Raw genomic sequence first — 56,277 nt, forward strand, 5'->3', positions numbered from 1 at the left:
GACCAGGGATCACGGATCGAAGCATGGATAACCGCAGCGACATCTGGCGTGGCGTCGACACGATCAAGGCGCGTTTCATCGACCTCAGCGACAAGGTCTGGGGCATGCCCGAGGTGTGCTACACCGAGGCGCGGTCCGCCGCCGAGCATCTGGCCGAGCTGCGCCATCAGGGTTTCCGCATCACCGAGAACGTCGCCGGCATCCCGACTGCGCTGATGGGCGAGTGGGGCGAGGGCGGTCCGGTCATCGCCTTCATGGGTGAATATGACGCGCTGCCGGGATTGAGCCAGGAGGCGGGTGTCGCCGAGCACCGTCCGATCGAGACCGGTGGCCACGGCCATGGCTGCGGTCACAATCTGCTCGGTTCCGCCGCGCTGCTCGCCGCGACTGCGGTGAAGGACTGGCTCGCCGAGAACAAGGTGCCGGGCCGCGTGCGCTATTACGGCTGCCCCGCAGAGGAAGGTGGCGCGGCAAAGGCCTTCATGGTGCGCTCCGGTGCGTTCGAAGATGCCGACATTGCCATCACCTGGCATCCGCACAGCTTCTGGGAAGTGGCGGTGACGCCGTCGCTCGCCAACACGCGCGCGGATTTCATCTTCACCGGCCGCACCTCGCATGCGGCGGCCTCGCCGCATCTCGGCCGTTCTGCGCTCGACGCGGTGGAATTGATGAACGTCGGCGTGAACTACATGCGCGAGCACATGCCGAGCGACGCGCGCGTGCACTATGCCTTGCTCGACACCGGCGGCATCGCGCCCAACGTGGTGCAGGCCCATGCGCGCGTGCGCTATTCGATCCGCGCCCGCGATCTTCCCGGCATGAACGAGCTGGTCGAGCGCGTGTCCAAGATCGCCCAGGGCGCGGCGCTGATGACCGAGACCAAGGTGGAAATGAAGATCATCTCCGCGGTCTCCAACATCCTGCCGAACACGCCGCTGGAACAGGCGCTGCACCGGGTGATGGAAGAGCTCGGACCGCCGCATTTCGACGACGCGGACAAGAGCTTTGCCGGCCAGATCCGTGCGACGCTGACCGACAAGGACATCTCGTCGGTCTACTACGCGATCGGTATGGAGCCGACCGATCGGCCGCTGGCCGACTTCCTGGTGCCGCTGGATGCCAAGCGCAACCCGTTGGTCGGCTCGACCGATGTGGGTGACGTGAGCTGGGTGGTCCCGACCGTGCAGGTTCACGCACCGACGGTTGCAATCGGCACGCCCTTCCACACTTGGCAGGTGGTCGCGCAAGGCAAGAGCCCGCATGCCCACAAGGCCATGGTGCAGGCGGCCAAGGCGATGGCCGGGCTCGGCATCAAGGCGCTGACGGAACCGGAACTGATCAAGTCTGCCAAGGCGGATCTTCAGAAGCGGACGGCCAAGACGCCTTACGTGTGTCCGTTGCCGGACCACGTCGCGCCGCCGCTCGATATGTCCGTGGCGTAGAATTTCGCCTCGATACTTCGTCTGATCCGGCGAACAAATTTTCCGCAGTGCAGCGCGCAATCCAGCATGTTTTGATGCTGGATTGCCGAACGGATGGGCTGACGGAACGCAGTTTTGCCCAACCGGCAGCCAGAAGACCGTTTGCACACACACGGTCCCAGTTGACGTCCACCCCATTCGGTGTGCCATCTACTGCCAGCCAAATGAGCGGCCGCACTTCACGGCCGCCTTCATCACTATGGAAACCAGACGGGGGACAACCATGCTGGATAAAGAACTGCGTTCGATGATCGGCCAGGTGAAGGACGGGCGGATGGATCGCCGCGCCTTCATCCAGCGCCTGGCTGCCGTGGGCCTGACCGCACCGCTGGCCAACCAGATCCTCGCGCTCGGCGGTGTCGCCATGGCCGAGGGCGCCTCGATCTACAAGCCGACCAAGCGCGGCGGTGGCGGCGCATTGAAGCTGTTGTGGTGGCAGGGCCCGACCTTGCTCAATCCGCATTTCGCCACCGGCACCAAGGACCAGGACGGTTCGCGCCTGTTCTACGAGCCGCTCGCCTGCTGGGATCCGGACGGCAACATGAAGCTGGTTCTGGCGTCCGAAATTCCCTCGACCCAGAACGGCCTGCTGGCCGCCGACGGCAAGTCGGTGACGTGGAAGCTGAAGCCCGGCGTGAAATGGCACGACGGCAAGCCGTTCTCGGCCGACGACGTCGTCTTCACCTGGGAGTACATCATCGATCCGGCGACGGCCGCCGTCACTGTGGCGACCTACCGCGACATCACGGTCGAGAAGGTGGATGACCTCACGGTCCGCCTCACCTTCAAGAAGCCGACGCCGTTCTGGGCGGACGCCTTTGTCGGTGCAACCGGACAGATTCTGCCCAAGCACCTGTTCGCCGAGTACAAGGGCTCCAAGTCTCGCGAAGCGCCGAACAACCTCGCGCCCGTCGGTACCGGCCCCTACAAGTTCCTCGAGTTCAAGCCCGGCGACCTGATCCGCGGCGAGATCAACAAAGACTATCACATGCCGAACCGGCCCTATTTCGACACGCTCGAGATGAAGGGCGGCGGCGACGCTGTGTCGGCCGCACGCGCGGTGATCCAGACCGGCGAGTATGATTTTGGTTGGAACATCCAGGTCGAGGACGACGTCCTCCTGCGCCTGGAGAAGGGCGGCAAGGGCAAGACCATCTATGCCGTGGGCGGCGACACCGAGTTCATTGCGCTCAATTTCACCGATCCCAACACCGAGGTCGACGGCGAACGCTCCTCGATGAAGACCAAGCATCCGTTGTTCTCCGACCCCGCCGTGCGCAAGGCGCTGTCGCTGCTGGTCGATCGCGAGTCCATCAAGAAGGCCATCTATGGCCGCGCCGGCCGCACCACCGCGAACTTCCTCAATGGCCCCGAAAAGTTCGTCTCCAAGAACACCTCATGGGAGTTCAGCATCGAGAAGGCCTCGAAGATCCTGGACGATGCCGGCTGGAAGCCGGGCGCCGATGGCATCCGCGAGAAGGATGGCAAGAAGCTGAAGCTGCTCTACCAGACCTCGATCAACGGCCCGCGCCAGAAGACCCAGGCGATCGTCAAACAGGCCTGTCAGAAGGCCGGCATCGACGTCGAGCTGAAGTCGGTCGTGGCCTCGGTGTTCTTCTCGTCGGACGTCGCCAATCCCGACACCTATGCGAAGTTCTATGCCGACATCGAGATGTTCCAGATCCCGATGAGCCAGCCGGATCCGGCCCAGCACATGCGCCGCTATCATTCGAGCAACGTGGCGACGAAGGAGAACAAGTGGCAGGGCACCAACTTCCCGCGCTATGTCAACAAGGAGTACGACACCACCATCGACGCCGCCGACGGCGAGATGGATCCGGTCAAGCGCGCGGCGCTCTACATCAAGGCCAACGACCTCCTGTTCCAGGACACCGTGTTCATTCCGGCGCAGCACCGGCTCAAGGTGGAGGCGGCCTCGAACACGCTGCGCCCGGTGATCTCCGGCTGGGCCAACGAAACCGACAATCTGTTCGACTGGTACCGCGAGGAATGATCCCCCAACTCTAGACGGGGCCCTTCCCTCATGAGCCAATACGTCCTGCGTCGCCTGCTGATCGCGATTCCGAGCCTGCTCGGAATCTCGGTCGTGCTGTTCGTCGTGCTCGCGCTCGCGCCCGGCGATCCGTTCTCCGAGCTGGCGACCAATCCGAACGTGCCGCCCGAAGTGCAGGCGGCGCTTCGGGCCAAGTTCGGCCTCGACGATCCGATTCACCTCCGCTACCTGCACTGGCTCAACGCCATGCTGCACGGCGACTGGGGTTTCTCCTTCGTCAGCCGGATGAACGTCGATACGCTGATCCTCCAGCGCCTGCCGGCCACCCTCTACGTGATCGGCTCGGCGCAGATCCTGGCGCTCCTGATCGCGATTCCCGTCGGGGTCTATGCCGCGACCAAGCCCTATTCGTTGTTCGACCAGATCGCGAATACGCTCGCCTTCGTCGGCTTCTCGCTGCCGACCTTCTTCACCGGCATCCTGTTCATCCTGATCTTCTCGGTCACGCTGGACTGGTTGCCTTTCGTCTATACGACCGACATCAAGGCGACCGGCATCCGCTGGGTGCTGGAGATGATCAGGCAGGCGATCATGCCGGTGGCGGTGCTCGGCCTGTTCCAGGCGGCGTCGATGACGCGCTTCGTGCGTTCGGCGATGCTCGACGTGATCCGGCTCGACTACGTCACCACAGCGCGCGCCAAGGGCCTTGGCCAGGCCAAGGTCATCATCAAGCACGTGATGCGCAACGCCATGATCCCGGTCGTGACGCTGATTGCGTTGCAGATGCCCGCGGTGTTCGGCGGAGCCATTGTCACCGAGCAGATCTTCCGCATTCCCGGCATCGGTTCGCTGCTGATCTCCTCCATCCTTTCCAACGACACGCCGGTGGTGATGGCCGTCACCTTCGTCTTCGCGTGCCTCGTCGTGCTGTTCAATCTCATCGCGGACGTGCTTTATGGCTGGCTTGACCCTCGCATCTCCCTCCGCTGAGCGGGGCGTCTACTCGCCCTGGCGCGAGACGTGGCGGCGTTACAGCCGCCACAGACTCGCCGTGATCAGCGCCTTCCTGCTCCTGATCCTGGTGCTGGCGGTGGTGATCGGCCCGTTCATCTGGCGCATCAAGATCAACGACATCGACATCGTCGCAGGCATGCAGGGCCCATCGCTCGCGCATCCCTTCGGCACCGACGATCTCGGCCAGGACATCCTGGCGCGCATGATCTATGGCGGACGGATCTCGCTCGCGGTCGGTCTCGCCGCCATGCTGGTTTCGGTGTTCATCGGCACGCTGATCGGCGCACTCGCCGGCATGTCGCGCGGCGCGCTCGGGCACGGCCTGATGTGGCTCACCGACCTCTTCCTGTCGCTGCCGCAACTGCCGCTGCTGCTGCTGCTCATCTATCTCTTCCGCGACGGGCTGAAGCAGTTGTTCGGACCCGAGGGCGGCATCTTCATCCTGATTGTGCTCGTGATCGGGGGCCTTCGCTGGATGCCGGTGGCGCGTCTGGTGCGTGCGCAATTCCTGTCGATCCGCGAGAAGGAGTTCGTCGAAGCCGCGCGCGCGCTCGGCGCCAGCCCGGTGCGGCAGGTGGTGCGCCACATCCTGCCGAATGCGGTCGGCCCGGTGATCATCGCCGGCACCATCGACGTCGCCGCTGCGATCATCGCGGAATCGACGCTGTCCTTCCTCGGCCTCGGCTTCCCGCCGGATACCCCGACCTGGGGCCGGCTGCTGTTCGATGCCAAGGACTTTCTCGACATCGGTCCGCACTGGGCGCTGTTTCCGGGCGGCGCGATCTTCATCGCGGTGGTCGCCATCAACTTCATCGGCGACGGCCTGCGTGACGCGCTCGATGCGCGACGGGTGATCTGATGGCTCCGCTGCTCGAAATCAAGGGCCTGAAAACCCACTTCTCCACCGACGACGGCATCCTCCAGGCCGTCGACGGCGTCGACATCTCCATCAACAGAGGCGAGACGCTCTGCGTCGTCGGCGAGTCCGGCTGCGGCAAGACCGTGACGGCGATGTCGATCCTGAAGCTGATCGCGATGCCGCCGGGCCGGATCGCGGCGGGCCAGATCATCTTCGAGGGCCGCGATCTCGTCCCGCTGACGAGCAATCAGCTCGACGAGATCAGGGCCAAGGAGATCGGTTTCATCTTCCAGGAGCCGATGACCTCGCTCAATCCGGTGCTCACGATCGGCGAGCAGATCGCCGAGAGCCTGCGGCGGCACGAAGCTGTGACCAAGAAGCAGGCGCTCGAGCGCACCATCGAGATGCTGAAGCTGGTGCAGATCCCGAACGCCGAAGGCCGCGTGCACAACTATCCGCACCAGTTCTCCGGCGGCATGCGCCAGCGCGTGATGATCGCGATGGCGCTTGCCTGCAAGCCGAAGCTGATCATCGCCGACGAGCCGACAACCGCGCTCGACGTCACCATCCAGGCCCAGATCCTCGACCTGCTCCAGGACATGAAGGACCGCTTCGGCATGGCGGTGATGCTGATCACCCATGCGATGGGCGTCGTCGCCGAGACCGCGCAGCGTGTCGTCGTGATGTATGCCGGCAAGGTGGTGGAGGAGGCACTCGTCGATGACCTCTTCGGCGATCCCCGCCATCCCTATACGCAAGGGTTGATCCGCTCGATCCCGCGCATCGACCTCGACAGCGAGCACAAGACGCGGCTGGAGGCGATCGGCGGCTCGGTGCCGATCCTGATCAATCCGCCCGTCGGCTGCCGCTTTGCCCCGCGCTGCAAGTTTGCCATGAAGGTCTGCACCGAGAAGGAGCCGCTGCTGCGCGAGATCGCGCCCGGTCACCGCATGGCCTGTCATCTGGGAGATACTAATTTGGGAGGCGCGGCATGAGCGAGCCCTTGCTCCGCGTCAGCGGCCTGAAGAAGCATTTCCCTGTGCTCGGCGGCCTGCTGTCGCGCCAGGTCGGCACCGTCTATGCGGTCGACGGCGTGTCGTTCTCGGTCAATCGCGGCGAGACGCTTGGTCTCGTCGGCGAGTCCGGCTGCGGCAAGTCGACGACGGGACGCTGTGTGCTGCGCCTGATCGAGCCGACCGACGGCGAGGTCACCTTCGACGGCAAGGACGTGCGCAAGCTCGGCGGCAACGATCTGCGCGCGATGCGGCGGAACATGCAGCTGGTGTTCCAGGATCCGTTCGCCTCGCTCAATCCGCGCATGACGGTCGGCGCGATCCTCGGCGAGGCCTTCACCATCCACAATCTCGCCTCGTCCGCGAAAGAGCGCGAGGAGCGCGTCGCGGCTCTCCTGGTCAAGGTCGGGCTCAAGGCCGAGCACATGCGGCGCTATCCGCACGAATTCTCCGGCGGCCAGCGCCAGCGCATCGTGATCGCGCGCGCCCTCGCGGTCGAACCGAAGCTGATCGTCTGCGACGAGCCGGTCTCCGCGCTCGACGTGTCGATCCAGGCGCAGGTGATTAACCTCCTGGAAGATCTCCAGGCCGAGCTGAACCTCACCTATCTGTTCGTCGCGCACGATCTCTCTGTCGTCGAGCACATCTCAGACCGCGTCGCGGTGATGTATCTCGGCCGCATCGTCGAGCTGGCGAAAGCGAGCGACCTCTACCGCAACCCGCAGCATCCCTACACCAGGGCGCTCCTATCCGCGGTGCCGGTGCCCGATCCCAAGCTCAAGCGCGAACGCATCCGCCTCAAGGGCGACGTGCCGAGCCCGATGAAGCCGCCATCCGGCTGCCACTTCCACACCCGCTGTCCGATCGCCCAGCCGCGCTGCGCTGAAAGCGCGCCGGAGCTGAGAGAAGGGGCGGGCGGGCATTTTGTCTCGTGCCATCTGGCTTGATGCCGGCGGAAGGCCACGGATCATTCGTGAAGCAGGCCGTGCTCCGAAAGGGCCTGCTTGAAGCTCTCCACCGACGTGTGGTGATGCGCGAACAGACCCGCCTCGCGTGCGCCGGCGACATTGGCCATGAGATCGTCGACGAACAGGGCGGTCTCCGGCCTCACGTTGAGCTCCGACAGACAGAGGCGGTAGCAGCGCGGGTCCGGCTTCGCGGTCTTGAACTGGGCCGAGGTGTAGATTCGGTAGCCGAACAGCGGGCGCAAGTCCGGCAGCAGCGTGTCGATATGGTCAGCGACCAGCGTGCTGTTGTTGGTCAGGACGGCAATGTCGACGGTCTTACGCAAGCTGCCGGCAATCTCCAGCATCGCGCGTTTGGCCTGCATTGAACGGCGCCGCGCCTCGACCCATTCGTCGAGCGAGAGCGGATAGCCGATGCGCTCGCCGAAGCCCCGCAAATAGTCGGCGGCATCGAGAGCCCCGCAATCGCCGAGCAGCTCGAATCCGCTGTCCCAGATCGCCTTGTGGATGAATTCGCTGGTCAATCCCGCAAGCTCCGCCAGACATGCGACACGTTTTCCCCTGTCGTAGTCGCACAGGACATTGTCCATGTCGAAGAGGACGAGCTTGATCCCATTAGTCACAGCAGCACTCTCGGAGTGGCCGAACATCCGGCCGTCCGAGTCATATCCTGTCCGAATACGGACGACAAACGCGGAGCAGAAACCAGCCGATGCGAGGCCCAACGTCGGCGAGTTTCGAGGGCGGAATCTCCGACGTCACGCCCTCTTCGCGGGCCAGGGGACCACCTGTCCTGACATCACCAGCCGGTCACGGCCGCTGTCCTTGGCGGCGTAGAGCGCGCGATCGGCGGCCGCGACCAGCGTGCTGCAGTCCATCGTGGTCTGGGACGGAAGAGCAGCCGCGCCGCCGACGCTTGCAGTCACCAGCCGGGAAGGCGGATTCTGCGCATGCAGCATAGCGAGATCGAGCAGCGCCTGGCGGATTCCTTCGCCGACCTCGGCGCAACCATCCGGGCCGGTGTTCGGCAACAGCACCGCGAATTCCTCGCCGCCGTAACGCGCCGCGAGGTCGGCCGGACGTCTCGCGTAGGTGGACAGAATCCGGCCGAGCGCGCGCAGGCAGGCGTCGCCCGCCAGATGTCCGTAATGGTCGTTGAACTTCTTGAAATGATCGACATCGATCAGCAGCAACGAGAGCTGCATGCCGTCGCGCCGGGCACGCGCCCATTCGTCGGCCAGGCGTTCGTCGAATGCGCGCCGGTTGGCGAGACCGGTGAGGCCGTCGGTCGTTGCCAGCGAGGCAAGCTTGTCCTGAAGGTCCTTCTGCTCGGTCATGTCGCGCACCACCGCGACGACGCCGTCGATCGCACCGCTGTCCGACGCCAGCGTCACGTGCAGCGCCGCCTCGGCCCAGATCTCGCCCTTGTCGCGATGATGCTGGCGATAGACGAACCGCGCCTCCTCGGCCTCGCCGTTCTTCAGCGCGGTGATGGCTTGCCGGACCCGTTCCATGTCGTCCGCGTGAATGCCGGCGAGCGCCGAAGTGCCCAGCAATTCCTCGGCGGACCAGCCGGTGATGCGCGCGCATGAGGGAGAGACGTAGAGCACCCGGTTGTCCAGTCCGATCCGGGTCACCATGTCGCTGGATTGCTCGGCCAGCAGGCGGAAATTTGCTTCCTTGGCGACCAAGGCCTGGGCCATGCGCTGCCGCTGCACCAGCTGACGGACCAGGTAGGAGCCGATCAATGCGATCAGCACAACGAGGCCGAGGACGAAGGTCATGCGTGTGGTCGCTGCGCGTCGCCAGGAGGCCAGCACGTCGTCTTGCGACTTGCTCGCCAGCACCATCAGGGGATAGCGGCTGCTGCGCTGGTAGTAGCTCAGCCGGTCCACGCCATCGATCGGCGACCTGAAATAGTAGACCGCCCCGGGGGGGCGGCTTTTCCAACTTCTGAACAAGGGCGCATTGGACAGGTCGCGTCCGACGAAGGCGCCGCTCTCGTCGCGACTGCGCGCCAGCATGGTGCCGCTATTGTTGAGCAGCGAGGCCGAGCCGTTCGGCCCGAAGTCGAAGCGCTCGTAGAATTTGACGAAATAGCTGACGTCGATCGTGAGCAGCGCAACGCCGGCGAAGCCGCCGTCGGAATCGTTGATCCGGCGGGACACGGTGATAATCCATTGGCCGCCGGCTTTGCTCTTGACGGGCGGTCCGATCAGCGTGCCCGTCGCCGGCGAGTCGCGATGGTGACGGAAATAGTCGCGGTCGCTGTTGTTGAGCTTGGAGAAGTCGACGTGTTCAGTCGTGGCAAGCCACCCGCCGGTCGCATCGTAGATGAAGATGCCGCGGATGCGGTCCGATGATTTGCGTGTCGGCAGATAGGCCTGGAGTTTCGCAATCGCATCCGGACCCGTCCCGTCGATTTCGAGCCGATGGACCAAGCCGACCAGGATCGTATCGGCGAGTTCGAACGTATCGTCCGCGTGCTGGATCAGCGAATGCGCCAGATTGGTGACGTCGATCTCGGCGGTCCTGAGATCGGCATTGCGCGCTTCCCATTCGCGCCAGGCGCTCAAGCCGAGGATCTCAACGCAAATCAGCACGATGAACCCCGCCGCCCAGAGCGGAAGGCGCGTCTTGCCGAGTTCGCGGCTCGTCACCATCAGGCTTGCTCCATTTCGGAGCAAACCTCTCACTTTGGCCTTAACGGCCTATTGCAACTTCTGCGATGATTTTGTGCGTCCGTATTCACCCGGAGGGAGTTGACGATATCTTGATTGACTCTCCTCGGCGGTTGTTAACCACCTCGCCGCAGGGCGAACTTCGTCCGCATCCGCTGCGTCATCCCTCCAGCGTGAAGCCGACGCGCAGCGTCACTTGATAGTGACGGACGGTGCCGTTCTCGATGTGACCCCGTGTTTGCACCACCTCGAACCATTTCATCTCGCGAATGGTCTTGGCAGCGCGGCCGATCGCGTTCTTGATCGCATCCTCGATCGACGTCTCGGATGATCCGACCAGTTCCAGGATCTTGTAGACGTGATCATGTTCGGCTGTGGGCATGATGAGCCTCCTCGGTTGCGCCGCGGCACGCGGCGCAGCGTGCGCTCTCATCTGAACGAGCGTCGGCCGGTCCGGTTCCGTCCTGCGGATTTGCAGCGGGCTGGAGGCCTTACTCGGTGGCTTGCGCGGTTTGCGGCAGCGCGGGCGCCGGCTGCGTCCCGCGCACCAGCAGTCGCAGCAGCAGAACCAGCAGTGCCATCAGCGCGAAGCCGCCGATGGCGGGTGCGAAATGCTGATCGGGATCGGCCTTCTGCCCGAACTGCACCGCCAGCCGCCCCGATTGCAACAATCCATAGGCCCCAGCGAGCAGGACCAGCCCGTAAATCGCGCTGCGCTCGCGCTGGCTCGCCAGCTTGGCGAGGTCGGGCAATATCAGGGCCAGACCGATTCCGAGCATCGGCAGGTCGTAATCATAGGCATAGGGACTGATCATCACCGACACCATCACGGTGACGCCGAGGGAGAACTTCGACGATGGGTTGCGCACCGCGCCGAGAAGGACGGCGAGCAAGGCTGCTCCCGCAACGGCCGCCTGCCCCCAGAAGGCAACGCTCGCCGGCAGGCCGGCCTTGTACAATGCGGCATAGGCCGAGATCATCCGAAACAGCGGGTAGAAGCCCTGCTCGAGAAAGCTCGCCGATTCCCTGATCGCGCCAAGCCAGGCTGTCCAGATCTGCCAGCCGAAGAGGAGCGTGCAGAGCAGCGAGCTCACCAGCACGACGGTCGCAGCCGTTCCGAGCGCAATCCAGCGCCGCGTCATCAGCAGATAGAGGCCAGCGGCAATCGCAAGGTGCGGCTTGATCACCATGGCCCCGAGGGCAAAGCCAGCGAGCCACTGCCGCCGTTCCACGTTGAGGCACACGAGCCCGATCAGCGCGCCGGTGAGGAATCCGTTCTGCCCGCAGCCGATGGTGATCGCCAGCGCCGGAAACAGGATCACGAGCACTTGCGCGAAATTCCTGCCGACCATCGCGTGGAGCGTCACGAGATAGAGCGCGAGTGTTGCGGTGGTGAAGAGGAGGTAGCCGACGCCGACCGGCAGGAAGGCGAACGGCGCGACCAGGAGGTCGTATTGTGGCGGATAGGTCCAGGGCATGAAGCCGGTGGCGCCGCCGGCGGCCTCCATCTGCATCCTCAGCAGCGCCTCGAAATGATAGACCTGGTCGAGATCGCCGCGCCAGACGTGCAGCGCGACGATGTGAAAGGCATCGAAGTCGGCGAGCTCGCGATCCGTCCATGCGCCCCAGCGTGCGAACCAGAAAGTCTTGAAGAGGACGATCGCCGCCAGAGCCACCAGCACGAAGCGAACATAGGCCGCCCGCTTCGACGGCGAGGACTGAACCGCTTCGAGCGTCTCGGCAAACATGAGCGACGACCTTAGACCTGACCGACCGGCGGCTGGGCAGGCGAGCGCGCGGATCCCGCCCAAACTGCCATTGGAGCCTTAAGGGACGGTAACGAACCGGAAAGGATTCCGGGTGCGTGCTGGATTGTGGCCGAGGCCGGAAATCTGCGGGCAAGCCGAAGCAGCCGGTCACCGTGGTTAACAATGAACTGACGCAATCGATCAGAATCGAAGACGCGGAAAATCCAGGATTAAGCCCTTGTGCCGTATGGTCAGTCATAACTGACGGCGGGGTCCTCGCGCAGGCCGCGCTTTGACTGGGGGAGTCGTGTGACGGTCATCGTTGGTGATTTCGGCCGCCTGAAAGAGGCGCGTGGGTCGTCGCCTGCGGGCCTGGGCGCTGTGTGGAGAAGCCCTTCAACGATCGCCGTACTGCTTTGGCTGTCGCTATTTGCGGCGGCGATCATCGTCAGCGTGGTTCTCTGCGACTTCAGGCTCGTATTCACGCTGGACGACGCCTACATCCATCTTGCGGTTGCGGATCAAATTCTCTCAGGTGGCTACGGCATCAACGCTGGGGAATATTCGTCGCCCAGTTCGTCGGTCCTTTGGCCATATATTCTGGCATTGACCGAGGCGATGCATCTCGGCGTTTTCGGTCCGCTGCTGATCAATGCTGCCGCGGCATGTGCGACAGTTTTTGCCCTGCTGCGCCTGTTCGAAACGAGTCGGCTGTTCGATGCGGGTCCGCTTACCTGCGTGATCGTCCCGCTTCTCGTTTTCAACACGAGTGCCGTCGCGCTACCCATGACCGGCATGGAGCACAGCGTTCACGTTTGGGCATCCGTCGTGACCTTTGCTGGCCTTGCCGCGGCGGCGCGCAAATCCGCGCCAACCTCGCTGCATTTTCTCGCTCTGGTGCTTCTTCCCTTGATCCGCTTCGAAGGGGCAGCATTCGCCTGTGCCGCGACTGCCGGCTTCGCGATGCTTGGTTACAGACGCTTTGCCGCCGGCGCGGCATTTGTCATGATCATCAGCCTGTTGGGCTATTGCGCGCTGATGTCGTCGCGTGGCCTGCCGCTTCTGCCGAGTTCGGTGCTGTTGAAGGGGTATCTCGCCAACCTCGATGAGACCGCAGGCTCATTTTCGGCGATTGTCAACAACGTGCTGCGGAGCTTGACGAACGTCTATGGTCTGCGGCTGATCATGCTCGGGCTTGCAGTTGCGATCTGCGCGAACTGCCTGCGCGCAGATCGCGAGGCGCTGATTGTCCTTCTGAGCGTCATAGCTGCCATCAGTGCGCATCTAGTCTTTGGCCAATACGGCTGGCTCAACCGGTATGAGGTCTACATCATGGCGCTCGCGACGGCTGCACTACTATGGGCTGCCGGGCAGGTGAAGCCGCATCTCTCGGCGTTGCAGTGGTCGATTGCGAAGGTCGCCCTGGCCTTCGGGCTTGGCACTGCAGCCATGCCGTACGTGACGTCCGCGATAGTCTCGCCGATCGCCGCAAGCGATATCTACGAGCAGCAATATCAATTGGCTCGCTTTGCCCGTTCGTTCTACAGGCATGCGGTCGGGGTCAACGATTTGGGTCTGGTCGCCTACGGCAATACCGATTACGTGCTCGATCTCTGGGGCCTTGGTTCGGAGGACGTGCGCAAGGCGAGGATCGGGGGAGAGTACGGGCCGCCCGAGATGGCGGCTCTCGCGAGCAAGCATGAGGTCGGCCTGGTGATGATCTATGACGCCTGGTTTCCGAAGGGGGTACCTGCGGACTGGACAAAGGTCGCTGTTCTCGAGACAAAGACCGTGACCCTGTCGCAAAGAAACGTCGCATTCTATCGAACGCCACTGGGCAACGAGGCGGAAGTGACCTCAGCGCTTCGTGCATTCAGCACGACGCTTCCCCCGCGGGACACGCTGCACATCATTGCGCCGTAGCGCGTGCGAGCCGGGGGAACGCGCGCCCTTACGGATCCAGCTCGGTATCCCAGTAAAGATAGTCCAGCCAGCTGTCGTGCAGATAGTTCGGCGGAAACAGGCGGCCGTTGCGGTGGAGCTGGTGCACGGTCGGCGCGAACGCGCTCTGGCGCGGAAACATTTTTGCTTGCGCCGGCGTGAGATTGCCTTTGCGCAGATTACAGGGCGAGCATGCCGCGACCACGTTCTCCCAGGTGGTCTGGCCGCCTTTGCTACGCGGGATAATGTGATCGAATGTGAGGTCTTCGGGCGAGCCGCAATATTGGCAATTGAAGCGGTCGCGGAGGAAGACGTTGAAACGGGTGAAGGCGGGATGGGTGGTCGGCTTGACGAAGGATTTGAGCGAAACCACGCTCGGCAGTTGCATCTCTAACGTCGGACTTCGAACCGCCTGGTCGTAATGCGCGACGATGTTGACGCGGTCGAGGAACACCGCCTTGATCGCGTCCTGCCACGACCACAGAGACAGTGGGTAGTAACTCAGCGGCCGGAAGTCCGCATTCAGCACCAACACCGGCCAACTGCCTTGCGAGACATGTGCGTTCAAGTAACGCTCCCGGCCTCCAATATACGCTGCGAAGCAGCATGTATTGACATACTACATGCAGCGTGACGGGATTGTGAAGCCCGTTGAGCGACTTATTCAGTCGCGAGCAATGCGGCGGCGGGGTGGCAAAAGCGCCCAAAAAGCCGCGATTCCGGGGAGGGCCATGCGGCAGACCCGGAACCGCCTTCACGGTGCGTTGCGGCCCTGCCTTGGCTACTCCCGCACCCGCTCCAGCTTCTGCAGACACCGAGTCGTGCGCACCGCGACCGGCATCTCCTCGTCCGGGAAGCTGGTCTTCCAGTCGGTGACGCCGACCTCGCCGACATAGATGTCGCCCTTCGAATCCAGCGCGATGCCGTGGGGCGCCAGGAACTTGCCGCTGGCGACGCCCGGACCTTCCTCGCCGCCGAGCCGGGCAATACGCTTGCCCTTGGCATCCACGATCGACAGCCGCGGACCGAGATTGGGCACCTTGCGGTTGACGGCCATGCCGGGGCCGAGCTCGCCGATCACGAAGGTCGGGCTCTTAGCCCCGCCGCAGCAGCACAGCGCGCAGGGGCGGTGCAGATTGTTCCACTGCGTCTCGTATTTGCCCTCACCGTTGAACACCTGCACCCGATGGTTCTCGCGGTCGGCGACGTAAACCCAGCCGTCGGCGTCGGTGGCAATATTGTGCACGATGTTGAACTGCCCGGGATCGGTGCCGGGCTCGCCCCAGCTCTTAATCCGCTTGCCGTCAGGCGTGAATTTGTGCACGCGCGCATTGCCATAGCCGTCGGAGACGTAGATTTCGCCCTTCGGCGACAGCGCCGTGTGGGTGCAGCGATGGAAGGGATCGCCGCTCATGAATGGCGCCGGCTTTTCCGGGATGCCGATCGTCAGCAGCACCTTGCCATCAGTGGTGCACTTGCGCACCGTGTGGTCGCCGTCATCAGTGCAATAGAGATTGTCGTCCGCGTCGATATGCAGGCCATGCGCGCGCGAGAACAGGCCTTCGCCAAAACTGCGCAAAAAGTTGCCCTCACGGTCGAGCACCACCATCGGATGGGCGCCGCGATTGAAGACGTAGATCTGGTCCTTGCTGTCGACCGCGACGGAGGCGACGTCGGTGAGCTGCCAGCCGTCCGGCAGTTTTGCGAAATTTTCGACGACGCGGTAGCGGTGCTCGCCGGTGCCGAGAATGGCTGGCATGTGTCCCTTCCTCTTGCTGTCTCTGTCGTGCTCGTCTGCATCGGCGTCGTCATTGCGAGCTCCGCGAAGCAATCCAGAGTCCTTCCGCGGAGACAGTCTGGATTGCTTCGCTGCGCTCGCAATGACACTGTTGCTCAAGCTGGGTTCATCGGTGCACCCACAGCCCGCCCCAAAATCCCTTCCTCGATCGCCTTGATCTGCAGCGCGAGATATTTCGAGTTGATCCGGCACTGCGCGAGGCTGCCGGCGATGAACCAGAGACCCGGCTGTTTCGTGCGTGTGTACATGTTGCGCAGCTCGAAGCCGTCGCCAAAGCCCCAGACCGGACCGACGCGGTCGGCGATGGCGTCCCCAAACAATTTCCGCACCAGGTATTCCTGCGGCTTGTAGCCGGTGGAGAGCACGATGAGATCGGCCGGAATGATCGAGCCGTCCTTCATCCGCGCGCCCTCGGTAACGAAGCTCTCGATGTCGGAAAACTGCTTCAGCTTGATCGCGCCCTCGATGATCAGGTTGGAGCAGCCGACGTTGAAATAATAGCCGCCGCCGCGGGTAAGGTATTTGAACTGCCAGCCGGTGCCGGCCTCGCCGAAGTCCAGCTTGAAGCCGATGCGCCGCAGCCCGTCGAGCAGCTCCTTGTCGAGCTCCTTCGACTGCTCCGTCAGCATTACATGGGTCTTCCTCGCGAGCGGTGTCGGCATCGAGGCCGCGATCAGATCATTGTCTTCGAGCGTGCCCTCATTGTAGGTCGCGTAGGCCAGTTGCGCCGACGGCTCGATATTGGTGACGAGCGTCGGCGAACGCTGCACCAGCGTCACCTCCGCGCCGCTGGAATGAAGATCCTGCGCGATGTCGTGGCCGCTATTGCCGGTGCCGATCACGATGGCGCGCTTTCCCGTCCAGTTCTCGCCGTCCTCATAGCGGCTGGAATGCAGCAGCGTGCCCTTGAAATCGGCGAGGGTCGGAATATCAGGCATGTTGGCGATGCCGCTGACGCCGGTCGCCATCACGACATGGCACGGATGCATGGTCCGCTTGCTGCCGTCGGCGCGCCGCAGCGTCACAGTCCAGCGCCCCTTCGCCTCGTCATAGGCGCTGCCCTCGAATTCGGTGCCGGTCCAGAAGTTGAGCTCCATGGCCTCGACGTAAGACTCGAACCAGTTGGCGAGCTTGTCCTTGGGGATATAGGTTGGCCAGCTCGGCGGAAACGGCATGTAGGGCAGATGATTGACCTGCACTTGGTTGTGCAGGGTCAGCGCATGGTAGCGCTTGCGCCAGTTGTCGCCGATCCTCATCGCGCGATCGACGATCAACGTGTCGACATTCAACTGCTTCAACCGCGCCGCAATGGAGAGCCCGGCCTGGCCGCCGCCGACCACCAGCACAGCCGGGTCGCGATCGGCGTAGTCCCGTGCGGCGTTGCGCTGGTCGAGCCAGTTCGGCCCGCGAAAATCGCGCGAATAAGCCTGACCGCGCGGCCGCGACGTGCCGAGCTGCTCCTCGAACCCCTTGATCTCATCGAGCGCGGTGAGCAGCGTCCACGCCTTCAGGCGGTCGCCATCGGCAGTATCGGGAACGAGCCGCACTATGCCGCTGCCGCGTCCGATCGCGGTCTCGAAATTGAAGATTGCCTCGATGTTGTTGGTGCCGGCGCGCGTCACCCAACGCGGCGGCGCGCGGTTCTGCGCGATTTCGAAGTTGGTCGGCGCCGCTTCGCCCGCGAGCATCGCCAACGCCTGTGCGTTCTCATCTCGTCCGGCAAGCGTTTGCAGGTTCCAGCTCAGCGCCAGCACGTCGCGCCAAAAGCTGTCGGCTAGGAAGAGGTTGCTCAGCGCGCGGGGCTCGGGCGCGCTCAGCGTGCGCTCGAACGCGTCGAGCCAGGCTTGCGCGGAGACAGAGATATCCTTCGTCCTGTCCAGCATGCGCGACCTCGTGGCCGTCTTCGCGGCGTTTCCTCGCGAGCATGATCCGCATAAGTGTGCAGCGGTTTTCCGGAGATCATGCTCCAATCATGGAGATCGAGGCTATACTGGAATAGCCTATGTCAAAAGCGCTTTACCCAAGCAGCGAAAGCATGTGGCCCTGCTCAGGCGGAATGCGGCCCCTCAGCGTATCGAGATAAATGCGCCGCACTGCCTCCGGCCCGCGGCTCTCGACCACGTCCAGGCACGTCTCCAGCAACGGCGCGAAGCCGGACCATGCCGCGCCAAAACGCTGCTCGATGCCCCCAGGGCCCCAATCTTTCGCTCGCTTGCGGATGTGGTCGGGCGCGAAGAACCAGCGCGGCTTCGCGCCGGGCAGCGCGCCTTCGTCGGCGTCCGTGGCGCGATGCGTCAAGCCGACGCGCACCGAGCTTTTCATCTGGTCGTGGCAACGGTGATGCAGTTCGGCCCGCAACGCGCTGCTGCCCGCCATGTCGACGAAAGCAACCGGCGCATCCGTCGGCAGCGCGCTGACGCGATCATAGGTGACGACCTCGTCGTAGCAGGGCAGCGAGCCGACGAAGCGGCTATTGCCCGCCGAGGTCAGCCCGATCACCTTGCGGCCGCGCGCATGCAGGAGATGGGCGAGCCCGAACGCGGTCTTGCTGGAGGCGCTGGAGAGCAGCACACAGCGCGCGCCAAAGTCGTCGTTCTCCGCGAGGAAGTCGTCGACCAGGAACGACAGCATGAACAGCTGCCGCAGCAGTGCCTGAAGATCGCCCTGATGTCCGGCAAAGGCGGGGTCGCCGGTGACGCGGGAATAGAGGTTGTAGACGGGCGAGACCTGCTTGCGATGCTCGGCGCCGTCACGAAGCGCGTGCTTGCTGACGTCGGCCGCCTCGATGACGAGATGCGTCGCCATCGGGAAATTGCCGAACAACCGCTCGCCCACAGTGACGCCGGGATGTTTCGAGGCGATCACCTCGCCAAAACCCCACACCGGGATGTTGCCAAAATCCTGTGGTGCCGGAAATATCTGCCAGTATTTCAGCGCGTCACCCATCACCGCATAGGTGATATTGTTGGCGGTGAATGCGAAGCGCTCGACCTTCACCAGCAGCGTATCTGCCGGCAGTGCGGCTGCATCTGGAACCACGGTTTCGATCAGCTTGTACTGCTCGAGATCGTTGCGCGCGACGACGAAATCGGTCGATGTCATGGTGAAGGCCTCGGCTTTTTCCGTGCGGCCATCTTCTCTTTCACCCGTGAGGGCTTTGCAACAGCAACATTGTTTGAAACGGTGTTCGCCGCGCCGGCGATGATGCCCTCGCGCTTCTTCACCGCGCGATAGTAGCTCCACCACAGATGCGCCGCCGCGCCGCGCAGCGGACGCCAGGGCTCGGCGAGCGGCGCCATCTGCTTCTCCGTCGGCCGCGTCTTCAGGCCGAGACCAATCTTGATCCCCTCCTGCACGGCGAGGTCGCCGGCCGGCCAGGCGTCGCCATGGCCCAGGCAAAACAGCAGATAGACGTCGGCAGTCCAGGGGCCGATGCCGGGCAGCGAGATCAACGTGTGATGCGCGGCGTCGGCATCCTCTTCGGCGAGCACCTCGAGGTTCAGCCGTTGCGCCGTGATCTCGCGCGCAAGGTGTTTCAGCGTCTTGATCTTGGCGGCGGACAGGCCGAGCCGCCCCAGCCGGTCGGTGCGAGCGCGGCGGACCGCCTCATGGTCGAACGGATCGAGGGCGGCGGCCAGCCGCCCCCAGATCGCCGCCGCGCTCGCCGTCGAGAGCTGCTGCCCGCACACGATATGGGCAAGCCCCGCAAAACCCGGCTCGCGCCGCCGCAAGGCGGGCATGCCGGCGATTTCCAGCACGGGCTTGAGGCGCGGATCGCGCTTGATCAGCGCATGGACGGCCTCTTCGAGATCGGACTGGGATTCGAGGTGGATGGTCATTGCTTGCTCAACTCGTCATGCGCGGGCTTGCCGTCTCTGCTAAAGCTGCGCTGGCCCAATACCGTAAAGCCCGCCGAAGCCTTCGGCGTAGGCGGGACCCGCGCATCCATCTCCTAACGAGAGTCCGGGAAGATGGATTGTCGGGTCAAGCCCGGCAATGACGAATACACCGAGAACTCATGCCACCCGTTTTCCGATTTGCCCCAAGCCCGAACGGCTTCCTGCATCTCGGCCACGCCTATTCCGCGCTGCTGAACTTCGAACGTGCACGCGAGACCGGCGGGCGGCTGTTGCTGCGGATCGAGGACATCGACGCGACGCGCTGCCGGCCGGACTATGAGACGGCGATCTACGAGGATCTCGCCTGGCTCGGGATCTCCTGGGAAACACCGGCGCGGCGACAGTCCGAGCATCTTGCCGACTATCGTGCCGCGCTGGAAAAGCTTTCTGCGCTCGGTCTCGTCTATCCCGCCTTTGAAAGCCGCGCCGAGATCGCAAGGTTCATAGCCGCGCGCGAGGTGGATGGGCCGTGGCCGCGCGATCCCGATGGCGCGCCACTTTATCCCGGCGACGCCAAGTCGCTGTCGGCCGGCGAGCGCGAGCGGCTGATGACATCCGGCGCGCCTTACGCGCTGCGGCTCGACATGGCGGCCGCCTATCGGCGCGTCGCCGGCCTGACTTGGAACGAACTCGGCGCGGGGCCGGATGGCGCGCGCGGCATCGTCCCGGCGAGACCGGAAGCCTGGGGCGACGTGATCCTCGCCCGCAAGGAGACGCCGACCAGCTATCATCTGTCTGTGGTGGTCGACGACGCCCTCCAGGGCGTCAGCGAGATCGTGCGGGGCCAGGACCTGTTTCACGCCACATCGGTACACCGCCTGCTGCAGATCCTGCTTGGCCTGCCGGAACCCGCTTATCGCCACCATGGTCTGATCTGCGACGGCGAGGGGCGGAAGCTGTCGAAATCGAGCCGCTCGACCGGCCTACGGGAATTGCGCGCCGCCGGCGCCACGCCGGCCGGCATCCGCCGATCGGTGGGATTAGGTTAAGTTTCTCTGGGGGTTAGCCAAACGCCGCCGTGACTCCGGGTGTTCCGCCGTGCCATGCTTGCGCGAGAGCCCGGGGTTCGAAGGGGATCTATGGCGGCGAAAACGCGCCCAATGCGCACCACGCGAACGTCCAGGCGACCGCCTCGGAAGCGGTCCGGGGCGGCCGGCCGGTTGCGTAAGCGCAGCACCAAGGCGGTCGCGCCTGACGTGGTCCAGGCCGCGCTCGCCGCCTTTGCCCATGAGGTCCGCACCCCCCTGACCGGTATTCTGGCGATCAGCGACCTGCTCGCGACCTCCGATCTCGGCGAGCGGGAGCGGCGCTGGGCCGACACCATCAAGGCCGGCGCCGAACATCTGGCGAGCCTTGCGACGCTGTTTGTGGACGCTGCCCGGACAGGAAAGGGGGGAAGCACGCTGCGGCAGGACCTATTCGACCTAAAGACGCTTGCCCGCAGCGCCGGCGATTCGCTGGCCGGCCGCGCCGCGGCCAAGGGTCTTCAGGCCCAGGTCGACATTTCCGAGAAGTTGCCGGGGTTGGTGGTGGGCGATCCCGTCCGCCTGCGCGCTGCGCTCGAGAACCTGATCGACAATGCCGTGAAATTCACCGATCGGGGCGGCGTGGCGCTTGCGGTGGCGCCCTGGCGTCCCGCCAAGGACGAGCGCAAAGGCAAAGCCAAGGATAAGGGCAGGGTCGGCATCGCCTTCGCGGTATCCGACAGCGGCATCGGCCTTACCATGGCCGAAATCAAGCGGCTGTTCCGCCCGTTCACCCAGGCCAATGTCACCATTGCCTCGCGCTTCGGCGGCGCCGGTCTGGGGCTATCCTCGGTGAAGCAGCTGGCGCGCGCGATGGGCGGCGACATCACGGTCGCTCCGCGCCGCGGCGGCGGCGCCACGTTCACGCTGACGGTGTCGCTGGATGCGGCGGGATCGGGCAAATCGCGCAAAGGAAAGAACGGTAGCGAGCCCGAGGCGGTGACCGCCCTCCGCGTGCTCAGCGTCGAGGACAATCCGTTCGGGCGCGTGGTGCTCAACACCATTTTGACCGAGCTCGGCCATCATGCCGAGTTCATCGGTCGCGGCGAGGATGCGGTCGGTCGGCTGGCGCAAGGAGCGTTCGACGCGGTGCTGATGGACATGGTGCTGCCGGGCATCGACGGCGTCGAGGCCATCAGGCGAATCCGCACGCTGCCGACGCCGCTGGCTCAGATCCCCATCATCGGCGTTTCCGGTCGCGGCGAGGACGAGGCGGCCTCGCGCGAGGCCGGTGCCGACGCCTTCCTGGTCAAGCCTGTGTCTCCGCGGGCTTTAGCGACTGCGCTGCTTGAAGCGACACGCCGTGAGGCAGCCGCGACTTGATGATCGCGGCATTGAGCTCGCCGCCGTACACGAAAATCGCGGCGATGAAATACAGAAACACCAGCGCGATGATGACCGAGGCCAGCCCCGCATACATCGTCACGTAATTGTTGGCGAAGCGCGCCAGGTATTGCCCGAACACGACACCGGAGACCAGCGACGCCACCACCGTGAAAACGATGCCCGGCATGATCTGGAGGAAGCTGCGCCGTCCCGCCGGCAGCCAGGCATGCAGGATGAACAGCGCCACCACCAGCGCGCTGATGGTGATGCCGTACCGCACCCAGGTGAGGATGCTCTCGTTGGACTCGACAAACAGCGGGATATGGCGTCGCGCCGCTTCGATCAGGAGCGGACCGAGCACGATCAGGAACGCCATAGCGAGCGCGGTGAAAGCTGCGATCAACGTGTAGGCAATCGATTCCAGCCGCAGCCAGTACCAGCGCCGCATCTCAACCACCGCATAGGCGCGGTTGAGCGCGACGCGGAGTGCCTCGACGCCGTTGGAGGCGAAATAGACCGACAGCGCCGCGCCGATGGTCAGAATGCCGGTGCGGGTCGTGGTCAGCACGTCGTGGACCTCGCCGGAGATCGAATCGGCGACCTGCTTGGGCCAGATCTGGAGCATCAGGCTGGCGGCCTGGTCGGCCAGTTCGTTGGAGCCGAAGAAGCCGGCAAGCGAGGTCAGCACGATCAGGAACGGGAACAGCGCCATCAGCGTCGACAGCGCGATGTGGCTCGCGATCGCCCAGCCGTCGTCAGCGAGGAACGTGTAGAACGCGTCCATCACGACGACGTAGATGTAGCGGATCGCTTTCATGCGCCACCTACACTGCTCTCTCTCCGCGCGCGCGGAGAGAGGTGGGGTGGACAGGCAATTGGCGCAAATCGGAAATCATTCCGCTACCATCTGATATTATTGGCCTAAAAGCCAGATCGTGCAGGCGATAGCCTGTCCCCCTCCGACGTCATTCCGGGGCGCGCAGCGCGAGGCCGGAATCCATTTTGCTGCAACGTACCTGGAGCGATGGATTCCGGGCTCGATGCTCCGGGTCGCGCGTCGCGCGGTCCCGTCGCATCGCCCCGGAATGACGCCGGTGGCTGCCGCGGCACCATGGCGCATCCGCAAGCACGGTGTTATCTAACCCCAATGGCATCTATCTTGAGTACTTTCATCCTGCCGATCGCGGTCGGCGCCGTGGCGCTCGTGCTGCTGCTCGGGCTCATCAACATGATGCGCGGCGGCTCGCCCAACACCTCGCAGAAGCTGATGCGCTGGCGCGTGCTGCTTCAGTTTGTGGCGATCATCCTTGCCATGCTCGCAGTCTGGGCCATGGGGCGGTAGGGCATGATCCGGAAAAAAGTGTGAAGCGGTTTTCCGACGAGATCATGCCCCAAAATTAAGAGGTCTACGTGGTCAAGTTGAACCGCATCTACACGAAAACCGGTGACGACGGCACGACGGCGCTCGGCTCGGGCGAGCGTCGCCCGAAATACGATCTGCGCATCGAGGCCTATGGCACCGTGGACGAGACCAATGCCGCGATCGGCGTGGTGCGGCTCCACACTTCGGCTATGCCCGAGCTCGACGCGATGCTTGGCCGTATCCAGAACGATCTGTTCGATCTCGGCGCCGATCTTGCGGTGCCCGAGCGCGAAGGCAAAGCGGAGCGGCTGCGGGTGGTGGCGAGCCAGGTCGAGCGGCTCGAGCGCGACATCGACGCACTCAACGACAAGCTCGCGCCGCTGACCTCCTTCGTGCTGCCGGGCGGCACGCCGGCTGCGGCTCATCTCCACGTCGCGCGCACAATATGCCGCAGGGCGGAACGGGTGATGGTGAAACTGGCGGCTCAGCCCGGCGAGCCCGTCGGCGCGGCTGGCATCCAATATATGAACCGCCTGTCGGACTTCCTGTTCGTGGCCAGCCGAGCCGCCAACGGGAATGGCGCCGGCGACGTGCTCTGGGTTCCCGGCCAGAACCGCTGACCCATTGAGCGGGCGCATTTCTAAGGTCTAAAATTTGGCTCGTTCGCGCGTTGACCGGGCCTGATCAGGCCTTTAGGTTCCGCGCCAGTTGATAACTCCCCTCCCAAATTGAGTGAAAGAGGATCGATGAAGGTCTTAGTGCCGGTAAAGCGGGTGGTCGATTACAACGTCAAGGTCCGCGTCAAGAGCGATGGATCGGGCGTTGAACTCGCCAACGTCAAAATGTCCATGAACCCGTTCGATGAAATCGCGGTCGAGGAAGCGCTGCGCCTGAAGGAAGGCGGCAAGGCGACCGAGGTCGTGGTGGTCTCGATCGGACCGGCGCAGGCGTCGGAGACGATCCGCACCGGTCTCGCGATGGGCGCCGACCGCGGCATCCTGGTGAAGGCCGAGGGCAATGTCGAGCCGCTCGCGGTCGCCAAGATCCTGAAGAAGGTTGCTGAAGAAGAGCAGCCGGGCCTGATCATCCTCGGCAAGCAGGCGATCGACGACGACTCCAATCAGACCGGTCAGATGCTGGCCGCGCTGCTCGGCTGGTCGCAGGCGACCTTCGCCTCCAAGCTCGAGGTTGAAGGTTCTGACTTCAAGGTCACCCGCGAAGTCGACGGGGGTCTGCAGACCGTGAAGCTGAAGGGACCGGCGATCGTCACCACCGACCTCCGTCTCAACGAGCCGCGCTATGCCTCGCTGCCCAACATCATGAAGGCCAAGAAGAAGCCGATCGCGGAAAAGACCGTCGCTGATTATGGCGTCGACGTCGCCGCGCGTCTCGAGATTCTCAAGACGACGGAGCCGACGGGCCGCAAGGCGGGCGTCAAGGTCAAGGACGTCGCCGAGCTGGTGTCGAAACTTAAGAACGAAGCCGGGGTGCTCTGATGACGACGCTTCTGATTGCCGAACACGACAATGCGTCGTTGAAGGACGCGACCAACAAGGCGCTCACCGCGGCGGCCGCGCTCGGCGCGGACGTCGAGGTGCTGGTGGCCGGCCAGAACGCCAAGGCCGCGGCGGATGCCGCCGCCAAGCTTGCCGGCGTCAAGAAGGTGCTGCTCGCCGATGGCGAGACCTACGCGCACGATCTCGCCGAGCCGCTGGCCGCGCTGATCGTCTCGCTGGCTCCGTCCTATGACGCGATCGTCGCGCCCGCGACCTCGCGTTTCAAGAACGTGATGCCGCGCGTCGCCGCCCTGCTCGACGTCATGCAGGTCTCGGAGATCATCAAGGTGGTCGCCCCGGACACCTATGAGCGTCCTATCTATGCCGGCAACGCCATCCAGACGGTGAAGTCGAAGGACGCCAAGAAGGTCATCACGGTGCGCACCTCCACCTTCGCCGCAGCGGGCGAAGGCGGCAGCGCACCGGTCGAGACCGTGGCGGCGGCGGCCGATCCCGGCCTGTCGTCCTTCGTCGGTGAGGAGGTCGCCAAGAGCGACCGTCCCGAGCTGACCTCGGCCAAGATCATCGTCTCCGGTGGCCGCGCCATGCAGAGCCGGGAAAACTTCGCCAAGTACATCGAACCGCTCGCGGACAAGCTTGGCGCCGGCGTCGGTGCCTCGCGCGCGGCGGTCGACGCCGGCTATGCGCCGAACGATTGGCAGGTCGGCCAGACCGGCAAGGTCGTGGCCCCCGAGCTCTATGTCGCGGTCGGCATTTCCGGCGCGATCCAGCATCTGGCCGGCATGAAGGACTCCAAGGTGATCGTCGCGATCAACAAGGACGAGGACGCGCCGATCTTCCAAGTTGCCGATTACGGCCTGGTGGCCGATCTCTACCAGGCAGTTCCGGAGCTGACGGCCGAACTCGGCAAGCTCGGCAAGTAAAACGAGCCAAAAACACCGGCCGGAGCTATAAACTCCGGCCGGTGTTGCTTTTTTGAGGCGTTTTCTTTGGTGTGGGGCCGCCTTCGAAGCGATCCAATCTAGGTTTCGAGCCAAGGTTCTGATTAAATCGGACTCCCGGCTCAAGGGGATAGGCAGGCGCGACATGCGCGCCGTTCCGGTGGATGACATTATGGCGGCAGTGATCAAGAAGGTCGGCGTGATCGGCGCGGGTCAGATGGGCAACGGCATCGCGCATGTTGCGGCGCTGGCCGGCTTCGACGTGGTGCTCAACGACGTCTCGGCTGACCGCCTCAAGTCGGGCATGGCCACCATCAATGGCAATCTGGCGCGGCAGGTCTCCAAGAAGGCCGTCACCGAGGACGACAAGGCCAAGGCGATGGCGCGGATCAAGCTTGCCGAGAAGCTGGACGACCTCGCCGATTGCGATCTCGTGATCGAGACCGCGGTCGAGAAGGAGGAGGTCAAGCGTAAGATCTTCCACGAGGTCTGCGCCGTGTTGAAGCCGGAGGCGATCGTCGCCTCCGATACGTCGTCGATCTCGATCACTCGGCTCGCCGCCGCCACCGACCGGCCCGAGCGCTTCATCGGCATTCACTTCATGAACCCGGTGCCGCTGATGGAGCTGGTGGAGCTGATCCGCGGCATCGCCACCGACGATGCGACCTTCGAGGCGTCCAAGGAGTTCGTCGCCAGGCTCGGCAAGCAGGTCGCGGTCTCCGAGGATTTCCCGGCCTTCATCGTCAATCGCATCCTGCTGCCGATGATCAACGAGGCGATCTACACGCTGTACGAAGGCGTCGGCAACGTCGAGGCGATCGATGCCGCGATGAAGCTCGGTGCGCACCATCCGATGGGCCCGTTGGAGCTCGCCGATTTCATCGGGCTCGACACCTGCCTCTCCATCATGCAGGTGCTGCACGAGGGGCTGGCCAACTCCAAGTACCGTCCGTGCCCGCTGCTCGTGAAATACGTCGAGGCCGGCTGGCTCGGCCGCAAGACCCAGCGTGGCTTCTACGACTATCGCGGCGCCAAGCCGGTTCCGACAAGGTAAGGCAACGGTGCCGGTAGGGTGGGCAAAGGCGCAAAGCGCCGTGCCCACCATCCCTTCGCAACCAGGATCCTGATTGGTGGGCACGCTTCGCTTTGCCCACCCTACGACACCGTCGTCCTTCGGCGCGCATCCGCTTCGTGACAATTCATGTCCCATTAACCCCTCGCGCCTAGGTTACGGCCGGTAAGAGGGTTCGCGTAATGGACATGATGGCGATGGTCAGCACCATGCTGGCCGCTCAGCAAGGCGCGCTGCAATCGAATATCGCGGCGACGCTGACCAAGCAGAACATGGACATGGAAAAATCCACCGTCCTGACGCTGCTGGGCGCCGGTCAGCCCTCGCTCGCCAATGTCGGCCCCGGCGTCGGCGGCAATCTCAACGTGACGGCCTAACCCTCAGCGCATGAACCGGAAAAGTGGGCACCGGTTTTCCGATCAGATCATGCGCCAATAACTAAAGCGACGCGGCGGCCTTGCCGGTCGCGGCGCGGATCAGCTTGAGCGCGTCCTCGCTCGCCCATTCCGCCGGCCCCGCGATCGTCGCGATCTCGCAGCCTTGCGGGTCGACCAGCACCGAAGTGGGCATGCCAAGGGCCCGGCCTATCGCCTTAAGATCCTGAAAAACCTTGGCTTTTTGATCATTGAAATAGCCCAGCCGGGTCAGATTGGCCTCTTTCAGGAAGGTCTTGGGCTTCTCGGAGTCGCGGGTGTCGATATTGATCGCCACCACCTCGAAATTCGGGCCCGACAGCTTGCCCTGGAGCTCGTCCAGCGCCGGCATCTCCTTGCGGCAGGGCACGCACCAGGTGGCCCAGAGGTTCACCAGCAGCGTCTTGCCGCGGAAATCGGACAATTTCTTCGGCTTGCCGTCGGCATCCTCGAAGGCGAGGTCGGGCAGCTTCAACGGAGCGCTCGCCATGGTCAGCGCCGCCACCTCGCCATGGGCGAGCGGCGCGATCTTCTGCGCGGTTGCCACCGCGGACCGGCAGGACGGATCGCCTGACGGCGACCGGCTCAGGCCCAGCCCGTACAGCGCGGCGAAGCCGGCCAGACCGCCGATCGCCACGGTGGCGATGACGAGGGGGATCCGGCGCGTGGCGGAGGGCGTCTTGTCGAGCATATCGTTTGTCATCCGGTCGCAGATATGGCTATCAGGGGCCTCTTAATACGGCTGGCTGCGGCCAGCAAACGTGCGGCAAATCAAGGCGTGAGCAGGGGATCATGAGCAACAAGATGTGGGGCGGCCGGTTCTCGGAACGTCCCGATGAGATCATGGAAGAGATCAACGTCTCCATCGACGTCGATCGTCACCTCTTCGCCCAGGACATTGCCGCGTCCAAGGCCCACGCCGCGATGCTCGCCAGCCAGGGCATCATTACGGCCTCTGATGCGAAAAATATCGGCAAGGGTCTAGACACGATTTTGTCAGAGATCGGCAAGGGCGGCTTCGCGTTCAAGCGCGCGCTCGAGGACATTCACATGAATGTCGAGAGCCGCCTGTCCGAGCTGATCGGCCCCGCCGCCGGAAGGCTGCACACGGCGCGTTCGCGCAACGACCAGGTCGCGACCGATTTTCGCCTGTTCGTCCGCGACGTCATCGATGAGACTGATGCGGCGCTCGCCGCGTTCCAGCAGGCGCTGGTGGAGCGCGCGCTGGAGCACGCCGCAACCGTGATGCCCGGCTTCACGCATCTTCAGACCGCGCAGCCCGTCACCTTTGGCCATCACCTGCTTGCCTATGTCGAGATGGCCGCGCGCGACCGCGGCCGCTTCCAGGACGCGCGCAAGCGGCTGAACGAATCGCCGCTGGGCGCGGCCGCGCTCGCCGGCACCTCATTTCCGATCGACCGCCACGCCACCGCAAAGGCGCTCCTCTTTGACCGGCCGATGGCGAACTCGCTCGATGCGGTGTCCGACCGTGACTTCGTGTTGGAGACGCTGTCGGCAGCCTCGATCTGCGCCGTGCACATGTCGCGCTTTGCCGAGGAGATCGTGATCTGGACCTCGCCGCTGGTGGGCCTGATCCGGCTCAGCGACAAGTTCACGACCGGCTCCTCGATCATGCCGCAGAAGCGCAACCCGGATGCCGCCGAGCTGGTGCGCGCCAAGACCGGCCGCGTCATCGGCGCGCTCAATGGTCTCCTGATCGTGATGAAGGGCCTGCCGCTCGCCTATCAAAAGGACATGCAGGAGGACAAGCAGGGCGCCATGGAGGGTTTTGCCGCGCTGTCGCTGGCGATCCGCGCCATGACCGGCATGGTCCGCGACCTCGTGCCCGACGAAGCCAAGATGAAGGCGGCCGCGGGCGAGGGTTACGCCACCGCGACCGATCTCGCCGACTGGCTGGTGCGGACGCTGAAGATGCCGTTCCGCGAGGCCCACCACGTCACCGGCCGCATCGTGGCCAAGGCCGCCGAAGGCGGCGTCGCGCTGCACGAGCTGCCGCTAAAGGAGATGCAGGCGATCGAGCCGAAAATCACCAAGGACGTGCTCGGCGTGCTCTCGGTCGAATCGTCGGTGAAGAGCCGGACCAGCTTTGGCGGCACCGCGCCGAAGAACGTGGCCTCGCAGGCCAAGGCCTGGGCGAAGCGGCTGGAAAAAGAGCGAAAATCGGGCTGAGGGCAAAATTTCGCTGATGTTTCATGGTCATCCGGCTCTCGCCAGAGCGCGCCAATCTCTGTATGGTGCGCGCCGCGTAGTGGGGATTTCGTCGTGACGTCAAAGTTTCGCCCGGCCGGCTCGGGGTGGGCCATCATTGTCCTTAGCCTGACGGCGCTGGCGCTCGCCGGCTGCGGCCGCAAGGGCCCGCTGGATCTGCCGCCGACGGCCTCCAATGCACCCAACGGCGCGGCGCCCGTTGACACCGAGACCGAAGCCCAGAGGACGCCGAGCGTGTTCAATCCCACCTACGGTGTGGACGCTGCGCCCGCGGCGGCCAAGGGCAGGAAGAAACCATTTATCCTCGACCCGCTCCTGGACGAACCTCCCGGCAAGCAATAAGCCGGGACAACCGAGCCTGCGCCATGAACCATTTCGACTATCGCAACGGCGTGCTGCACGCCGAGGCGGTGAACCTGTCCGAGCTGGCCGCAACCGTCGGCACGCCGTTCTATTGCTATTCGACTGCGACGCTGGAGCGGCACTACCGCGTCTTCACCGAGGCCTTCGCCGGCGAGAAGGTGCTGGTCTGCTACGCCATGAAGGCGAACTCCAACCAGTCGGTGCTGCGCACGCTGGCCAAGTTAGGCGCCGGCGCCGACGTCGTCTCCGGCGGCGAGTTGAAGCGTGCGCTGGCCGCGGGCATCCCAGCGGCTAAGATCCTGTTCTCCGGCGTCGGTAAGACCGAAGACGAACTGCGCGCCGCGCTGGCCGCGGACATCCTCTGTCTCAACGTCGAATCCGAGCCCGAGCTCGAGCTGTTGTCGCGGCTTGCGACCGAGATGGGCAAGACCGCGCGGATCTCCGTGCGCGTCAATCCCGACGTCGATGCCGGCACGCATGCAAAAATCTCCACCGGCAAGTCCGAGAACAAGTTCGGCATTCCGATCGCCCATGCCCGCGAGGTCTATGCGCGCGCCGCAAGACTCCCGGGCATCGAGGTGACCGGCACCGACGTGCATATCGGCAGTCAGATCACCGACCTCTCCAAGATGGAGACCGCGTTCCGGATCCTCTCCGAATTCGTGCAGACGCTGCGCGCCGACGGCCACAACATCTCGCATGTTGATTTCGGCGGCGGCCTCGGCATTCCCTATTACATGGACCGCGAGGCGCCGCCAGCACCCGACGCCTATGCCGCCATGGTCAAGCGCGTCAGCCACAATCTCGGCTGCACGCTGATGTTCGAGCCGGGGCGCATGATCGTCGGCAATGCCGGCATCCTGGTCACCAAGGTCATCTACGTGAAGCACGGCGACGGCAAGAATTTCGTGATCATCGACGCCGCCATGAATGATTTGATCCGCCCGACGCTGTACGAGGCGCATCATGACATCCTGCCGGTGAAGCAGCCCGCCAAGGGCGCCGCGACCATCACGGCCGATGTTGTCGGTCCGGTCTGCGAGACCGGCGATTATCTTGCGCTCGACCGCACGCTGCCGACGCCGCAGCCGGGCGACCTGCTCGCCATCATGACCGCCGGCGCCTATGGCGCGGTGCAGGCCGGCACTTACAACACGCGGCCGCTGGTGCCGGAGGTGCTGGTGAAGGGCGACCAATACGCCGTGGTGCGCCCGCGCATCGAGGTCGAGCAGCTGATCGCGATGGACACGCCGGCGCCGTGGCTGTGAGTGTGTGGTGAGGGGGCGGTAGGCCCGCTCCTCGTACTCGCTGTCGTCCCGGCGCAGGCCGGGACCCATAGCCACAGGGAGGAGTTTTGACGAAGATTCGTCGTTCGGTACTCCTACCGCCTACGACCGATAGATTCCGCGGTATGGGTCCCGGCCTTCGCCGGGACGACGAGGAGAATTCTAGGCGCTACTTCCCAGCCAACCCACCCTTCGCTCCGACCACCACCCCCGCCTTCCGCTCGATCGGCTTGATTGCCGCGGTGAAATCGGATTCTGCGCCTTCAGCGCTGATCACCGTCTCCCACAACCGCCCCACGGCATCAGCAACTTCCATCGACAGGCCGAGCTGCTTCATCTCCTCCAGCGCCAGCCGCACGTCCTTCACCATCAATCCCGTGGCGAAACCGAAATCGAACGTGCGCGGCAGCACCGAGCGCGGAAACTTGTCGCGGCTCGCGGTGTTCATGCCGGAGCCCGCATTGATGACGTCGATCATCACCGCGGGATCGAGCCCGGCCTTGACGCCCATCACCACGGCTTCCGACGTCGCCACGATGGCGGTGGCCGAGAGGAAATTGTTGGCGAGCTTCATGGTCTGCGCCGCGCCCGGCTGCTCGCCGATGAAGAACACCTTTCCGATCACGTCGAGCGCGGGCTTCAGCAGCTCGAACTCCGCCTTCGGCCCCGAGACCATCACCGCCAGCGTGCCTTTCTCGGCGCCGCCGACGCCGCCGGACACGGGACAGTCGATCTGCACGATATCGCGCTTGGCCAAGAGGCCGTGGATCTTCGCAGCCATCGCCGAGCCGACGGTGGAGAGGTCGATGAAGCGTTTCGCGCGCTTGCCCTCGATCACGCCATTCGCGCCCGTCGCGACTTCGAGCGAAGCCTGCAGCGAAGGCAGGCTCGCCATCACCGTCTCGACCTGGTCGGCGACGTCCTTCGGCGATGTCGCAGCAGTGGCACCGCGCGCCACCAGCTTGTCTATCATCTCCTTGCGCGCGTCGAACACGACGAGCTTGTGTCCCGCCTCGATCAGCCGTCGCGCCATCGGGAAGCCCATGTTTCCAAGCCCGATGAATCCGATGTCCATGGTGTTTCCTTGTGGTTGTTGTTCGTTGTTGTGAAAGATGCGCACTCCACCCTCGGTGTCGTCCCGGACCAGCGCGCCTTAAGCGCGCGCCGATCCGGGACCCATAACCACAGGCAGGAATTGTTGCGTGAAAGCGGTAACTCCGAGTCCCCGCAACCACATCGGCCTGTGGCTATGGGTCCCGGATCTGCGCTTACGCTTGTCCGGGACGACGGCGGAGGGTGGCTTGCCGCTCACGCTTTCCCATCGATCTCCGAAAACACCTCGCGCGCGATACGGAAACTGTCGACGGCGGCCGGCATGCCGCCATAGATCGCGACCTGCATCAGGATCTCGCGGATCTCCTCGCGGGTGACGCCGTTGGTCAGCGCGCCCTTCAGATGCGCGCGGAATTCGTGCTGGCGGTTGAGGATCGCGATCATCGCGATATTGAGCATGCTGCGGGTCTTGCGCGGCAGTTCCTCGCGGCCCCACACCGTGCCCCAGCAATATTCGTTGAGCATTTCCTGGAACGGACGGTTGAAATCGTCGACGTTCTTCAGGGCGTTGTTGACATAGGCCTCGCCCAGCACCGCTTTGCGGACTTCCAGGCCCTTGTCATGCATCTTCTTGTCCATGGCGTTTCCTTCGTTTTCCTCGGGGTGGCGCCGCGGAAATTACGGGGTCGAGCCGGGCCAGTCACGTCCTCGTGTTATGCGGGAAAAGGGGTGTCTCCCGTCCAGGAACGGATGCCTCAGTGCTGCCGTTGTGATAGGCTTCTCTCTACCGGGCAACCTGGAGAGCTGATTGAACGGCGTCACCCCCGACCCGTCAGACCCGATCCGCGATGGGGACGCTCTGTCGCGGCTAAAGCTGGCGCAGGCCCTGGATCGGGCCATTTATGCCATTGCATGGGAGCGTGCCTGGCCGAACCTGGCGCGGGTTCTGACCGTCGTCGGCCTGTTCCTGGTGGTGTCCTGGGCCGGCCTCTGGCTGTCCTTGCCGTTCGTCGCCCGCGCCATCGGTCTCGTCATTTTCGCCGGCATCCTGATTGCCGCCCTGTTCCCGTTGATTCGCTTCCGCTGGCCGAGCCGCGAGGAGGCGCTGAGCCGGCTCGATCGTGGCTCCGGCATCCGTCACCGCCCGGCCACCACGCTCGCGGACACGCTGACCTCGCAGGACCCGGTTGCCAAGGCGCTGTGGCAGGCGCAGCGCGAGCGCACGCTGGCCTCGCTCAAGCGCATCCGCGCCGGCCTGCCGCATCCGCGGCTCGCGCTCCACGATCCCTGGGCGCTGCGCGCGCTCGTCATGGTGATGCTGGTTGCGACCTTCTTCGCCGCCGGCGACGAGCGTGCGATGCGGCTCGGGGCCGCCTTCGACTGGAACGGCGTGCTGGCCCCGACCAATGTTCGCGTCGACGCTTGGGTGACGCCGCCGCTCTACACCGGCAAGCCGCCGATCATCCTGTCGGCTGCCAACAAGGAGGCCGCGGCATTGCCCGCCAGCGGCCCGCTTGCCGTTCCCGCCGGCTCGACCCTGATCGTACGTTCCTCCGGCGGCAGCCTGGATGTCGCGGTCTCCGGCGGCCTCAAGGAGGTCGCCCCCGCGGAAGCCGCGCCCAAGGGCACCAACGAAAAGCACTTCGCCATCGCCGCCGACGGCACCGCGCATGTCCGCGCGCCCTCCGGCCAGCCGCAATGGGCCTTCGCGGCAACCCTGGACCGTCCGCCGACGATCGCACTCGCCAAGGACCCCGAGCGCCAGGCGCGCGGCGCGCTCCAGCTCTCCTACAAGATCGAGGACGATTACGGTGTCACCGGCGCCGATGCGCACATTGCGCTGCGCCCCGCCGACACCAGGGATAACGCGGCCAAGGATAACGCGAAGGACAACAGCAAGGACGCCGACGCCAAGGGCGCGGCGCGGCCGTTGTTCCAGCCGCCGCAATTCCCGCTCGTGCTGCCGAACGCGCGCACCCGTAACGGCGTCGGCCAGACGGTGAAGGACCTCAGCGAGGATCCCCATGCCGGCGCCGACGTCACGCTGACGCTCACCGCCAAGGACGAGGCCGGCAACGAGGCGCGAAGCGAGCCCTTCAACATGCGCCTGCCCGAGCGGCTGTTCACGAACTCGCTCGCGCGCGCGCTGATCGAGCAGCGCCGTATCCTCGCGCTCGACGCCAACAGGAATTCCGAGGTCTACACCGCGCTCGACGCGCTGATGATCGCGCCCGAATTGTTCACGCCGGATGCCGGCTGCTATCTCGGCCTCCGCAGCCTGGCATCGCAGCTCGAGGCGGCCCGCACCGACGACGCGCTACGCGAGGTGGTGGCGAGCATGTGGGCGTTCGCGGTCACCATCGAGGACGAGGGCGTCGCCGGCAGCGTCAACGCGGCGCTGCGCTCGGCGCAGGATGCACTCAAGGCGGCGCTGGAACGCGGCGCCAGCGAGGACGAGATCAGGGTGCTGACGCAAAAGCTCCGCGAGGCCATGGCCGGCAAGGTGCGCGACCTCGCCCGGCGCGCCGAGCAAAATCCGCTCGGACCGCGGCAGCCGTTCCCCGCGGAGGTCCAGCTCATCCTCGACAAGGCCGTCGAGTTGCGACAGAAGACCCAGCATGCGACGCCCGAGCAGCTCGAGGAGCTGGCGCAGCAGCAGGACGCACTTCGCCAGCAGCTTCAGGCCTATCGGAAGTCGGCGAGCAACCGGGCCAAGGCGGGCAACGACGGGGCCAACCAGTTTACGCGAGACCGGAAATGCGGAAGCTAGCACGCGTGCCAGTCTTGAGGGCGATGTCGATCGCCAGTCTCGCCTTCTTGTTGGGAGGCTTGTCGCCTGCGGCTGCCCAGCTGGATCAGGATCCCGATGCGCTGCTCGACAGCGCCGAAAAGGCCATGCAGGATTCCGGCGACAGCCTCAGACAGAAGGAATCCGGGAAGAGCCTGAACAACCAGTCCGATGCCATCCAGAAGCTCGAGGAATACAAGCGGGCGACGGAACGGAGCCAATCCTCCAGCCGTGATCGCAACGTCATCACGCAACGCGATCTCGACGAGCTGCTGAAGCAGATCGAGAAGGCGGCGCGCGAAGGCAATCGCGAGGCGGCCCAGCGCATGCTCGAGCAGCTCGCGCAGATCATGGAAAATCTCCAGATGGCGCAGCCCGGGCAATCCGGCGACAGCGACATGGAGCAGGCGCTCAACGAGCTCAGCGACATGATCCGCAAGCAGCAGCAATTGCGCGACAAGACATTCAAGCAGGGCCAGGATTCCCGGCGTGACCGCTCACGCGGCAAGCAGGGCGATCAGTCGATGTCGGACCTTCAGCAGGACCAGCAGGCGCTGCGCGACCGCCTGAAGAAGTTGCAGGACGAGCTCGCCAAGCGCGGCCTCGCGCAGAAGGGACAAAAGGGTCAGAAGCAGCAGGGGCAGCAGGGCGAGCAGGGCCAGTCCGGCCAGAATGGCGATCAGGACGGCGACCAGGGCGATGACGACAGCAGTCTGGATGACGCCGACGGGGCCATGGGCGATGCCGGATCGAAGCTCGGCGAAGGCAATGCCGACGGCGCCGTGGATTCGCAGGGCAAGGCCCTCGAGGCCTTGCGCAAGGGCGCGCAGAAGATGGCCGAGGCGATGCAGCAGGGTGATGGCGACGGACAGGGCGATGGTCCCGGCAATCGCGCCGGCCGTCAGCAGAGCGGCGGCAATCAGACCGATCCGCTGGGCCGTCCGCTTCACGGCCGCGATCTGAGCGACGATTACACCGTCAAGATCCCCGGCGAGATCGACGCCCAGCGTGTCCGCCGCATCCTCGAAGAGCTCCGCCGCCGCTTAGGCGATACCTCGCGCCCGCAAATCGAGCTCGACTATCTCGAGCGGCTGCTGAAGGATTTTTGAGCGGTCGGTGAGTTAGCCTCCGGGACGTCCAACAATTCACGGCGTCGTCCCGGCGAAGGCCCTAGGGCATGCACATATCTGGTGCGGCGGATTGACTCGGATCGGCCTGGGAGGATTCCAGAATCAGAGTTCTGTGTGATTCGTATTGCGGCACTCCATGATTTGGACGGGGTGCCGCGATGTTGTCACGGATTGACTGGACGCTGGGCCGGTTCGGGGATCGTCGTCTCGATAAAGGGGGGCGGCGTTCGTCGAACGCATGGTTGTGGGCAAAACTGTCTGCCTTCGGCAGCTCTCCAGGGGGAACCGCGCGCTGGAAGTGCGGTTCAACCGCTTTCTTGGCCATGACAAGGTGACGGTGGAGCGGATCATCGAAAGCTGGAGCGAAAGCACGGTCGCTGCGGTAGAGGGCCGCCACGTGCTGGCCATCCAGGACACCAGCGAGATCCACTTCAACACCACACCGCAACGCCGGCGCGGGCTCGGAGAAATCGGCAAAGGCAATAACCACGGCGTGCTGCTGCATCCGCTGCTGGCTGTGGATGCCGATGACGGCAACTGTCTTGGACTTTTGAGCGGGCAGATATGGACGCGCACAGGTCGCCGCACGACCTCGCACGACGATCGGGAGTTATCGGACAAGGAATCGCAGCGCTGGATATCCACTGCCATGGCGGCCAAGCCGCTCCTCACCAAGGCCACAGCGGTGACGGTGCTGGGTGACCGCGAGAGCGATATTTTTGCCCTTTATGCCAGCTCGGCCGAGCAACACTTCCACGTCATCGCGCGCAGCATGCATGATCGCAAGCTTGCCGACCGCAGCGGCTTGTATGAGGTCAGCGATGCCATGGCCGCGGTGGATCGGCGTGCGATCCAATTGCCTGCGCGCGCCGCGCGGCCCGCCCGCCTGGCTCACCTCGAACTTCGCTTTGGCGCAATCGAGCTCGCCCGCCCACAGAGTAAGTTCCTGCGCCATCTGCCGGAAAGCTTGCCATTGGCGGTGGTCGATGTGCGCGAGATCAATGCCGAAACCGGGGTAGAGCCGCTGCACTGGCGGCTTCTCACCTCTCACGAGGTTACCGGCATCGAGGACGCCTGGCGCATCGTCCAATGGTACAAGCAACGCTGGATCATCGAGCAGTTCTTCCGCATCCTGAAGACACAAGGCTTCAAGCTCGAAGACAGCCAGATCGGAACCGCCGATCGCCTTCTCAAGCTGGTCGCGATTGCCGCTAAGGCGGCCGTCATCACAATCCAACTTCTGCAGGCCCGCAATGGCAGTCGCCAACCCATTCTCGCTGCCTTCGACAACGGCCAAATTAACGTGCTCACCGCCCTCAACCGTCAACTCGAAGCCGGGAGCAAGCGATTAAAGAACCCACATCCGCCCGATAGCCTCGCTTGGGCCGCCTGGATCATTGGTCGCCTCGGCGGCTGGGACGGCTACCCATCGTCCAAGCCGCCGGGCCCGATCACCTTCAAGAACGGCCTCGAATACTTCCACGCCGTCGCAGCAGGATGGAGCCTCAGAGATATGTGCATGCCCTAGGGCGAAGGCCGGGACCCATAGCCACAGGGGTGGGTTTGGCGAAGACTCGGAGTTACCCATTCGCGCTACGACCACTGCCTGGGAGTATGGGTCCCGGCCTTCGCCGGGACGACGCCGTGGATGGGGGAGGAGCTTGCGTTACGGCCGCGCCTCGCCCCGCCGCTACCTCTTCTTCGCCGCCAACGCATCCGCCACAGCCGTGCGGATGTCGGCGACCGAGAACGGTTTTGTCACGACGTCGTGCACCAGTGCGTTGAGGTTCGAGGCGCGCTCGCGCTGGTCGGCAAAGCCGGTCATCAGCAGGATGGTCAGCTCGGGGAAATCGCGCGCGGCGGAGAGCGCCAGTGCGATGCCGTCCATGACAGGCATCTGGATGTCGGTGAGCAACAGGTCGAATGCGCCGTCCTCGCGAGTCAGGATCTCCAGCGCCTCGGCGCCGTCCTGCGCGGTGACGGTCTCGTGGCCGTCCATGGCGATGGCGCGCGCCACCAGCGTGCGCATCGAATCCTCGTCGTCGGCGATCAGGATTTTCGGCATGAGAGCAAACCTTGGGACCAACTCCCGCTTGCGAGGCTGATTATACGCTGCCGCCGGCAATGTCGCGGCGGTTGAAGAAGCGAACGTCGATATTGCGGCCCTCCGCCGGCGGCGAGGCCAGGCGCGAGCGGAAGAAGGCGCGCTCGCCGGGCCGCAGCACGGTCTGCTCCAGCACCGTGTTCCAGGCGTAGATCTCGGCGCCCTGCGCGTCGTGCACGGCGAAGCGCAGGCGCGGGATGTCGAGCGGCTTCTTGCCCTCGCCGACGATCACGCCCTCGATCACCAGCACCTGCTTACCGTCGACGGTTTCGCTGGACAGCTTGACGTCCTTGAAGGCCAATCCTCTCAGATTAACCTCGATCCCGACCAGCTTGTAGAACGCCGCCGTCTGCGGCAGCAGCCGCACCATGTCGCCGCGCCAGATGACCAGCGCCAGAATCAGCGCGCCCATGGCGGCGCAGGCGGTCGGCAGGCCGAAATAGGATTTTCGCGGCGCCGCGGCGGCAGCCGGGCGGCTGACCCGTGCGCCGCGGCGACGGAACAGGTCGCGGAACCAGGACTGATGCTGCGCGCCAGCGACGTCCTCTTCGGCGGCCCGGGCCGCCGCGGACCACTCGTCCTCGATCTCCTTGGTGTCCTCGGTCGGCCAGTCGCTGGCGATCGAGGGGCTATCGACCATCGGGGTGTCGGCCGCGCTGTCGTCCTTGGCGTAGGAGTTCCACTGTTCGGCGAGGTCGGACTGATCCTCGGCTTGGCTGGCCGCGGCCATGGCCGGGACGGAGGCCTCCTCGATGGCATCCTCAGCATGGGCGACCCAGGTCTCCTTGCAACGGGAGCAGCGCACCGTCCGGCCGTTCGCGCCCAAGCTCGCGGGCTTGATGGCGTAGGATGTCGTACAATGGGGGCAGACGATATGCATGGACGAGCCTTGATGCATGGACGAGGACTTGGACTGGTCTTGACGATGCCACGGTCGTGGAGAACCGGGCGGCCCTTATGCTACCGGGCGAGCGTTAACGAACCGGAAACCATAACGGTCGCAAAACCCGTTAATCGCGTATGGCGGGGCACAACCGTGTGGCCCGCGCCCCCTCTCGAACGGAGCTGAGCTTGGTTCGGTTCGAAAATGTCGGATTGCGTTACGGTCTGGGGCCGGAGATCCTGCGCGACCTCAGCTTCCAGATCCCGGCGCATTCGTTTCAGTTTCTCACCGGACCGTCCGGTGCCGGCAAGACCTCGTTGTTGCGCCTGTTGTTCCTGTCGCATCGGCCGACGCGGGGCCTGGTCAATCTGTTCGGCCACGATATCTCGCGGCTCGGCAAGGACGAGATCGCCGACCTGCGCAAGCGCATCGGCATCGTGCTCCAGGATTTCCGCCTGCTTGACCACATGACGACCTATGAGAATGTCGCGCTGCCGTTCCGCGTCATGGGCCGTAGCGAATCGAGCTATCGCAAGGAGGTCATCGATCTCCTGCGCTGGGTCGGCCTCGGCGACCGCATGGATGCGCTGCCGCCGATCCTGTCGGGCGGCGAGAAGCAGCGCGCGGCGATCGCGCGCGCGGTGATCTCGCGGCCGCAGCTGCTACTCGCGGACGAGCCGACCGGCAGCGTTGACCCGACGCTCGGCCGCCGCCTGCTGCGGCTCTTCATCGAGCTCAACAAATCAGGCACGGCCGTCATCATCGCGACCCACGACATCGGCCTGATGGACCAGTACGAGGCGCGGCGCCTGGTGCTGCATCAGGGACGGCTGCACGTCTATGAGTAGGACCGACGAGCGCGGCGTGCTGGTCGACCTCGGGCAGGAGCGTCCGCAGCTTCCGGCCAAGGCACGCAACATGTCGCCGATCGTGCCGCGTGCCTCGATCCACGGCCGCGCGCTGGTCGCCGTCGTCGCCATCATGACCTTCCTCGCCTCGATGACGACAGGCACGGTGCTGCTGGTCAGCGCTTCCGCCGCCGAATGGCAGTCGGAGGTCGCCAGCGAAATCACCATCCAGGTCCGTCCGCTGGCTGGCCGCGATCTCGAACGCGACACCGCGGCGGTGACGGAGGCGATGCGCGCGCAAGCCGGCATCGTCGAGGTCAAGCCGTTCACCAAGGATGAAAGCGGAAAGCTGCTCGAGCCCTGGCTCGGCACCGGCCTGTCGATGGACGATCTGCCGGTACCGCGCATGATCATCGCGCGCGTGCAACCGGGCACGCCGCTCGATCTCGGCGCGCTGCGCGCACGCGTCACCCAGGTGGCGCCGAGCGCGAGTGTCGATGATCACCGTGCCTGGATCGAACGCATGCGCTCGATGACCAATGCCACCGTCCTCGCCGGCATCGGCATCCTCGCGCTGGTCATCATCGCCACCATCATCTCGGTGTCGTTTGCGACCCGCGGCGCCATGGCGGCGAACCGCCCGATCGTCGAGGTCCTGCATTTCGTCGGCGCCGGCGACCGCTACATCGCCAACCGCTTCCTGCGCCATTTCCTCAGGCTCGGCCTGGAGGGCGGCGTGATCGGTGGCGGCGCCGCTATGCTGCTGTTCGGCTTCTCCGAGTCGATCGCCGGCTGGTTTTCCGGCACCCCCGTCGGCGACCAGTTCGCAGCCCTGCTCGGCACCTTCTCGCTGCGGGCATCCGGCTACATCGTGCTCGCGGTCCAGGCGGTGCTGATCGGCGCCATCACGGCCGTTGCCTCGCGCCAGACGCTGTTCGCGACGCTGAACGATGTGGATTGAGTTCTTTTTCTTCCCTTCTCCCCTTGTGGGAGAAGGTGGCGCGAAGCGCCGGATGAGGGGTATCTATCCATGCGCACGAACGTCCAGACGAAGTTGCGGAGAGACACCCCTCACCCGTCTCGCCGCTAACGCGGCGAGCCACCCTCTCCCGCAAGGGGAGAGGGGAATCGAGCTCGCCGCCTGAGTATTCTTCGCGTTCGTAGCCCGTCAAACCAGACTCCACTTCGCCTCAAAACGTCTTAAAATCACCTCAGGGAAGGGATCACCGACATCGCATGACCTCGCCGACCGAAGATCGATCGCCGAAACTGCCGCGCGGCTGGCTGCGCGCGACAATCGTGTCGACGATCGCGCTTGCCTTCGTCGGCGCGGCAGCGGGCTTCGTTGCCTTCCTGTCGCAATTGCGCGGCGCCGAGATGGTGCCGGACCGCAAGGCGGACGGCATCGTGGTGCTGACCGGCGGGTCCTCGCGGGTGTCGGACGCGATGGAGCTGCTCGCTGCCGGCTACGGCAGAAGGCTCCTGATCTCGGGCGTGCATCCGACCTCGACGGCGAGCGACATCTCCCGGACCCTGCCGGAAAACCAGTCCTTCATGACCTGTTGCGTCGACCTCGACCGCACCGCGCTCTCGACCCGCGGCAATGCGGCGGAGGCGCGGCGCTGGGCCGAGGGGCGCCGGTTCAAATCGCTGATCGTGGTCACCTCGAATTATCACATGCCGCGCGCGCTGGTGGAATTCTCGCACGCGATGCCGCAGACGACGCTGATCCCGTTCGCAGTCGTCGGCGACAAATGGCGCGAGGAGCCGTGGTGGACTTCGCCGTCGACGTTGCGGCTGCTGCTGTCGGAATATGCCAAATACGTCGCGGCCGAGGCCAGGGTGCGGCTGGAGAATTTCGGGATTGACCTTTCGCCCGAAGTGTCGGAGCAGCCTTCAGGCTTGCAGCCGAAGCGGCCTGCCACCGCACAGGCCAATTGACCGGCAATGATCGGATCGTCGATGTTTCTGATTTTCCTGCGCTCGCTCGTGTTCAACGTGCTGTTCTACGCCGTGCTGGTATGCCTGGCGATAGTGGCGCTGCCGACCTTTGCGCTGCCGCCGCGCGCCATGCTGACGGTCGCGGAAGGGTGGGCGAAGGCGACGCTGGTCCTGATGCGCGTGATCTGCAACATCAAGGTGGAATTCCGCGGGGTCGAGAAGATTCCGCAGGGCCCATTGCTGATCGTGGCCAAGCACCAGTCGTTCTGGGAGACGTTCGTGCTGCCCGGCTTCTTCGACCGTCCGATCTTCATTCTCAAGCGTCAGCTGATGCAGATCCCGGTCTTCGGTCAGTTCCTGGTCAAGACCGGCATGATCGCGATCGACCGCAATGCCGGCGTGAAGGCGCTGCTGGACATGACGCGGCGGGCGCGCGTAGCCGTGCGCAGCGGCCGCCAGCTCGTGATCTTTCCGGAAGGCACGCGCCGCGCGCCGGGCGCTGCCCCCAACTACAAGACCGGCTTTGCGCAGATCTATTCCTCCTGCGGCGTGCAGTGCCTGCCGATCGCGCTCAATTCCGGCCTGTTCTGGCCGCGCCGCACCTTCATGCGCTATCCCGGCACGCTGGTGGTGGAATTCCTCGATCCACTGCCGGCGGGCCTACCGAAGGACGAGTTTCTCGCGCGCGTGCAGACGGCGATCGAAGACGCGACCGGCCGCCTCGTCGAAGCCGGCCGGAAAGAGCAGGAGCAGTTGATCGGCTCCGCGCCGAGCTATGCGCCGTCGGAGAGTTAGCGATTCTCGCGATCTTCGGCCGGCGCCGGCGCGTGCAGAGAATGCGCATCACCGTGCAGCATCGTCGCAAGCCGGTGCAGCTGCGTGTCGCGAAAGCCTTCGGCCTCGATTGCTTTCACCGTCGCGGTGACGTAGTCCCGATTGGCGCCGGACTGGCCATGGCCCTGGATGACATGGCTGTGCTGCTCGGTGAGCGACAGCCGGCCGGCATATTGGACATGGCCGCGGTCGACGACATAGGTGAGTGCGGAGACGCGCTGGCGCGCATCGTTCTCCAGCCACACCGAGCGCATCACCTCGCGGTAGACCGAGGTGACCTGCTCGCGTTCGCGCAAATAGGCGACGACCTCAGTGCGGTTCTTCTCGGCGACGCGGAAGGCAATGCCGCGGCAGGCGCCGCCGCGGTCGAGCCCGAGCACCAGGCCCGGCTTCTCCGGCGTGCCGCGGTGCACGAAGGAATAGACGCAGAGCGCGCGATGCTCGCCGACCAGCCGCGCCGGGACGCGCTCCTCGAATTCGAAGCCCGGCCGCCACATCAGCGAGCCGTAGCCGAACACCCAGAGGTCGTCCTTGGCTGTGGTGACGGAGGGGAGGGGGATTTCCGACATTTCGGGCACGGCTACCAGAACCGTGCCCCCAAGCGAAGCGAATTCTCCGCCTTTCGTCGGGGGCCGGCCTCGCTTACATTTGCCTGAATCTGGGGGCAAAGGGTCGCCGCATGTCCAATATGACCGTTGCCGCAGGCCGCCGCTCCCGTTGGGGCCTTTTCATCGCACCCGTTCTCGTCCTGATCCTCGCCGTCGCCTGGAGCTGCTTCTGGTTCTATGCGGCGTCGCAGGCCGAAATCGCCGCAGACGCCTGGCGCGCGCAGGAGACCAAATCCGGACGCATCTATGATTGCGCCAAGCGCTCGATCGCGGGCTTCCCGTTCCGCTTCGAGGTCCAGTGCTCCGGCGCCAGCGTCGCCCTGGTGTCGCAGAATGCGAGCAAGACGCCGTTCACGGCGAAGCTCGACAACATCCTGGTCGTCGCCCAGGTCTACGACCCCAAGCTCGTCATCGCCGAGTTCTCCGCGCCGGCGACGCTGACTGACGGCGTCACGCAAAACACCTTCGTGGTGAACTGGAGCAAGGGCCGCGCCAGCGTGGTCGGTCTGCCGGCCGTGCCGGACCGCGCCTCCATCGTGTTCGACGATCCCAGCCTCAACCGCCTCGACGGCAGCGTCCAGGTGCCGCTGGCGCGCGCCAAGCAGATCGAGCTGCACGGCCGCCTCGCGGAGGGATCGCCGTCCGATCACCCGGTGATCGAGACCGTGCTCCATGTCGCGCAGGGCAGCATCCAGGGCGTTCATCCCTTGCTCGCCGAGCCGTTCGAGGCGGACACGCGCGCGAAGGTCACCGGCCTCTCCGACCTCACGCCAAAGCCCTGGCCGCAGCGCTTCCGTGAGATCCAGGCCGCCGGCGGCCATATCGAGATCGTGCAGTCGCGGATCCAGCAGGGCGAGATGATCGCGGTTGCGGCCGGCACGCTTGGCCTTTCAGCCAATGGCCGGCTCGACGGCGAATTGCAGATGACGGTGGCGGGCCTCGAGCGCGTCATCCCGGCGCTCGGCATCGAGAAGATGCTGGAGGAGGGCGTGCCGCAGGCAACGCTCGACCGCGTCGCGCCGGGCGTGAAGTCGCAGGATCTCAACAATTTGTTCGGCGCGCTCGACCGCGCCGTGCCGGGCCTCGGCAAGGTCATCAAGCAGAACGCCAATGCCGGCGTTGCCGCCGGCATCAATTCGATCGGCACCGAGAGCACGCTGGAAGGCAAGAAGGCGAGAAGCTTCCCACTGAAATTCGTCGACGGCGCCGTGCTGCTCGGCCCGGTCAAGGTCGGCCAGATTCCACCGCTGTATTAAGGGCGGTGATTTGCGCCAGAACTCTCCACACCGTCATTGCGAGCGCAGCGAAGCAATCCAGACTGTCTCCGCGGAGGTATCCTGGATTGGTTCGCTACGCTCGCAATGACGAAGAATGAGCAGTTTCGCTACGGCTTCTTCAGCGCCGCATGGGGCCGGCCGAAATCCGCCGCGGCCGAATCCTGGCCGATCTCGACGATGCCGCGGCGGATGGCGCGGGTGCGGGTGAAGTGGTCGAACAGCGCCTCGCCGTCGCCGCGGCGGATCGCGCGGGTGAGCTTGGCGAGGTCCTCGGTGAAGGTGCCGAGCATTTCCAGCACGGCCTCCTTGTTGGCGAGGAACACGTCGCGCCACATCGTCGGATCGGAGGCTGCGATGCGGGTGAAATCGCGAAAACCGCCGGCGGAAAATTTGATCACCTCGGATTCCGTCACCTGCGCCAGCTCGTCGGCGGTGCCGACGATGGTGTAGGCGATCAGATGCGGCAGGTGACTGGTGATCGCGAGCACGAGATCATGATGATCCGGCGTCATCACCTCGACCTTGGCGCCCATCGCCGCCCAGAAGGCGCGCAGGCGATCGGTGGCAGCCGCATCGACGCCTTCCGGCGGCGTCAGGATGCACCAGCGGTTGATGAAGAGCTCGGCGAAGCCGGAATCCGGACCCGAATGCTCGGTGCCCGCCACCGGGTGCGCCGGCACGAAATGCACGCCCTGCGGCAGATGCGGGGCCATGTCCCTGACCACCGCGCCCTTGACCGAGCCGACGTCGGAGATGATCGCGCCCGGCTTGAGATGCGCGGCGATCTCCCGCGCCACCTCGCCGCAGGCGCCGACGGGAATGCAGAGGATGACGAGATCGGCATCCTTCACCGCCTCCGCATTGGTTGCCACGACGTGGTCGACGATGCCGAGTTCGGCGACCCGCGCGCGCGTCATCTCCGAGCGCGCAGTGGTGACGATCTCGCCAGCTAAACCCTGGAGCTTCGCCGCACGCGCGATCGAGCCGCCGATCAGGCCGAAGCCGATCAGCGCGACGCGCTGGAAGTGTGTCTGCGCACTCATTTGCCGGCCATGAAGTCGCGCAGGGCCTCGATCACGAGGCGGTTAGCCTCCTCGGTACCGATGGTCATGCGCAGCGCATGCGGCAAGCCGTAGTTCTTCAGCGCGCGCAGCACCAGGCCCCGTTTGGTGAGGTAAGCGTCGGCATCGTCCGAGGTCTTGCCCCTGTCGGTCGGGAAGTGGATCAGCACGAAATTGGCGACGCTCGGCGTCACCTTCAGCCCGAGCTTGCCGATCTCTTCGGTCAGCCGATTGCGCCAGGTCTCGGTGAACTGCTTCGACATCGCCTGGTGCGCGGTGTCCTCGATCGCGGCGACCGCGGCATACATTGCCGGCGTCGACACGTTGAAGGGACCGCGGATGCGGTTGACAGCGTCGATGATGTGCTCGGGGCCGAACATCCAGCCGATGCGCAGCGCCGCAAGACCGTGGATCTTGGAGAAGGTGTGCGTCACCACGGTGTTCTCGGTGGTGGCGACGAGCTCGATCCCCATCTCGTAGTCGTTGCGCGAGACGTAGTCGCAATAGGCGGCATCCAGCACCAGCAGCACGTGCGACGGCAGGCCGGCGCGCAGGCGCTTGACCTCGTCGAACGGCAGATAGGTGCCGGTCGGGTTGTTGGGATTGGCGAGCCAGATCAGTTTTGTCCGCGGTGTCACGGCCTTGAGGATGGCGTCGACGTCGGCGGTGAAGTTGCTTTCGGGCGCGACCACGTTCTTGGCCCCGTTCGCCATGGTCGCGATCGGGTAGACCAGGAAGCCGTGCGTGGTGGAGATCGCCTCGTCGCCCTGGCTGAGATAGGTGTGCGCGAGCAGATTGAGGATCTCGTCCGAGCCGGCGCCGCAGATGATGCGGTTGGGGTCGAGCCCGAAGGAACGCCCTATCGCCTCGCGCAGCACGCGTGAGGTGCCTTCCGGATAGTCTTCCAGGTGATCCGCCACGTGCTTGAACGCCTCGATCGCTTTGGGCGAGGGTCCGAACGGCGTCTCGTTGGCCGAGAGCTTGAACACCTTGCGGCCCGGCTCCGGCACCGGGCTCTTGCCGGGCGTGTAGGGCGCAATATCGAGAATGCCGGGATTCGGCACGGGGCGGGACATCTTAAACTCCGGATTGGCGGGACGGCTCGCGACTTACGATTTCGGCCCGGTCGGGGGCACCGTATAGCGCGTTGCGTGGCTGCCGACGAGAGCCGTGGAGCGCACCGAGGCCCTCGCCTCGATCAGGGCAGCCTTGATTTTGTCGATGCTGGTCGCGCTCGTGACCGAGACCAGTAGGGCGGCGCCGTCAAAGGCGGTATCGGGCACCGCCACGATCTCGGCCAGCGGCGACAGCGCGCGCGCGACGTCGGCGTTCCAGCCCGAGACGCGGACGCTGAAGGTCTCGACCTCCGTCACCAGGGCGCTGTCGGCGACCCGCGACACCGCGAACACGGGCATCGCGGCCGGATGGTCGGCGCGCTCGACGAAGGGCAGCCGCGCGATGATCTTTGGCGCACCTTCTTCCTCGAGCGACAGCCACCACGGCGTGCGGCTCGAGGTGGCCGAGACCAGCGCCAGATCGCCCTTGGACTTCGCTACCGCCTCGACCGCCGCCTGCGCGCTGAAATGCGCGACGTAAGGCACGGTGAAGCCGAAGTGGAAGCGCGCGGAATCGCGCATCGCCGGCTCGCTCACCGAGATGTCGGCATGCACGGAGAAAGGCGCCTGCACATAGGTGAAGGTCGAGATGATGACGCGCCAGATGCTCTCGACCGTGTCGAGCGGCAGGATGCCGCGATGGCGCTGCACGAGGTCACGCATCATGGCGGCCTCACGCGCCGGGCGGAACGCCGAGCCGACTTCCTGGGTCTGCTTCACCTGGATTAGACGGTCGATGATGTCGCCGCGCAGCATCAGGAGGCGATGCATGCCCTCGTCGATCGCGTCGATCTCCTTGCGCAATTCCTGAAGCGATGGTGGCGCGGGCGGACGTTGGGACATGACTGACAAAGAGCTGTTGAGAGGTGCCGATCCGCAAAAGCGGTCAGCTGCGGTCTATCCTGATTAGGCAGGATAGGCAGCGAAAGCAAAGAGAAATGACGGCCTTTTCGATCGACCGCTCGGAGGCAAATCCGGTTGATCCGGGCCGCGACTTGACGAAAACCGCCCCAGACGGTAGTTTTTGCCTGTTCCGTGGTCATTTGAGCCGGCCGGCTTGCAGCCACGTTAAAAAACTCGCTAAACAGGCCGGGGACGCTTCCGATCCCGGCCGAACCTATCGTTCAGGCCGGGTTTTTCATGGCCTGATGTCACTGCGGTCTGAAGTCCGATCGCAAACGAGGTCGATGGTCAAAATGGGTAGCGTCAAGTCGATACCGAGTCCTGCGATCAGCACCGATGATCGGTCGCACGAGGTCGATCATCCGAGTTCGCAGATTATGTATTTCGGCGCCGATCAACCGCTACGGCTCGATTGCGGCATCGATCTGTCGCCGTTCCAGATCGCCTACCAGACCTATGGCGAATTGAACGCCGATCGCTCCAACGCCGTTCTGATCTGCCATGCGCTGACCGGCGATCAGCATGTCGCCAATGTGCATCCCGTCACCGGCAAGCCCGGCTGGTGGGAGACGCTGGTCGGCCCCGGCCGTCCGCTTGATCCTCAACACTACTTCATCATCTGCTCCAACGTGATCGGCGGCTGCATGGGCTCGACCGGGCCGGCGTCGATCAATCCCGCCACGGGCAAGGTCTGGGGCCTCGATTTCCCTGTCATCACCATTCCCGACATGGTGCGCGCGCAGGCGATGCTGATCGACCGGCTCGGCATCGACACGCTGTTCGCGGTCGTGGGCGGGTCGATGGGTGGCATGCAGGTGCTGCAATGGACCGCGGCCTATCCTGTTCGCGTGTACTCCGCACTGGCGATTGCTTGCTCGACGCGGCACTCGGCGCAGAACATCGCGTTCCACGAGCTCGGCCGCCAGGCGGTGATGGCCGATCCCGACTGGCACAATGGCGGCTATGCCGACCGCGGCATCCATCCGCATCGCGGGCTAGCGGTCGCGCGCATGGCGGCGCACATCACCTATCTCTCCGACGCCGCGCTGCACCGAAAATTCGGCCGCCGCATGCAGGACCGTGAGCTGCCGACCTTCTCGTTCGATGCCGATTTCCAGGTCGAGTCCTATCTGCGCTACCAGGGCTCGTCCTTCGTCGAGCGCTTCGATGCCAACTCCTATCTCTACCTGACGCGCGCGATGGATTATTTCGACATCGCCGCCGACCATGGCGGTGTGCTGGCGAAGGCGTTCGCCGGCATCAAGACGCGCTTTTGCGTGGTCTCCTTCACCAGCGACTGGCTGTTCCCGACCTCGGAATCGCGCGCCCTGGTGCACGCGCTGAATGCGTCGAGTGCTCGGGTGTCGTTCGCCGAGATCGAGACCGATCGCGGTCACGACGCCTTCCTGCTCGACGTGCCCGAATTCTTCGACATCTCGCGTGCCTTCCTGCAATCGGCAGGCAAGGCACGCGGTCTCGACGGCAGAGGTGGCTAAGATGTCGGTACAGGAAGTGCTGCCGTTGAATGGCGTTGCGGCCGGGCCGTCCGGTCAGTTTCGCGCCGACCATCGGCTCGTGGCCGAGATGGTCAAGCCGGGCTCGAAGGTGCTCGACGTCGGCTGCGGCGAGGGCGATCTGCTCCAGCTGCTGGAAACGCGCGGCATCGACGGTCGCGGCATCGAGCTGTCGCGCGAGGGCGTCAACCGCTGCGTCGCCAAGGGGCTTGCGGTGGTGCAGGGCGACGCCGACACCGACCTCGTCAACTATCCCGACGATGCCTTCGACTACGTGATCCTGTCGCAGACGCTGCAGGCGACGCGGCAGCCGCGGGTGGTGCTGGAAAATCTGCTGCGCATCGGCCGCCGCGCCATCGTCTCGTTCCCGAATTTCGGCTTCTGGAAGATGCGGCTCCAACTCCTGATCGGCGGCCACATGCCGCGCACCGAGAACCTGCCGGCGACCTGGTACGACACCGCCAACATTCATTTCTGCACCATCAAGGATTTCGTCGAGCTCTGCGACGAGATCAACGTCAAGATGGAGCGTTCGGTGGCGCTCGACCTCTACGGCCGCCCGGTGCCGCTGAACCTGCCGTGGTGGGTGTGGAACATGTTCGGCGAGCAGGGCGTGTTCTTGCTGAGCCGCGGGCAGGGAAAGTAGCTTTTCGTCATTGCGAGCGCAGCGAAGCAATCCAGAGTCTTTCCGCGGGGGATTCTGGATTGCTTCGCTGCGCTCGCAATGACGGCGTGTGTGGCGACGCCTTCGTTCTAGTGCGCCACCGACCGCGGATCGCGCACCGGCCAGCGGCCCGCTTCCACCAGCGTGACGAACCGCTCCACGCTCTCGTTGAACAGCGCGGGCTCCTCGAGATTGAGCACGTGGCCCGACTTCGGAAACATTGCGAGCCCGGCCGCCGGAAGGTGCTTCTTCAAGAACAGGCTCGGGCCGACGCACGGGTCGTCCTCGTCGCCGCAGATGATCAGCGCGGGCGTCGTTGCGCTCTTGATCGCGTCCGTCATCGTGTAGATCGAGGGACGGCCGCCCTGGAAGCCGCGCATCGTGCGCGCCGAGCCGCTGGCATCGTGCCGTGCCAGCGCGGCGTAGAAATCGGCGTGGCCGCGCGGATCCTTCACCAGGAAGGGAATCCGGCTCGGCGCCTCGCGCGTGACCTTTGCGACTTCCGCGGAGCCTGATGTCTCGAACTGCTCGGCATTGGCGCGGCACTGCTTGCGCCAGGTGTCGAGATTCTCGATCTCCGAGCCCGAGCCGACGCCGGCCAGCGTCATCGACAATGCGCGCTGCGGCGCGTTGAGCCCGATCTGGAGCGACGAGTAGGCACCCATCGACAGGCCGACGAGATGCGCGCGCTCGATCCCGAGATGATCGAGCACCGCGAGCGCATCGGTGTAGAAATGCGTGTAGGTATAGACCTCGCCATCGGGCACGTCCGAGGGCGTGTAGCCGCGCGCAGAGTAAGTGATGCAGCGATGACCGCGCGAGAAGTAGCGCATCTGCGGCTCCCAATTGGTGTAGTCAGCCGCAAACTCGTGCAGAAAAATGATCGGCGATCCCTGGCCCGCCTCCTCGAAATAGATGCGGACGTCGTCCCTGGTCGTGGCGTGGGGCATTAACCGTTTCCCTCTGTTCAAGCCGCATTTGGAGGATCGCAGTTAATGCTGTTGTCCGCAATGCGGCAACATCAGATGAGTATTGACGCAAGATCATCGCAGCTATTCGCCGACGCGGCGTCTTTTTCTCGCCACATCGGACGGCTTAACGGCCTTTCGGATGTCGGCCGCTGCACGGGCCGGCGGGAAGCGGGGGTGTCAGTCAAGGATGAAGAATGTTTGAGTTGTTTGCGTATCGCGTGTCGCGTTGTGTTGTCGCGCTGGCGCTCTTCTTCGCGGCGGTCGCCGTGTTCGTTTCTCCGGCCTCAGCGCGGCCGCATCATCGTCATAGCGCAGAGCGGCACGTTTACGTGCATCACGCCAGACATCATCACTACCGCCACCATGCACGCAGCTCGCGCTTCGAGCGCAGCGCGGCGCAGTTGCAGGCGAGTGGATTCGCCAACACCCAGGCGAGCTATGATCCGAACGCCAATAGCGGCGGCATGGCCAACAACGCGATGAGCAACGGCGGCTTCGGCGGCGGATCGGGCCTCGTGTCCGAGGCGCGCCGCTATCTCGGCGGCAATCCGACCGGACGCGGCAGCCTGTGGTGCGCGCGTTTCATGAACATGGTGCTGCAGCACACCGGGCATCAGGGCACCGGCTCCGACATGGCGAATTCGTTCGCGCGCTACGGCACGCGCGTCTCCGGTCCGCAGGTCGGCGCCATCGCGGTGATGTCGCGCGGCGGCCGGGGCGGCCATGTCGGCATCATCACCGGCGTCGATGCCAAGGGAAATCCGATCATGATCTCCGGCAACAACGGCAACCGCGTCCGCGAGGCGCCGGTCTCGCGCGGCCGGATCTATGCGTATGTGATGCCGAATTAACGACGGAGCCGTAGGGTGGGCAAAGGCGCAAGAGCGCCGTGCCCACCGCGGTGCGTCAGCGTTCGCTAGCAGGAACGGTGGGCACGCTTCGCTTTGCCCACCCTACGGCAGCGGTGCCTCGTCACACCAGCTTCGGCTCTTCCACCGCGACCGCATCGCCGACGCCGATCTCGCCGCCTTCGATCACCTCGGCATAGATGCCACAGTCCATGTGGCCGAGATTGCGCGAGAGCGTGGGCGGGATTTCGAGATCGCGCTTTGCGGTGACAGGGTCGACATTGGTGGCCGGGCAGCGGACGATGCGCTTGACCACCTTCAGCCGGGCATCACCGATCGCAAGCGTCTGACCGACGAGGTCGAGCTCCGACCAGGCCGGCCAGCCCTTCAGGTAGAGATTGGCGCGGAAGCGCAGGGGGTGGACCGCGGCGCCGCCCAGCATGGTCTCGATGGCGCGGACGCTGTCGAGATTGATGATGGACACGACTTTGCGAGCGACGTCGGAAAAGCTGTGGTCACGGCCGGACAGGACCTTCGGCGGTCCCTTCAGCTCCGGCTGAAAGTTCTCGCTGAAATAGCTCTCGATGGCGGCGCGCCCGGCGGCGGTTTCGAGATCGCCGCTGGCGACGATCTGGCCGTCCTTGCGGATGGTCAGGCGGTTGGTCGCGTCCTCGAACCGGCTCTCGAGGGAGGCCAGCCGCTCATTGCGCGCCAGCATCAGAAACTGGATTTTCGGCTTCCACTGCGGCGCCTCCGGGTCGAACCCGCTCGGCCCGTTCTCGATGGCGTAGCGGCGGTCGGCGGGCAGGGTCTGGCCGCTCCGCAAGGGGACGCGGGTCAGGCGTTCCGGGGTCAGGCCCTTGATCGGGTAGCGGTAGAGGCCGGTAATCTCGGCGGTGCGGCTGGCTGTCATGCCGCTACTTAGGGGATTCGACGGGCCCGCGCCAAGCGGCCCATGAGCGCACGAAATTGTGAACTCGCCTCTTTCGCATCCGCAACCCGCTTCCCACATTTGCCTCAGGCCGGCGGCCACGCCGGCAAAAGAGACCCGTTACCGGTTGAGAAACGTCAATGCGGTAATCGGAAACCCAGTGAAGATGCCATTTGGGGTGCCTTAGAGGGCCCCAGGGGCAGGCCGAGGGATAGAAAAGACATGAATATCGAGAAGTACACCGAACGCTCCAGGGGCTTCATCCAGTCCGCGCAGTCGCTTGCGATGCGCGAGGGGCACCAGCAGTTCTCCACCCTGCACATGCTGAAGGTCCTGCTGGACGACACTGAGGGGCTGGCTTCCGGTCTGATCGACCGAGCCGGCGGCAATTCCCGTGCGATCCTGAAGGCGACCGAGGACGCCCTGAACAAGGTGCCGAAGGTCTCCGGCGGCGGCGCCGGTCAGATCTATCTGGCGCCCGAGCTCGCCCGCACCTTTGACGCGGCCGAAAAGGCCGGCGAGAAGGCCGGCGACAGCTTTGTCACGGTCGAGCGGCTGCTGCTCGGTCTTGCGCTGGAGAAGACCAGCGAGGCCGGCACGATCCTCAACAAGGGCGGTGTCACCCCGCAAAATCTCAATGCGGCGATCGAGGCGCTGCGCAAGGGCCGCACCGCGGACTCCGCGACAGCCGAGAACGCCTATGACGCGCTGAAGAAATATGCCCGCGACCTGACCCAGGCGGCGCGCGACGGCAAGCTCGACCCGGTCATCGGCCGCGACGAGGAGATCCGCCGCACCATCCAGGTGCTGTCGCGCCGGACCAAGAACAACCCTGTCCTGATCGGTGAGCCCGGCGTCGGCAAGACCGCCATCGCCGAGGGCCTCGCGCTGCGCATCGTCAATGGCGACGTGCCGGAGAGCCTCAAGGACAAGAAGCTGCTCTCGCTCGACCTCGGTGCGCTGATTGCCGGCGCAAAATATCGCGGCGAGTTCGAGGAGCGCCTCAAGGCCGTGCTTCAGGAGGTCACCGCGAGCGAGGGCACCTACATCCTGTTCATTGACGAGATGCACACGCTGATCGGCGCCGGCAAGGGTGACGGCGCGATGGATGCCTCCAACCTGCTCAAGCCGGCGCTCGCCCGCGGCGAGCTGCACTGCATCGGCGCGACCACGCTCGACGAGTACCAGAAGCACGTCGAGAAAGACGCGGCGCTGGCACGGCGCTTCCAGCCGATCTTCGTCAGCGAGCCGTCGGTCGAGGATACCATCTCGATCCTGCGCGGGCTGAAGGACAAGTACGAGCAGCACCATGGCGTGCGGATCTCCGATTCCGCGCTTGTGGCCTCCGCGACGCTGTCCAACCGCTACATCACCGACCGCTTCCTGCCCGACAAGGCGATCGACCTCATGGATGAGGCCGCGGCGCGGCTGAAGATGCAGGTCGATTCCAAGCCGGAAGAGCTGGATTCGCTGGATCGCGAGATCATCCGGCTCAAGATCGAGCAGGAGGCGCTGAAGAAGGAAAGCGATCCCGGCTCCAAGACCCGGCTCCAGACGCTGGAGAAGGATCTTGCCGAGCTCGAGGAGAAGTCTGCGGCGCTGACGGCGCGCTGGAGCGCGGAGAAGAGCAAGCTCTCCGATGCCCAGAAGCTGAAGGCCGAGCTCGACGGCTTGCGTGTCGAGCTGGCCAACGCCCAGCGGCGCGGCGAATTCCAGAAGGCCGGCGAGCTGGCCTATGGAAGGATTCCTGAGCTCGAGAAGAAGCTCGCGGATATCGAGGCCAAGGAGAACGCCGGCGAGATGATGGAGGAGGCGGTTACCGCCAACCACATCGCGCAGGTGGTCTCGCGCTGGACCGGCGTGCCCGTCGACAAGATGCTGGAAGGCGAGAAGGAGAAGCTCCTGAAGATGGAGGAGCAACTCGGCAAGCGCGTCGTCGGCCAGGCCGAAGCCGTGCGTGCGGTCGCAACCGCCGTGCGCCGCTCGCGTGCAGGCCTGCAGGACCCGAACCGGCCGACCGGCTCGTTCATGTTCTTGGGGCCCACCGGCGTCGGCAAGACCGAGCTGACCAAGGCGCTCGCCGAGTATCTGTTCAACGACGAGACCGCGATGGTCCGCCTCGACATGTCCGAATACATGGAGAAGCACTCGGTCTCACGTCTGATCGGCGCGCCTCCGGGCTATGTCGGCTATGACGAGGGCGGCGCGCTCACCGAAGCGGTGCGGCGCCGGCCCTACCAGGTGGTGCTGTTCGACGAGATCGAGAAGGCGCATCCCGACGTCTTCAACGTCCTGTTGCAGGTGCTCGACGACGGCCGCCTGACCGACGGCCAGGGCCGCACCGTCGATTTCCGCAACACGCTGATCATCATGACCTCGAACCTCGGTTCGGAATTTTTGGTGAACCAGCCGGAAGGCGAGGACACCTCGGCCGTGCGCGAGCAGGTGATGGGAATGGTGCGTGGGCATTTCCGCCCCGAATTCCTCAACCGCGTCGACGAGATCATCCTATTCCACCGCTTGCAGAAGAGCGAGATGGGCCGGATCGTCGAGATTCAGTTCGCGCGGCTGCAGAAGCTGCTCACCGATCGCAAGATCGTGCTGAAGCTCGATGCCGCAGGGCGCGACTGGCTCGCGGCCAAGGGCTGGGATCCCGCCTACGGCGCACGCCCGCTCAAGCGCGTGATCCAGCGCCACCTCCAGGACCCGCTCGCCGAGATGATCCTCGCCGGCGACGTCAGGGACGGCGACAGCGTTGCGATCTCGTCCGAAGGCAACGTGCTGACCTTCAACGGCAAGGCGCCACAGACCGCGGAGATCGCCCAGTTCGAGGCGCCGGTGTCGAAGCGGAAGCTGAACTGATCGGCGGCGCTCATCGCCAAATAAACTCGCCCCGGAGAGGTCGTTCTCTCCGGGGCGATTTATTTTCGTCATGTTTCTCTCATTGCACGCGCATGACAACAAAGTCTGGACAATGGTTGGCCTTCCAGGTGTGTGAATGCGTCAACGCCGCTATATTCCCTTCAAGGAAAGGACAGCAAATGCGTAAGGCCCTGCTTGCTTCGGTTTGTTTGTTCGCCTTCTCGGCACCCGCGCTCGCGCGCGAGATTTACTGCAATGGCTACCGCTTCGGGATGCGGGTCCGTGTTGTCGTGTCGCTGGACATCAACGATGGGAAATTGACAGCATGCGAGATACCCCTCAACAGCAAGGCGAGATCACAGCTCGATCAATTTTGCACAGATGAGCATTGCACGTTCTCGGGGCACGTCGCACGGCAGATCGGCAACCTCTATATTATCGACCGGATCGTTGGACCCGTGAAGGAGTGACTAGTCTCTTGCGCTCGCCGCCTTTGCTGCTTGCAAATGCTGGTCGCCAAAAATGCGCTCGATGGAGAAGTGGCCCGTATCCGGATTGTGCCAGTTCTCGCCGCCGCTGATGCCCCAGCGCCGCTCGAGCTTTCTGAGCAAGTCACGATGGCTGTCGATCCACTGCTGCACATCGGCCGTAACCTTGTTGCGGCTTTGTTGATTCCAATCGGTCGCGAATCCGATCGGATGTTCTGAAGGGTTCCCGCGCATTCCGAATCCAAAAACGCCACGCACGGGCGCATGGAACTTGATGAGATCATTGAAAAATCCGCGGAATTGTTCGGCGACCGCCTTATTGACCACCACAGTTTGACCATTGCTGAACGTGACTGTCTGGCGGTCGCTTTGCGGAGACAGCGGCGAACCTGCTTTCACATTGAACTTGCCTCCCGAAGGGCCGCGGCCCTCTGTGTCGCCGTCCATGTGTTCGGGCGGCTCACCGTGCAGCGACGGACCGGATGGCCCCGACGATGGCCCGCTCG

The 56,277-nt window shown here is 64.7% G+C and carries 53 protein-coding genes and 1 riboswitch (1 of these 54 only partly in view); of the genes, 31 read left to right on the plus strand and 22 right to left on the minus strand.

Annotation, left to right across the window (positions count from 1 at the left end; translation table 11 throughout):
• Positions 1-23: 23 nt before the first annotated feature.
• From ACR9YP_RS08635 to ACR9YP_RS08660, 6 genes are all read left to right on the plus strand, one after another.
• On the plus strand, positions 24-1,442 hold the full coding sequence (locus ACR9YP_RS08635) for a M20 family metallopeptidase (protein ID WP_438103173.1): 1,419 nt from the start codon (positions 24-26) through the stop codon (positions 1,440-1,442).
• Positions 1,443-1,704: 262 nt separating this feature from the next.
• Positions 1,705-3,495 carry a peptide ABC transporter substrate-binding protein gene (locus ACR9YP_RS08640; RefSeq protein WP_438103171.1) on the plus strand — a complete coding sequence of 597 codons (1,791 nt, stop codon included), beginning with the start codon at positions 1,705-1,707 and terminating at the stop codon, positions 3,493-3,495.
• A gap of 30 nt (positions 3,496-3,525) precedes the next feature.
• Positions 3,526-4,485, plus strand: coding sequence for an ABC transporter permease (locus ACR9YP_RS08645; RefSeq protein WP_091891317.1), 960 nt, complete (start codon positions 3,526-3,528; stop codon positions 4,483-4,485).
• Entirely contained in the window at positions 4,451-5,368 is a 918-nt protein-coding gene (locus tag ACR9YP_RS08650; RefSeq protein WP_370990187.1) for an ABC transporter permease, read from the plus strand. The genes ACR9YP_RS08645 and ACR9YP_RS08650 overlap by 35 nt, the downstream gene beginning before the upstream one ends.
• Positions 5,368-6,363 (plus strand): ABC transporter ATP-binding protein, encoded by a 996-nt coding sequence (locus tag ACR9YP_RS08655; RefSeq protein ID WP_091891311.1) that lies wholly within the window; start codon positions 5,368-5,370, stop codon positions 6,361-6,363. Before ACR9YP_RS08650 ends, ACR9YP_RS08655 begins: the two co-directional genes overlap by 1 nt.
• Entirely contained in the window at positions 6,360-7,328 is a 969-nt protein-coding gene (locus ACR9YP_RS08660; protein WP_438103169.1) for an ABC transporter ATP-binding protein, read from the plus strand. Before ACR9YP_RS08655 ends, ACR9YP_RS08660 begins: the two co-directional genes overlap by 4 nt.
• Before the next feature lie 20 nt (positions 7,329-7,348).
• Here ACR9YP_RS08660 and ACR9YP_RS08665 read toward each other — a convergent pair whose 3' ends face one another.
• The 4 genes from ACR9YP_RS08665 to ACR9YP_RS08680 all read right to left on the minus strand — a co-directional run bounded on the left by ACR9YP_RS08665 (position 7,349) and on the right by ACR9YP_RS08680 (position 11,775).
• Positions 7,349-7,996 (minus strand): HAD family hydrolase, encoded by a 648-nt coding sequence (locus ACR9YP_RS08665; protein ID WP_438103167.1) that lies wholly within the window; start codon positions 7,994-7,996, stop codon positions 7,349-7,351.
• A gap of 108 nt (positions 7,997-8,104) precedes the next feature.
• Positions 8,105-10,009, minus strand: a complete 1,905-nt coding sequence (locus tag ACR9YP_RS08670; RefSeq protein ID WP_474219388.1) for a sensor domain-containing diguanylate cyclase — start codon at positions 10,007-10,009, stop codon at positions 8,105-8,107.
• A gap of 178 nt (positions 10,010-10,187) precedes the next feature.
• Positions 10,188-10,409, minus strand: a complete 222-nt coding sequence (locus ACR9YP_RS08675; RefSeq protein WP_091891394.1) for a dodecin — start codon at positions 10,407-10,409, stop codon at positions 10,188-10,190.
• Between the two features lie 109 nt (positions 10,410-10,518).
• Positions 10,519-11,775 (minus strand): glycosyltransferase family 87 protein, encoded by a 1,257-nt coding sequence (locus tag ACR9YP_RS08680; RefSeq protein ID WP_438103165.1) that lies wholly within the window; start codon positions 11,773-11,775, stop codon positions 10,519-10,521.
• 309 nt (positions 11,776-12,084) lie between these two features.
• Between ACR9YP_RS08680 and ACR9YP_RS08685 the strand changes: the two genes are divergently transcribed.
• Positions 12,085-13,698 (plus strand): hypothetical protein, encoded by a 1,614-nt coding sequence (locus tag ACR9YP_RS08685; protein WP_474219390.1) that lies wholly within the window; start codon positions 12,085-12,087, stop codon positions 13,696-13,698.
• Between the two features lie 28 nt (positions 13,699-13,726).
• Here ACR9YP_RS08685 and ACR9YP_RS08690 read toward each other — a convergent pair whose 3' ends face one another.
• The 5 genes from ACR9YP_RS08690 to ACR9YP_RS08710 form a co-directional block, all read right to left on the minus strand.
• On the minus strand, positions 13,727-14,284 hold the full coding sequence (locus ACR9YP_RS08690; RefSeq protein ID WP_018646514.1) for an HNH endonuclease: 558 nt from the start codon (positions 14,282-14,284) through the stop codon (positions 13,727-13,729).
• 213 nt (positions 14,285-14,497) lie between these two features.
• Positions 14,498-15,475 carry a peptidyl-alpha-hydroxyglycine alpha-amidating lyase family protein gene (locus tag ACR9YP_RS08695; protein WP_474219391.1) on the minus strand — a complete coding sequence of 326 codons (978 nt, stop codon included), beginning with the start codon at positions 15,473-15,475 and terminating at the stop codon, positions 14,498-14,500.
• Between the two features lie 134 nt (positions 15,476-15,609).
• A complete protein-coding gene (locus ACR9YP_RS08700; protein ID WP_474219393.1) occupies positions 15,610-17,397 on the minus strand; it encodes a flavin-containing monooxygenase in 1,788 nt (595 codons plus the stop codon).
• 133 nt (positions 17,398-17,530) lie between these two features.
• Positions 17,531-18,616, minus strand: a complete 1,086-nt coding sequence (locus ACR9YP_RS08705; protein ID WP_438103156.1) for a DUF2855 family protein — start codon at positions 18,614-18,616, stop codon at positions 17,531-17,533.
• Positions 18,613-19,353, minus strand: a complete 741-nt coding sequence (locus ACR9YP_RS08710) for a DNA-3-methyladenine glycosylase family protein (RefSeq protein WP_474219395.1) — start codon at positions 19,351-19,353, stop codon at positions 18,613-18,615. Before ACR9YP_RS08710 ends, ACR9YP_RS08705 begins: the two co-directional genes overlap by 4 nt.
• A gap of 179 nt (positions 19,354-19,532) precedes the next feature.
• On the opposite strand from ACR9YP_RS08710, the gene gluQRS reads away from it, so the two are divergent.
• The gene (gene gluQRS, locus ACR9YP_RS08715; protein WP_438103155.1) at positions 19,533-20,402 is read left to right on the plus strand and encodes a tRNA glutamyl-Q(34) synthetase GluQRS; all 870 of its coding nucleotides are present in this window, start codon (positions 19,533-19,535) and stop codon (positions 20,400-20,402) included.
• Between the two features lie 90 nt (positions 20,403-20,492).
• Positions 20,493-21,761, plus strand: a complete 1,269-nt coding sequence (locus ACR9YP_RS08720; protein ID WP_474219396.1) for an ATP-binding protein — start codon at positions 20,493-20,495, stop codon at positions 21,759-21,761.
• Here the strand turns inward: ACR9YP_RS08720 and ACR9YP_RS08725 are convergent.
• Complete coding sequence (locus ACR9YP_RS08725) at positions 21,688-22,581, minus strand: YihY/virulence factor BrkB family protein (protein ID WP_438103153.1); 894 nt, start codon at positions 22,579-22,581, stop codon at positions 21,688-21,690. The genes ACR9YP_RS08720 and ACR9YP_RS08725 overlap by 74 nt on opposite strands.
• A 330-nt stretch (positions 22,582-22,911) precedes the next feature.
• Here ACR9YP_RS08725 and ACR9YP_RS08730 point away from each other — a divergent pair, with 330 nt between their 5' ends.
• The 6 genes from ACR9YP_RS08730 (at position 22,912) to ACR9YP_RS08755 (ending at position 27,034) form a co-directional block, all read left to right on the plus strand.
• Complete coding sequence (locus tag ACR9YP_RS08730) at positions 22,912-23,106, plus strand: twin transmembrane helix small protein (protein WP_091891278.1); 195 nt, start codon at positions 22,912-22,914, stop codon at positions 23,104-23,106.
• Between the two features lie 68 nt (positions 23,107-23,174).
• Positions 23,175-23,747 (plus strand): cob(I)yrinic acid a,c-diamide adenosyltransferase, encoded by a 573-nt coding sequence (locus ACR9YP_RS08735; RefSeq protein ID WP_438103151.1) that lies wholly within the window; start codon positions 23,175-23,177, stop codon positions 23,745-23,747.
• A gap of 126 nt (positions 23,748-23,873) precedes the next feature.
• Positions 23,874-24,623, plus strand: coding sequence for an electron transfer flavoprotein subunit beta/FixA family protein (locus ACR9YP_RS08740; RefSeq protein WP_438103149.1), 750 nt, complete (start codon positions 23,874-23,876; stop codon positions 24,621-24,623).
• On the plus strand, positions 24,623-25,567 hold the full coding sequence (locus ACR9YP_RS08745) for an electron transfer flavoprotein subunit alpha/FixB family protein (protein ID WP_474219398.1): 945 nt from the start codon (positions 24,623-24,625) through the stop codon (positions 25,565-25,567). Before ACR9YP_RS08740 ends, ACR9YP_RS08745 begins: the two co-directional genes overlap by 1 nt.
• Before the next feature lie 190 nt (positions 25,568-25,757).
• Complete coding sequence (locus ACR9YP_RS08750) at positions 25,758-26,639, plus strand: 3-hydroxybutyryl-CoA dehydrogenase (RefSeq protein ID WP_474219400.1); 882 nt, start codon at positions 25,758-25,760, stop codon at positions 26,637-26,639.
• A gap of 200 nt (positions 26,640-26,839) precedes the next feature.
• Complete coding sequence (locus ACR9YP_RS08755; protein WP_027562813.1) at positions 26,840-27,034, plus strand: putative motility protein; 195 nt, start codon at positions 26,840-26,842, stop codon at positions 27,032-27,034.
• Positions 27,035-27,095: 61 nt separating this feature from the next.
• On the opposite strand, the gene tlpA is transcribed toward ACR9YP_RS08755, so the two are convergent.
• On the minus strand, positions 27,096-27,761 hold the full coding sequence (gene tlpA, locus ACR9YP_RS08760) for a thiol:disulfide interchange protein TlpA (protein ID WP_128931208.1): 666 nt from the start codon (positions 27,759-27,761) through the stop codon (positions 27,096-27,098).
• A 101-nt stretch (positions 27,762-27,862) separates the two neighbouring features.
• Between tlpA and argH the strand changes: the two genes are divergently transcribed.
• The 3 genes from argH to lysA all read left to right on the plus strand — a co-directional run bounded on the left by argH (position 27,863) and on the right by lysA (position 30,930).
• Positions 27,863-29,260, plus strand: coding sequence for an argininosuccinate lyase (gene argH, locus ACR9YP_RS08765; RefSeq protein WP_474219402.1), 1,398 nt, complete (start codon positions 27,863-27,865; stop codon positions 29,258-29,260).
• A gap of 93 nt (positions 29,261-29,353) precedes the next feature.
• Positions 29,354-29,641, plus strand: coding sequence for an LPS translocon maturation chaperone LptM (lptM, locus tag ACR9YP_RS08770; protein ID WP_438103142.1), 288 nt, complete (start codon positions 29,354-29,356; stop codon positions 29,639-29,641).
• A gap of 23 nt (positions 29,642-29,664) precedes the next feature.
• Positions 29,665-30,930, plus strand: a complete 1,266-nt coding sequence (gene lysA, locus ACR9YP_RS08775) for a diaminopimelate decarboxylase (protein ID WP_474219403.1) — start codon at positions 29,665-29,667, stop codon at positions 30,928-30,930.
• 187 nt (positions 30,931-31,117) lie between these two features.
• On the opposite strand, the gene ACR9YP_RS08780 is transcribed toward lysA, so the two are convergent.
• Positions 31,118-32,023, minus strand: coding sequence for an NAD(P)-dependent oxidoreductase (locus ACR9YP_RS08780; RefSeq protein WP_438103140.1), 906 nt, complete (start codon positions 32,021-32,023; stop codon positions 31,118-31,120).
• Positions 32,024-32,256: 233 nt separating this feature from the next.
• Complete coding sequence (locus ACR9YP_RS08785) at positions 32,257-32,640, minus strand: carboxymuconolactone decarboxylase family protein (RefSeq protein WP_091891246.1); 384 nt, start codon at positions 32,638-32,640, stop codon at positions 32,257-32,259.
• Positions 32,641-32,809: 169 nt separating this feature from the next.
• Here ACR9YP_RS08785 and ACR9YP_RS08790 point away from each other — a divergent pair, with 169 nt between their 5' ends.
• The 3 genes from ACR9YP_RS08790 (at position 32,810) to ACR9YP_RS08800 (ending at position 37,447) form a co-directional block, all read left to right on the plus strand.
• Positions 32,810-34,771 (plus strand): TIGR02302 family protein, encoded by a 1,962-nt coding sequence (locus ACR9YP_RS08790; RefSeq protein ID WP_438103138.1) that lies wholly within the window; start codon positions 32,810-32,812, stop codon positions 34,769-34,771.
• Positions 34,759-35,898 (plus strand): DUF4175 family protein, encoded by a 1,140-nt coding sequence (locus ACR9YP_RS08795; RefSeq protein ID WP_438103136.1) that lies wholly within the window; start codon positions 34,759-34,761, stop codon positions 35,896-35,898. Before ACR9YP_RS08790 ends, ACR9YP_RS08795 begins: the two co-directional genes overlap by 13 nt.
• A gap of 259 nt (positions 35,899-36,157) precedes the next feature.
• On the plus strand, positions 36,158-37,447 hold the full coding sequence (locus ACR9YP_RS08800; protein ID WP_438103448.1) for an IS4 family transposase: 1,290 nt from the start codon (positions 36,158-36,160) through the stop codon (positions 37,445-37,447).
• Positions 37,448-37,609: 162 nt separating this feature from the next.
• Here the strand turns inward: ACR9YP_RS08800 and ACR9YP_RS08805 are convergent, their stop codons facing one another.
• Both ACR9YP_RS08805 and ACR9YP_RS08810 read right to left on the minus strand, forming a co-directional pair.
• Positions 37,610-37,984 carry a response regulator gene (locus ACR9YP_RS08805; RefSeq protein ID WP_091891237.1) on the minus strand — a complete coding sequence of 125 codons (375 nt, stop codon included), beginning with the start codon at positions 37,982-37,984 and terminating at the stop codon, positions 37,610-37,612.
• A 40-nt stretch (positions 37,985-38,024) separates the two neighbouring features.
• On the minus strand, positions 38,025-38,903 hold the full coding sequence (locus ACR9YP_RS08810) for an MJ0042-type zinc finger domain-containing protein (RefSeq protein ID WP_474219406.1): 879 nt from the start codon (positions 38,901-38,903) through the stop codon (positions 38,025-38,027).
• A 191-nt stretch (positions 38,904-39,094) separates the two neighbouring features.
• Between ACR9YP_RS08810 and ftsE the strand changes: the two genes are divergently transcribed.
• The 4 genes from ftsE to ACR9YP_RS08830 all read left to right on the plus strand — a co-directional run bounded on the left by ftsE (position 39,095) and on the right by ACR9YP_RS08830 (position 42,490).
• Complete coding sequence (ftsE, locus tag ACR9YP_RS08815) at positions 39,095-39,754, plus strand: cell division ATP-binding protein FtsE (RefSeq protein ID WP_020508614.1); 660 nt, start codon at positions 39,095-39,097, stop codon at positions 39,752-39,754.
• Complete coding sequence (locus ACR9YP_RS08820) at positions 39,747-40,715, plus strand: cell division protein FtsX (protein ID WP_091891228.1); 969 nt, start codon at positions 39,747-39,749, stop codon at positions 40,713-40,715. Before ftsE ends, ACR9YP_RS08820 begins: the two co-directional genes overlap by 8 nt.
• Positions 40,716-40,990: 275 nt before the next feature.
• Positions 40,991-41,695, plus strand: coding sequence for a YdcF family protein (locus tag ACR9YP_RS08825; protein WP_128931217.1), 705 nt, complete (start codon positions 40,991-40,993; stop codon positions 41,693-41,695).
• A gap of 21 nt (positions 41,696-41,716) precedes the next feature.
• Positions 41,717-42,490, plus strand: coding sequence for a lysophospholipid acyltransferase family protein (locus ACR9YP_RS08830; protein ID WP_438103130.1), 774 nt, complete (start codon positions 41,717-41,719; stop codon positions 42,488-42,490).
• Here the strand turns inward: ACR9YP_RS08830 and ACR9YP_RS08835 are convergent.
• Entirely contained in the window at positions 42,487-43,098 is a 612-nt protein-coding gene (locus tag ACR9YP_RS08835) for a gamma-glutamylcyclotransferase (RefSeq protein ID WP_474219407.1), read from the minus strand. The two genes, ACR9YP_RS08830 and ACR9YP_RS08835, sit on opposite strands and share 4 nt — an antisense overlap.
• Before the next feature lie 110 nt (positions 43,099-43,208).
• Here ACR9YP_RS08835 and ACR9YP_RS08840 point away from each other — a divergent pair, with 110 nt between their 5' ends.
• Positions 43,209-44,393, plus strand: a complete 1,185-nt coding sequence (locus ACR9YP_RS08840) for a DUF2125 domain-containing protein (protein ID WP_438103128.1) — start codon at positions 43,209-43,211, stop codon at positions 44,391-44,393.
• 128 nt (positions 44,394-44,521) lie between these two features.
• Here ACR9YP_RS08840 and ACR9YP_RS08845 read toward each other — a convergent pair whose 3' ends face one another.
• The 3 genes from ACR9YP_RS08845 to ACR9YP_RS08855 are packed head-to-tail and all read right to left on the minus strand — an operon-like array spanning position 44,522 to position 47,433.
• A complete protein-coding gene (locus ACR9YP_RS08845) occupies positions 44,522-45,457 on the minus strand; it encodes a prephenate/arogenate dehydrogenase family protein (RefSeq protein WP_438103126.1) in 936 nt (311 codons plus the stop codon).
• On the minus strand, positions 45,454-46,551 hold the full coding sequence (hisC, locus tag ACR9YP_RS08850; RefSeq protein ID WP_474219408.1) for a histidinol-phosphate transaminase: 1,098 nt from the start codon (positions 46,549-46,551) through the stop codon (positions 45,454-45,456). The genes ACR9YP_RS08845 and hisC overlap by 4 nt, the downstream gene beginning before the upstream one ends.
• A gap of 33 nt (positions 46,552-46,584) precedes the next feature.
• Entirely contained in the window at positions 46,585-47,433 is an 849-nt protein-coding gene (locus ACR9YP_RS08855) for a chorismate mutase (RefSeq protein WP_438103122.1), read from the minus strand.
• Between the two features lie 182 nt (positions 47,434-47,615).
• Positions 47,616-47,695: riboswitch (SAM riboswitch) on the plus strand.
• Positions 47,696-47,786: 91 nt separating this feature from the next.
• Between ACR9YP_RS08855 and metX the strand changes: the two genes are divergently transcribed.
• Positions 47,787-48,989 carry a homoserine O-acetyltransferase MetX gene (metX, locus tag ACR9YP_RS08860; RefSeq protein ID WP_474219409.1) on the plus strand — a complete coding sequence of 401 codons (1,203 nt, stop codon included), beginning with the start codon at positions 47,787-47,789 and terminating at the stop codon, positions 48,987-48,989.
• 1 nt (position 48,990) lies between these two features.
• Positions 48,991-49,653: a methionine biosynthesis protein MetW gene (gene metW / locus ACR9YP_RS08865; RefSeq protein WP_370990162.1), complete on the plus strand. Its 663-nt coding sequence runs from the start codon at positions 48,991-48,993 to the stop codon at positions 49,651-49,653.
• Positions 49,654-49,760: 107 nt separating this feature from the next.
• On the opposite strand, the gene ACR9YP_RS08870 is transcribed toward metW, so the two are convergent.
• Positions 49,761-50,621, minus strand: a complete 861-nt coding sequence (locus tag ACR9YP_RS08870) for an alpha/beta fold hydrolase (protein ID WP_474219410.1) — start codon at positions 50,619-50,621, stop codon at positions 49,761-49,763.
• Between the two features lie 215 nt (positions 50,622-50,836).
• Here ACR9YP_RS08870 and ACR9YP_RS08875 point away from each other — a divergent pair, with 215 nt between their 5' ends.
• A complete protein-coding gene (locus ACR9YP_RS08875) occupies positions 50,837-51,493 on the plus strand; it encodes a TIGR02594 family protein (protein WP_438103121.1) in 657 nt (218 codons plus the stop codon).
• 121 nt (positions 51,494-51,614) lie between these two features.
• On the opposite strand, the gene ACR9YP_RS08880 is transcribed toward ACR9YP_RS08875, so the two are convergent.
• A complete protein-coding gene (locus ACR9YP_RS08880; RefSeq protein WP_438103119.1) occupies positions 51,615-52,403 on the minus strand; it encodes an MOSC domain-containing protein in 789 nt (262 codons plus the stop codon).
• 240 nt (positions 52,404-52,643) lie between these two features.
• On the opposite strand from ACR9YP_RS08880, the gene clpB reads away from it, so the two are divergent.
• Complete coding sequence (gene clpB, locus ACR9YP_RS08885) at positions 52,644-55,283, plus strand: ATP-dependent chaperone ClpB (protein ID WP_474219412.1); 2,640 nt, start codon at positions 52,644-52,646, stop codon at positions 55,281-55,283.
• A 179-nt stretch (positions 55,284-55,462) separates the two neighbouring features.
• The gene (locus ACR9YP_RS08890; protein ID WP_370990157.1) at positions 55,463-55,753 is read left to right on the plus strand and encodes a hypothetical protein; all 291 of its coding nucleotides are present in this window, start codon (positions 55,463-55,465) and stop codon (positions 55,751-55,753) included.
• Here the strand turns inward: ACR9YP_RS08890 and ACR9YP_RS08895 are convergent, their stop codons facing one another.
• Positions 55,754-56,277: the final stretch of a hypothetical protein gene (locus ACR9YP_RS08895; RefSeq protein WP_474219413.1), read on the minus strand. It continues 1,561 nt past the right edge of the window; 524 of the gene's 2,085 nt are visible here — the last part of the coding sequence; its start codon lies beyond the right edge, outside the window — the gene reads right to left on this strand; the stop codon is at positions 55,754-55,756. It abuts the gene before it with no gap.

The sequence above is a fragment of the Bradyrhizobium sp. BR14999 genome (assembly GCF_056106085.1).

Bases quoted from the DNA above. Each gene is read 5' to 3' on its own strand.
- ACR9YP_RS08780 (WP_438103140.1), bottom strand. From the start codon at position 32,023: ATGGACATCGGATTCATCGGGCTTGGAAACATGGGCTTCCCGATGGCG.
- ACR9YP_RS08785 (WP_091891246.1), bottom strand. From the start codon at position 32,640: ATGGACAAGAAGATGCATGACAAGGGCCTGGAAGTCCGCAAAGCGGTG.
- ACR9YP_RS08650 (WP_370990187.1), top strand. From the start codon at position 4,451: ATGGCTGGCTTGACCCTCGCATCTCCCTCCGCTGAGCGGGGCGTCTAC.
- metW (WP_370990162.1), top strand. From the start codon at position 48,991: ATGTCGGTACAGGAAGTGCTGCCGTTGAATGGCGTTGCGGCCGGGCCG.
- ACR9YP_RS08645 (WP_091891317.1), top strand. From the start codon at position 3,526: ATGAGCCAATACGTCCTGCGTCGCCTGCTGATCGCGATTCCGAGCCTG.
- ACR9YP_RS08750 (WP_474219400.1), top strand. From the start codon at position 25,758: ATGGCGGCAGTGATCAAGAAGGTCGGCGTGATCGGCGCGGGTCAGATG.
- hisC (WP_474219408.1), bottom strand. From the start codon at position 46,551: ATGTCCCGCCCCGTGCCGAATCCCGGCATTCTCGATATTGCGCCCTAC.
- ACR9YP_RS08720 (WP_474219396.1), top strand. From the start codon at position 20,493: ATGGCGGCGAAAACGCGCCCAATGCGCACCACGCGAACGTCCAGGCGA.
- ACR9YP_RS08875 (WP_438103121.1), top strand. From the start codon at position 50,837: ATGTTTGAGTTGTTTGCGTATCGCGTGTCGCGTTGTGTTGTCGCGCTG.
- ACR9YP_RS08665 (WP_438103167.1), bottom strand. From the start codon at position 7,996: ATGTTCGGCCACTCCGAGAGTGCTGCTGTGACTAATGGGATCAAGCTC.
- ACR9YP_RS08835 (WP_474219407.1), bottom strand. From the start codon at position 43,098: ATGTCGGAAATCCCCCTCCCCTCCGTCACCACAGCCAAGGACGACCTC.
- ACR9YP_RS08660 (WP_438103169.1), top strand. From the start codon at position 6,360: ATGAGCGAGCCCTTGCTCCGCGTCAGCGGCCTGAAGAAGCATTTCCCT.
- ACR9YP_RS08725 (WP_438103153.1), bottom strand. From the start codon at position 22,581: ATGAAAGCGATCCGCTACATCTACGTCGTCGTGATGGACGCGTTCTAC.
- ACR9YP_RS08700 (WP_474219393.1), bottom strand. From the start codon at position 17,397: ATGCTGGACAGGACGAAGGATATCTCTGTCTCCGCGCAAGCCTGGCTC.
- ACR9YP_RS08810 (WP_474219406.1), bottom strand. From the start codon at position 38,903: ATGCATATCGTCTGCCCCCATTGTACGACATCCTACGCCATCAAGCCC.
- lysA (WP_474219403.1), top strand. From the start codon at position 29,665: ATGAACCATTTCGACTATCGCAACGGCGTGCTGCACGCCGAGGCGGTG.
- ACR9YP_RS08795 (WP_438103136.1), top strand. From the start codon at position 34,759: ATGCGGAAGCTAGCACGCGTGCCAGTCTTGAGGGCGATGTCGATCGCC.
- ACR9YP_RS08890 (WP_370990157.1), top strand. From the start codon at position 55,463: ATGCGTAAGGCCCTGCTTGCTTCGGTTTGTTTGTTCGCCTTCTCGGCA.
- tlpA (WP_128931208.1), bottom strand. From the start codon at position 27,761: ATGCTCGACAAGACGCCCTCCGCCACGCGCCGGATCCCCCTCGTCATC.
- ACR9YP_RS08640 (WP_438103171.1), top strand. From the start codon at position 1,705: ATGCTGGATAAAGAACTGCGTTCGATGATCGGCCAGGTGAAGGACGGG.
- ACR9YP_RS08805 (WP_091891237.1), bottom strand. From the start codon at position 37,984: ATGCCGAAAATCCTGATCGCCGACGACGAGGATTCGATGCGCACGCTG.
- ACR9YP_RS08680 (WP_438103165.1), bottom strand. From the start codon at position 11,775: ATGTTTGCCGAGACGCTCGAAGCGGTTCAGTCCTCGCCGTCGAAGCGG.
- metX (WP_474219409.1), top strand. From the start codon at position 47,787: ATGGGTAGCGTCAAGTCGATACCGAGTCCTGCGATCAGCACCGATGAT.
- argH (WP_474219402.1), top strand. From the start codon at position 27,863: ATGAGCAACAAGATGTGGGGCGGCCGGTTCTCGGAACGTCCCGATGAG.
- ACR9YP_RS08830 (WP_438103130.1), top strand. From the start codon at position 41,717: ATGTTTCTGATTTTCCTGCGCTCGCTCGTGTTCAACGTGCTGTTCTAC.
- ACR9YP_RS08755 (WP_027562813.1), top strand. From the start codon at position 26,840: ATGGACATGATGGCGATGGTCAGCACCATGCTGGCCGCTCAGCAAGGC.
- ACR9YP_RS08655 (WP_091891311.1), top strand. From the start codon at position 5,368: ATGGCTCCGCTGCTCGAAATCAAGGGCCTGAAAACCCACTTCTCCACC.
- ACR9YP_RS08740 (WP_438103149.1), top strand. From the start codon at position 23,874: ATGAAGGTCTTAGTGCCGGTAAAGCGGGTGGTCGATTACAACGTCAAG.
- ACR9YP_RS08800 (WP_438103448.1), top strand. From the start codon at position 36,158: ATGGTTGTGGGCAAAACTGTCTGCCTTCGGCAGCTCTCCAGGGGGAAC.
- ACR9YP_RS08710 (WP_474219395.1), bottom strand. From the start codon at position 19,353: ATGACCATCCACCTCGAATCCCAGTCCGATCTCGAAGAGGCCGTCCAT.
- ACR9YP_RS08840 (WP_438103128.1), top strand. From the start codon at position 43,209: ATGTCCAATATGACCGTTGCCGCAGGCCGCCGCTCCCGTTGGGGCCTT.
- ACR9YP_RS08870 (WP_474219410.1), bottom strand. From the start codon at position 50,621: ATGCCCCACGCCACGACCAGGGACGACGTCCGCATCTATTTCGAGGAG.
- ACR9YP_RS08730 (WP_091891278.1), top strand. From the start codon at position 22,912: ATGGCATCTATCTTGAGTACTTTCATCCTGCCGATCGCGGTCGGCGCC.
- ACR9YP_RS08745 (WP_474219398.1), top strand. From the start codon at position 24,623: ATGACGACGCTTCTGATTGCCGAACACGACAATGCGTCGTTGAAGGAC.
- gluQRS (WP_438103155.1), top strand. From the start codon at position 19,533: ATGCCACCCGTTTTCCGATTTGCCCCAAGCCCGAACGGCTTCCTGCAT.
- ACR9YP_RS08880 (WP_438103119.1), bottom strand. From the start codon at position 52,403: ATGACAGCCAGCCGCACCGCCGAGATTACCGGCCTCTACCGCTACCCG.
- ACR9YP_RS08675 (WP_091891394.1), bottom strand. From the start codon at position 10,409: ATGCCCACAGCCGAACATGATCACGTCTACAAGATCCTGGAACTGGTC.
- ACR9YP_RS08705 (WP_438103156.1), bottom strand. From the start codon at position 18,616: ATGACATCGACCGATTTCGTCGTCGCGCGCAACGATCTCGAGCAGTAC.
- clpB (WP_474219412.1), top strand. From the start codon at position 52,644: ATGAATATCGAGAAGTACACCGAACGCTCCAGGGGCTTCATCCAGTCC.
- ACR9YP_RS08670 (WP_474219388.1), bottom strand. From the start codon at position 10,009: ATGGTGACGAGCCGCGAACTCGGCAAGACGCGCCTTCCGCTCTGGGCG.
- ACR9YP_RS08825 (WP_128931217.1), top strand. From the start codon at position 40,991: ATGACCTCGCCGACCGAAGATCGATCGCCGAAACTGCCGCGCGGCTGG.
- ACR9YP_RS08635 (WP_438103173.1), top strand. From the start codon at position 24: ATGGATAACCGCAGCGACATCTGGCGTGGCGTCGACACGATCAAGGCG.
- ACR9YP_RS08855 (WP_438103122.1), bottom strand. From the start codon at position 47,433: ATGTCCCAACGTCCGCCCGCGCCACCATCGCTTCAGGAATTGCGCAAG.
- ACR9YP_RS08820 (WP_091891228.1), top strand. From the start codon at position 39,747: ATGAGTAGGACCGACGAGCGCGGCGTGCTGGTCGACCTCGGGCAGGAG.
- ACR9YP_RS08695 (WP_474219391.1), bottom strand. From the start codon at position 15,475: ATGCCAGCCATTCTCGGCACCGGCGAGCACCGCTACCGCGTCGTCGAA.
- ACR9YP_RS08845 (WP_438103126.1), bottom strand. From the start codon at position 45,457: ATGAGTGCGCAGACACACTTCCAGCGCGTCGCGCTGATCGGCTTCGGC.